This window comes from Exiguobacterium sp. 9-2 (assembly GCF_036287235.1).
In the GTDB taxonomy this organism is placed as follows: Bacteria; Bacillota; Bacilli; order Exiguobacteriales; family Exiguobacteriaceae; genus Exiguobacterium_A.
Genome location: NZ_CP142850.1, coordinates 264,692 through 321,498 on the forward strand (window position 1 = coordinate 264,692; position 56,807 = coordinate 321,498).

A 56,807-nucleotide genomic window follows, 5' to 3' on the forward strand; every position below is an offset into this window, starting at 1 on the left:
CAGCACAAATCGGGATTGACTCCTGTCCAATCGAAGGGTTTGACCAACAAGCAGTCGAGCAATTACTCGTCGGTCGTGGACTGCTCGATCGTTCTGTTTTTACGGTTCCGGTCATGGTCGCATTTGGTTACCGGGCAGACGAACCGAAACGTGATAAGCAACGTCGCCCGCTTGATGAAATCGTAACGTTCGTCGAATAAACACGGAAGACAAAAATTTTCAAATTATATAGAAGTTTCTTTCGAAATTCGGTATACTCGCATTTGTATGATTAAGAAGCGCCGTAAACGCCACTCGCATACGAACAACTTTTGTCTTGATGAAAGAAAGGGGTTCTATCGCAAATGGAACAAAAATTAAAGTTATGGTTCACGGAACACCAAACGGAAGATTACGGTATCACATTCCGTGTCAACCACGTTTATGAGAGCGAACAAACGGAGTTTCAACGCCTAGAGATGGTTGAAACGGACGAGTTCGGTACGATGTTGTTACTTGACGGAATGGTCATGACGACAGATAAGGACGAGTTCGTTTACCACGAGATGGTCGCGCACGTCCCATTGTTCACACACCCGAATCCAAAATCGGTTCTGGTCGTTGGTGGAGGAGACGGCGGAGTCATCCGTGAAGTCTTGAAACACCCGTCCGTCGAAAAAGCTGTTTTGGTTGAAATCGACGGAAAAGTCATCGAGTATTCGAAAAAATACCTCCCGAACATCGCAGGTGGATTGGACGATGCACGCGTCGAAGTCATCGTTGGGGATGGATTCATGCATATCGCAGAAGCAGAAAACGAGTATGATGTCATCATGGTCGATTCGACAGAACCAGTTGGTCCAGCGGTCAACTTGTTCACGAAAGGCTTCTACTCTGGTATTTCAAAAGCATTAAAAGAAGACGGTATTTTCGTCGCACAATCGGATAACCCATGGTTCACACCAGACTTGATCCGTGATGTTCAACGCGACGTCAAAGAAATCTTCCCGATCACGAAGCTCTACATCGCTAACGTTCCGACATATCCAAGTGGTCTTTGGACGTTTACGATCGGATCAAAGAAACACGATCCGCTTGCTGTCGCACCAGAGCGTTTCCACGAGATCGATACGAAGTATTACACGCCTGAGCTTCACACGGCAGCTTTCGCGCTTCCGAAGTTCGTTAAAGATTTGACGAACGGCTGAGTTCAGTCACTATAGCACACATGAACAGAGCGGTTTCGATCTTCGAAATCGCTCTGTTGTCAGGTAAAGAGGCGTTTGCAGCAGCAAACGACCAATGAACAGGGGGAATGGATCATGCGTTTTGATGAAGCATATTCAGGAAAAGTCTTTATCGCGAGTCAACCGACTCACGAGGATGCAAAAGGAATTTTATACGGCATGCCGATGGACTGGACGGTCAGTTTCCGTCCCGGTTCACGATTCGGTCCGGCACGTATCCGTGAAGTCTCACTTGGTTTAGAAGAATATAGCCCGTACTTAGATGGCGACATCGCCGACGCGAAGTTGTTTGACGCGGGAGATATCCCGTTACCATTCGGGAATGCACAAAAATCACTTGATATGATTGAAGAATACGTCGATTCATTACTGGCAGCAGGCAAGTTCCCGCTCGGTATGGGTGGCGAACATTTAGTCACGTGGCCAGTCGTCAAAGCGTTCGATAAACACTATGATGATTTTGTTGTGCTTCACTTTGATGCGCATACGGACTTGCGTGACGAGTACGAAGGTGAGCCGTTGTCACACTCGACGCCACTCAAGAAAATCGCGAACTTGATCGGACCGGAGAACTGCTATTCGTTCGGAATCCGTTCGGGGATGAAAGAAGAGTTCGAATGGGCGAAGACGTCAGGCTACAACCTTTTCAAATACGAGATCGTCGAGCCACTTCGTCAAGTTCTTCCAACACTTGCCGGGAAAAAGGTCTACGTCACGATCGACATCGATGTCCTTGATCCGTCAGCAGCACCAGGAACAGGGACACAAGAAATCGGTGGGGTGACGACGAAGGAACTACTCGAAGTCGTTCACATGATTGCACGAGCAGACGTCGACGTCATCGGCGCGGATTTGGTAGAAGTATGCCCAGCGTACGATCAATCCGACATGACAGCGATCGCGGCAGCAAAAGTGTTGCGCGAGATGATGATTGGATTCATTAAATAAATAGACAAAGGAGACCAGACGTGATGTCGGTCTCTTTTGTTTTGTTCAGAAGAAGAACTGAACGACTCCGAATGCACCGAATCCGATGATCAGACTGACAGATGTCTATTGGACGACGCGTAGAACGGACGTCGCAATCTGGTGTTTAAGCAGGTGTGTGATGTTTGCCAGGATGCTCCCCCAGGTGGCAGAACCAAGAAAAATACCGATTAGAAACAAAACGGCATCCTGTCCGCTCGTCATCGGATTCAAGAACGTCAGAAGTAAAACGGACAGGTAGGCACTTAACCGTGACGAGGCTGTATCATAACTAACCTTCTTTTCAATTGATTTGTTATGTATTTTATTTCGAAAACAAAAAGAAGGTCAGTGTGTTTTCAAAACAAGTTCATAGCACACTGAAATCTTTACACATATACGGAAGTATCTTAAGTTTAAGATGTCACCACGACGGAAATATTCTGAAGTGTAAGAACATTGGTTTGAGAGCGATGTACATTTGACAATCAGAAAGGTGGAAAAAAGATGAAGAAACTCTTATCGTTTGTGACTGCTACGTTACTGTTTGCACTATTCGTGCTTCCGGTAGGCGCAGCAGATGACGCAATGGTTCGTGTCATTCATGCTTCACCAGATGCTCCGGCAGTCGATATCGCGGTCGATGGCAAAAAAGCCGTATCAGGAGCAAAATTCAAAGATGTCACAGATTACCTCACACTACCAGCTGGCGAACATAAAGTAGAAGTATTCGCTGCAGGAACAACAAAAGATCCTGTGCTCTCTCAAACACTCAATGTGGAAGCTGGTAAATTCTATTCTGTCGCAGCAATCGGTAAACTTGCTGATATTAAACTTGCTGTCATGGAAGACAACGGCAAAGGCGAAGACGGCAAATCAATGGTCCGTGTCGCACACTTTGCACCAGATGCACCTGCTGTTGATGTCGCACCAAAAGGTGGAGACCCACTCTTTAGCAACCTTGAATTCTCAAAAGTCTCTGACTACGGTACACTCGATGCAGGTACGTATGACCTTGAAGTCCGCCCTGCGGGCGCAACGGATGTCGTCAAAGCACTTGATGGCGTCAAACTCGACAGTGGCAAAAACTATACAGCTCTCGCAATCGGTTTACTAGAAGGCGAGCCAGCGTTTGATGTTCTCTTAATTCCAGATGGCGGTGAAATGGCATCAATGCCAGATACAGGACTTGGTGGTTCTGCTGATACGACTTCTGCTACACCATGGGCAGTCGCAGCAGCAGCTGCCTTGTTAGTAGGAACAGCGTATGTCGTCCGTCATAAACAAAACGCTTAAGAGTAGTCTGCTTCTCTTACTCGTATTAGCCGGATGCCAATCGGAATCACCTCCAGGTACTACAAAGCCGGAAAAACCAAAACAAACTGAAACGACGTCTTCTTCGTCCACTTCATCCGAAATGGTGGACGAAGAAGCATTCATTCCAACGCGTATTATGATTCCGACGCTCGATGTGAAAGCAAACATCGAAGTCGTCGGGAAGGATAAGCAAGGACGGATGGATGTGCCAAAAAAAACGGATCAAGTCGCGTGGTATAAATACGGTGCGAAAGCCGGTCAAACCGGAAATGTCGTATTAGCAGGACATCTAGACGATGAAAAGGGACCTGCTGTCTTTTATGATTTAGCCAAGATGAAAAAAGGGCAACGGATTGAAGTGACAGGGAAAACAGGACAACAGGTGTCATACGTGGTGACGAACGTCATGTCCTATCCCGTCGATGAAGCACCAGTCGGATCAATCTTTGGTGCGACCGTCATGAACAAACTGACGCTCATTTCATGCATTGGTACGTTTACAAACTCAAAAGGGTACGATCAACGTCTTGTCGTCACGGCAGAACAAGACAATTAAAAATGAAACAGGTCTCTCACTTCGGCTATGACCGAAAAAGAGAGACCTGTTTTTTAGTGTGTTTCTGAAGCTGCGACAAGATCCGTCGTCAGTGTCGTCAAGCCTTGCGTCGTTTTACTGAGACCTTGGATCGTCTCGACGATTTGTCCAAGGTTTTCTTTATTACGACCAAACAACGTCAGTGAGTTTTCCATTTCACTCTTAACGGTTTGGATTCCTTGTTTGACTTGTTGTAATTCTTGCTGAGATGCAGTGTTGGCGCGTGTGATGTCTTCCATCTGAGAAACCAGTTGTGTAATGTTGCCATTGTTCTTTTGAATCAGACCATTGATGCTGCTACTTAATGACTTGGCATTTTCAGCAAGGTTCCGGACTTCCGTCGCTACGACAGCGAATCCTTTACCGTGTTCACCGGCGCGGGCTGCTTCAATCGAAGCATTTAACGCGAGTAAGTTCGTTTGATTGGCGATCGCTTCGATGCTTTGTGTCATCTGGACGATCTCATCCGACGTCGTTTTCAATTCGTGGATGCTTTCAAGCGAAGTACCAACTTGTTGTGTTGATTGAGCGAATTGTTGCTCCATCTGTTGCATCTGTCGTTCGTTAGCAATCGTCATTTGGACGAGTTGCTGGCTCGTCTGCTCCGTCTGATCTGTTTCTGCCAACACTTGTGAAGCACGTCGGCTCGTTTCGATGATGGCATGATCCGTATGTTCGACGGAGCTTGCGACTTCTTGACTGACACGAACGACGTCTGTCAGCAGTTGACGGCGCGACTCGTTCGCTGCCGTTACTTCATGAAGACGAGAATCGACGTACTGACTCGTTACGATTTGAGCATCTAAGTTCATCGCGTGAGTCAATGCAAGCACGGCTGTTGTCAGTTGCGCTGGGTCATGCTGATAATGTTCGACGATTTTAGGAATCAACAACGTCTGAAACGCAGCATATGAAGCGATGAACCAAGTGACGGGAACGAAGTTGTGTTTATGCGTCTGTCCCATCCGTGTCCGCATCGCAAGGAAGGATTCATCCATGTTTCCTGTCAGAAGACTCGTGAAGTAGTCCGCAAAGACTTTTTTCAATCGTTCGCGTGTCGATGATTGTTTCGCGATCGTTGCCATCTCTGGATTCAATAATAGATGGTCAAGCACTTGCTCGAGGACCTCATCTAAGATGCCTTGAACGACAGGTGCCATCGATTTAAGTGTCTGTAGCTGTTCTTCTGTATACCCCATGTATACGAGACGAGATGTAAGATCAGGATCTGCCGTCTTCGTGATGAGATGAGAATCAGGAAAGCCGATTGTAGCTTGATAAACCGAAGTAGTCTTACTTTTAAAAGGATTGCGCACGTAGTTGCCTCCAATACTCAAGATGTGAATAAAATGATGTCTGTTTCTTATCGGTTCATCTTGACGAAGCGATACTGGTTTTCGAAAAAAAGACGAGAATATTGAAAAACATTGACCGGAAACAAAAAAACTCATGGCAAGTGCCATGAGGAGAATGAAAAAAGACAGGATTAGACAGGTTGATCTTCCTGGAATGCTTTTTTGGCGTCCACGATCGAGCGCATTCGTTGAACGCAGGTCTGAACGAATTGAATATCGATGGAGGTGAAACGGGTGACAGGTCCACGAGCTGACTCGGCACTGAATGTGAAGGTTCCGAGATTCCAAAGTTCGATTTTGAATCGTTTTCCTTTGTTGTCGTCGAAGTGTTCTACGAATTCGATTTGCGGTACCATACGAACCCCTCCTTACTCCGTATATTCCCGCTTTTCAAAAAATAAAAAAGCCAAACTGCGTGTTAGAAGCAGTTTGGCATGGATGTTTAAGCAGTCGGCACATCATAGCCGATCTCTTCGATTGCATCGACGAGGCGCTCACGAGGAACGTCTTCATGCTGTACCGTCACTTGGTTTTGTTCCAGTGAGACAGTAGCATGTTGTACACCTTCAACTTCAGATAAAGCTGATTCGACACTCGCTTTACAGTGATTGCATGTCATACCGATAACAGATAACGTTGTTTCTTTCATGATGAAGTTCCTCCTTCAGATAGTGGGGTACGTTTTAATCGTAACGCATTCGTCACGACAGAGACAGAACTGAATGCCATGGCGGCGCCCGCAAGCCATGGAGCAAGCAGACCAAGAAAAGCAACAGGGATGCCGATCGTATTGTAGCCGAGTGCGAAAACGAGATTTTGACGAATGTTTTTCATTGTCTGCTCACTTAGTTCGATCGCAAGTAAAACTTGTTTTAAATCGTGTCCAAGCAACGTCACGTCGGCTGCTTCGAGGGCGACATCCGTGCCGCTGCCGAGCGCGATGCCGACGTCCGCCGTTACAAGAGCGGGAGCATCATTGATACCGTCTCCGACCATCGCGACACGTTTCGTTTGTTGAAGTGACTGAATGACATCTGCCTTTTCAACAGGTAAGACGTCAGCAAAGACGAACGCTCGATCGAGTCCGAGTTCTTCCGCTAGATGATCAGCAACTTCACGACGATCACCGGTCAAGAGATACACGTCCTTAGTCTCTCGCAACCGCTGGATTGTTTCTTTCGCTGAATCTTTTAACGCGTCACGGATGGCATATCCGGCAGCGACTTCTCCATCGACGGCGACATACACGAGTGTCGCTCCGAGTGACGTCCAGTCAGGAAGGGCGATGTTTCGTTCCTGGATCATTCGCGCTGAACCAACGATCAAATCATGTCCCATGATTTGTCCCGTGATCCCACGTCCTGATTCGACATGGAACTGTTCGATATCAAACACGACATCCCGCTCTGCTGTGATGGCACGGGCAAGAGGATGTTCGGATTGACGTTCGAGCGCGGCAGCGAAATCGAGAGCTGTCTCCGTGCCAAACGTCTCGACGACGACAGGGCGACCGACTGTCAATGTTCCAGTCTTATCAAAGACGACAGCATCGACATGTTGGAGGTTCTCCAGTTGAGCACCGCCTTTAAAGAGAATCCCTCGTTCCGCTCCTTTTCCGGTTCCGACCATGATTGAAGTTGGTGTCGCAAGCCCGAGTGCACACGGACAGGCGATAACGAGAACCGCGATGGCAGGACGAATCGCTTCTGCAAAGGAACCGGTGAACATCCACCAAGCGGCTAACGTCAGAAGCGCAATGGCAACGACGATCGGTACGAACACACCAGAAATCCGATCGGCTTGGCGCTGAATCGGCGCTTTTTCGGTCTGCGCTTGCTCGACGACGCGAATGATTTGTGCGAGAACCGTTGCTTGCCCGATCTTTGTCGCCTCGATTTGTAAGGAACCGTTCGTATTCAGAGTACCACCAATGACGGATGCGCCAACAGTCTTATGAACAGGAACGGATTCACCGGTCAACATCGACTCATCGAGATACGCATCACCTGCACGAACAATACCGTCTGTCGGAATTTTATTTCCGGGTTTTACGAGCAACACCATCCCGGCTTGGATCGCCTCAATTGAAACGATCCGTTCCTGCCCATCTTCCAAAACGATGGCTTCTTTCGCTTGTAAGGAAAGCAGACTTTTAATCGCTCCTGTCGTCTGTTGTTTCGCACGGTCTTCGAGAACCTTCCCAAGCAAGACGAGTGTAATCAGAATCGCACTTGTCTCAAAGTAGAGGTGTGGCATATCAGAGACGAACAGCATTTCAGCAACGGAATAGAAGTAGGCTGCCGATGTCCCGAGCGCGACAAGGACATCCATGTTAGCACTCCCGCTCCGTAAGCTTTTATAAGCCCCGCTATAAAAGGGCGCACCGATGATGAATTGAACCGGTGTCGCTAAAGCAAATTGTAGCCACGGATTCATCAAAAATGGAAGATGGAATGGACTATTCGGAATATGTGTCAGCATGCTCGCGAGCAAAGGGAGCGAAAGAACGGCTGCGATGACGAAGCGATACAGCATCCGACGATTCGATTTTGTTGCGTGTGGTGCTTGTTTGACCGTGGCCTCGTAGCCGATTTTGCGAATTTTTTCGATAATCGCTTGATCATCATAGGCATCAGAAATCGAGACACGAGCCGTCTCGAGTGGTAAGTTGACCGTTGCTTCGACGCCGTCCATCCGGTTTAGGACTTTTTCAATCCGAGCGGAACAGGCGGCACATGTCATCCCTTCAATATCAAACTCAATCGTTTTTGACATCAGAAAACCCTCCTTACTTTTTCAGACGGGCAATGACTGCCATCAACTCATCGACGTAAGCGTCCGTACTGTCTTGACGAGTCGCGACCTCATGCATGCACATTTTGACGTGGCGTTCGATGATTTGTAGTTCGACCTGTCGAAGTGCTGCTTGAATCGATGCGGTTTGCGTCAAAATGTCGATACAATACCGGTCTTCAGAAACCATGTTGGCAATCCCGCGGACTTGTCCTTCGATACGCTTTAATCGTTTCATTAAAGCGTCTTGTTCTTCATGTGTTCGTGGGACGACAGGGTGATCGTGTGCCATAGTCGTGCCTCCTTTAGTAATCTTGTTGTTATCTTCACTCTAACATATAGGTATGGGGGGTACCAGTATATAGCTCAAACAATAAAAAAAGCAGTCGCGAGAGACGACTGCTTTTGCACTTATTGATTGGAGACTTGCGGTTTGACGATCGTTTCGTTCAATGAGCGTTGATCGCTAATGATGTCTTCAGCTTGTGTCGCCCGTTTAATGAAGAAGGCGAGGACGAATGCTAGACCAGCAATGAACGTCGAGATGAAGAACGCATAGTTGATTCCGTCAAGCGTCGCTTGCATCGTAATCTGCTGTTTCAAAGCAGCAGCTGCTTCAGCTGTCGGTTGACTTGCCATGTTCTTCGCCGCTTCGGTCGCGAGCTCTGTGCCACGAGTCTTCGCATGCGTTGACATGATCGTTACGAGCAACGCCGTTCCGATTGCACCAGATACTTGTTGCAACGTATTGTTCATCGCTGTGCCGTGTGGATAGTAGCGTGTTGGTAACTGATTCAAACCGTTCGTTGAGACCGGCATCATGACCATTGACATCCCGAACATCCGTAACGAATACAGGATGATCAGATGCGTATACGTCGTATCCATCTCAAGTTGACTGAAGTAATAACTCGTGACGACTGTGATGAATAAACCAGTCAATGCAAGAGGACGACCACCGATCTTATCAAACAGCTTCCCGTTGATCGGTGACATGACGGCCATTAAGATGGCACCCGGTAACAGCATGAGACCCGCATCAAGTGGTGAAATACCGCGAATCGTCTGGACATAGATCGGAAGCAATAACATGCCCGAGAACATCGCCATCGTGACGACCATCGAGATCGCAGAAGACAAGGCGAACATCGGGTAACGATAAATCTTGAAGTTGAGCATCGGACGTTCCATATGCAGCTGACGATAAATGAATGTCACGAGTGCGATGACCCCGACGATCAGTGCTCCATAGACGTGGAAACTATCCCAACCTTTAGAGCCGGCAGAACTGAATCCGTACAATAAGCCACCGAAACCAAGTGACGAAAGTGCAACGGAAGCCAGATCGATCCGAGCGGCAGACCGTTCCTTGACGTCACGAAGTAAGAAGAAACCAGCGACGAGAACGATTAAGGCGATTGGTGTGATGAAGTGGAACAGCATCCGCCAATCGTAGTGCTCAATGATCCAACCGGATAACGTTGGTCCGATCGCTGGAGCCCCCATCATAATCAATCCGAAGAAGCCCATCGCAGTCCCGCGTTTTTCAATCGGGAAACTGACGAGCATGACGTTCATCAGTAGCGGCATCATGATGGCAGAACCCGACGCTTGAATCATCCGTCCTGCGAGCAACACAGGGAAGACGTCTGCGAATCCGGCAAGAATCGTTCCGGTCGAGAAGAGGGTCATCGCAAGTAAGAACAAGCGACGAACCGAATACTTTTGAATCAAGAAAGCAGATGTCGGAATTAAGACACCATTGACGAGCATGAAACCAGTCGACAGCCATTGAGCAGTAGCTGGTTCGATCGCTAGATCCTTCATGATTGAAGGAAGGGCGATGTTGAGCAAGGTATTATTTAAGAAAGCGATGAATGCCCCGATCATCAAAACGGCGAGGATGCCGTAAGGAGCTCGAGCTGTGTGAGTTGCACTTTGTTGCATGAATATCCTCCTAACTAAACTAACGGTACAGATTTCTATACGGTCGTTCTATCTGTAGTTTATCTTAATCCGATTTAGTTCGAATTACAAATAATAATAGCTAAGAAAGATAATTTTATTTTTTATGTAGTTTTGAAAGCGTTTTTCTAAATGAGGAAAATGATTCGTAGGAAATAAAAAAGCGCAATCCTTCTCGTTAGAGGAAAATTGCGCTTTGTCTTCAGTTTGAAACAGCCAGAAGCTTGTTTCATAGTTAGCGTTACTGAACGTTCGTTTCGAGTGCATCCTTTGTAATGTCGTAGTGAGATGCTGTCCAGACAGATTTGCCGTCCTGAATGAAAAGAACTTGTGGCGACTCATGTCGGACATTATAGTGTTCAGCGATGTGATTCGATAAGGTCCGAGCTTCTTGGACGAAGAGATATGCTGTCGGAACAGATGTTTCATCCGCGAACTTCGTATACTCTGAGAATCCTGCGGCACTGATCGGACACGTCGTACTGTGTTTGCAAATCACGAACGCGCTATGCTCGGACGCAAATTGATCAAAATCAGAAATAGACTGCAGTTTACGTGGTTGTGTCATAATATATCACCCTCCATACGTCCGGAGACGTTCACTTAACTTTAGATTTTCCCGGTAATCGACCGGACAGTCAATCAATACGGGTCCATCGCTCGCGAAAGCTTGATCAAGACAATGGGCAAGCGAACCGTGTTCACCGACGCGAAGTCCAAGCGCACCGAAAGCATGAGCCAGTTGAACGAGATCCGGATTATCAAAGGTGATGTACGATGATTTTCCATATGCTTGTTGTTGTTTCCATTCGATGAGACCATATGTCCCGTCTCGCCAAATTAATACGACGAGTGGCAGCTTCAAACGAACGGCGGTCTCGAGGTCCTGACCGTTCATAAGAAAAGCTCCGTCTCCAGCGGCGCAGACGATACGTCGGTCGGGGTAGAGAAGTTTGGCTGCGAGTGCACTCGATAAACCATAGCCCATTGAAGCAAACCCATTCGAAATGAACAATTGATCTGGATGTGTCGTTTGATAATGGCGAGCGAGCCAGACTTTATGTGCTCCGACATCCGAGAAAACCATTCCGGCTTCACCAACCGTCCGTTCGAGCTCACGAACGATGCTTTGAGGATGTAAAGGGAGCGCGAGGGAATATGTTTCTTGAATCTCTTGGCGCAACTTATCGCGATTCCGTTGCCAACCGTTCCAGGAACGCTTTGGAAGCAGTGGTGTCAAAACGGTCAATACATCTGAAAGATTGCCGACTAGATTTGCAACGACTGGATAGTAGGCATCGATTTCGTGAAGGTTCGTATCCAGATGAACGACCGGCGTCTTTTTCGGATTCCATTTTTCCGGGGGCAGTTCCGTGATGTCATAACCAATCGTAATGATTAAATCACTCGCATCAAGAATTCGTTGGTTGTAATCAACATCCGGCAAACCGATCGTATGCGCGGCAAGCGGATGTTGTGAGGAGATGGAGCCTTTTCCCATCATTGTCTCGACGACCGGAGCATCCAGCTGTTCGACGAATGCCCGAAACGCCTCAAGTGCGTGTTGACGGTGAATCCCGAAACCGGCAATGATGACAGGACGTTGCGATCGCTCGATCAATCGTAAAACGTCCGGATCATCAATCGTCAACGGATGAAGATATGTCGGAGCACTGTCGTTTTTGACAGGAGTCACAGGTTGATCTCGTTCTTGTTTTGCAACGTCTTCTGGGAAAGAGATATGCGTCGCTCCCGGCTTTTCGCTCTGTGCCGTCGCAAAGGCACGACGGACGATTTCCGGAATCACTTCTGGTGTCAGAACGGACGTACTTGACTTCGTAACCGGACGATATAGATCAACGAGATCAAACATTTGATGCGACGCTTTATGTTGCCGTGATAGTGCTCCTTGTCCTGTGATGGCAACGACAGGAGAATGGTCCATCGTTGCACTCGCAATTCCCGTCATCATGTTAGTCGCACCAGGACCAAGCGTCGATAAGCAGACACCCGGTCGTCCACTCAGGCGACCGAACATCGCTGCCATGAACGCAGCGTTCGTTTCGTGACGCGTCGTGATGAACGTGATCGACGAACGACTAAGTGATTCGAGCAATGTGATGTTCTCTTCACCGGGAACACCGAAGATATGCGTGACTCCCTCTGCCTCTAAACATTGGACGAACCAGTCCGCCGCGTTCATGCTAGTCCACCGATTGAGATGTATTTTGTCTCGAGATACGCTTCGAGTCCTTCACTACCGCCTTCGCGTCCAAGACCGGATTGTTTCATTCCACCAAATGGTGCTTGTGCAGCAGAAGGAACCCCATCATTCCAGCCGACGATTCCATAATCAAGCCCTTCGATCGCACGAATGGCACGCGCGTAATCCTTCGTAAAGACGTATGAAGCGAGACCGAATGGTGTCTGGTTGGCGTAACGAACCGCTTCTTCATCAGAACTGACACGCTGGACGGGAGCGACAGGTCCGAACGTCTCCTCGTTCATGATCAACATGCCGGGTTTTACGTCAGCGAGCACGGTTGCTTCATAATAATAGACATCATTTTCCTCGTCCGTTGTTCCTGTTCCACCCGTGACGACACGAGCACCGGCTGAAGTAGCGTCATCGACATGTTTTTTAACTTTATCGTAACCCGCTTTATTAATCATTGGACCGATCTTGGTTTCGGCATCCAGACCGTTCCCGGTTTTCAATTTTGCCGTCTCCTGACCGAGTTTTTCAACGAACGCGTCATAAATCGAATCAGATACATAGATCCGGTTTCCGCAGACACACGTCTGTCCGCCGTTGCGGAATTTCGACTTGATCGTCTCCGCAACAGCTAAATCGAGATCGCAATCATCAAAGACGAGAATCGGTGCATGTCCGCCGAGTTCAAGCGACATCGCTTTGATCGTCTCTGCTCCTTGAGCCATCAATGTCCGTCCGACTTCGGTCGAACCAGTGAAGGTGATCTTATCGACATGCGGATGTGTCGCGAGTGATTCACCGAGTGCTTTCCCGCTACCTGTAACGGCATTGACGACGCCTTCTGGAATCCCGACTTCCTGACAAAGTTCAAGTAAACGAAGTGCTGTTAATGGAGTCGCGGTGGGTGGTTTGATGACGAACGTACATCCGGCAACGAGAGCCGGAGCCAATTTTCGGGTAATCATGGCTGCTGGGAAATTCCATGGTGTGATCGCGGCGACGACACCAACCGGTTGTTTGATGACTTGAAGTCTTTTAGAAGCATCGTGTGTCGGTATGACACGTCCGTATGCCCGTTTTCCTTCCTCTGCGAACCATTTGACGAAGTTTGCCGCATACTGGACTTCACCTTCTGATTCAGCCAGCGGTTTCCCCATCTCAAGCGTCATTAACCGGGCGAGTTCATCTTTTTTCTCGATCATTTTGGCATAGAGTTTTTCCAAGAGTTCAGCGCGTTCATATACTGTCCGCTTCGACCATTCTGGAAAAGCCTTCCGTGCTGCTTCGACAGCATCATTGACGTCTGATTTTGTTCCGTTTGGTACGCTACCGACGACTTCTCCGGTTGCTGGATTCGTGACATCTGTCCGTTCTCGTCCGTGATCCAGCCATTGTCCACCAATAAAGAATTGTCCCTTCATCTTGAAAATCCCCCTTTTTTACGTGCATTGGTTAGGGTATACCCGAACGAATAAAAAAAGATTCATTTTGGAAAGGAAAGGTTATGCAAAAAGGTAGAAATTGACCGATAAACAGTGTAGGATGATTCAGTAAATGTAATGTAAATTCAACTGAAATATTCGATGTAAACGAAGAGTGATCCCCATTGATGTGAAATGGTGAAATCATCCTCGAGACATTGACTTTAAAAGTGGATTTGATAAGATAAAAGTAAAGGGTTTGCGCAATCGGTTGCGCAAAACAAAATGAAGGACGAACAAATATACCTAACTCCTACTAATGACTCACCTACGAGAGGATTTCTAACACATGACACAAATGATACCGCGCCCTGAGACGGCCCAACAAACAATTACACGAGCTTGGTGGAAAGAAGCAGTAGCATACCAAATCTATCCACGCAGCTTTTATGACGCAAATAACGATGGAATCGGCGATATTCCGGGTATCATCGCAAAACTGGATTACTTGAAGGATCTTGGCGTCGACGTTTTGTGGATTTGTCCGATGTTCAAGTCACCGAACGATGATAACGGATATGATATCAGTGACTATGAAGACATTATGGATGAGTTCGGAACAATGGCAGACTTCGATCTCTTAATGGAAGAAGCGCATAAACGAGACATCAAAGTGTTACTTGATCTCGTCGTCAACCACACATCTGATGAACATCCATGGTTCCTTGAATCGCGTTCGTCAAAAGACAACGAGAAACGCGATTGGTACATCTGGAAAGATGCGATCAATGGAGGAGAACCGAACAACTGGGAAAGTATCTTCGGTGGATCAGCATGGGAATATGACGAGAAGACTGAGCAATACTTCCTGCACGTCTTCTCCCGTCGTCAGCCAGACTTGAACTGGCAAAACCGCGATATGCGTCAAGCGGTCTATACAATGATCAACTGGTGGCTTGATAAAGGCATCGATGGTTTCCGAATCGATGCGATCAGTCACATCAACAAGGATCAGTCGTTCGGCGATCTCCCGAACCCACTTGGTATGCCGTATGTGCCGTCGTTTGACATGCATATGAACGTCGAAGGCATCCATGCGTATCTTGAAGAGCTAAAGGATGAGACATTCTCGAAATACGACATCATGACTGTTGGGGAAGCAAACGGCGTCTCGCCGGAAGAAGCAGACCTTTGGGTCGGAGAAGAGAACGGCAAGATGAACATGGTCTTCCAGTTCGAGCACATGGATCTCTGGCGCGCAGATGCGGAAAAAGGCGTCGACGTCGTCAAACTGAAACAAGTGCTGACGAAGTGGCAAAAAGGACTTGAAGCGACCGGTTGGAATGCGTTGTACCTCGAAAACCACGATAAGGTTCGTTCGGTCTCCCTTTGGGGTGACGAGGAACAGTACTGGAAAGAGAGCGCGAAGTCGCTTGCGATGATGTATTTCTTCATGCAAGGCACACCGTTCATCTATCAAGGTCAGGAAATCGGGATGACGAACGTTCAGTTCCCGGATATTTCGGATTATGATGACGTCGCGACGAAAAACATGTATGAGATGCAACTCGCTTCCGGGAAGACACATGAGGAAATCATGGAAGTCATCTGGAACTCGTCCCGCGATAACTCACGTACACCGATGCAATGGACGAACGAGCAAAATGGTGGCTTCTCGAATCAATCCCCATGGTTCGGTGTTAACCCGAACTACGCGGACATCAATGTTGCGTCACAAGAACAAGACGAAGACTCGATTTTGAACTTCTATAAACGAATGATTCAAATCCGTAAGATGGAAGAGACATTGATTTATGGTGCGTATGATCTCATCTTACCGGAAGATACGAAAGTCTATGCCTATACACGGACGCTTGGTGACGAACAGTTCTTGATCGTTACGAACTTAAAAGGCGAAACAGCAGAAATCGATACGGATATCATCTTGCATTCGGATAATATGTTGCTTGGCAACTATCCGACGATGCACCACGAAGGAACAGAACTGGAACTTCGTCCATTCGAAGCTCGTCTGTACCGTGTGCGCTAATATGTTTTGAACGGATTCGAAGTACATCGAATCCGTTTTTTTGTTGTGCGTAAGCAGAAGATGCATCAGACGAAAAAATCGTGTACGCTAAACGATGAGGTGATAGAAGTGAAACCAGTAAAGTACTCGGTGTCATTACGACAGGTGACGACGATTGAAGATGGTCCGATGCGTGAATCGGTCGAACTTGAGGCGGACGGCACGTTGTTCGAAACAAAGGACGGTTTTGCCGTGAAATTCGTTCAACCGGATGAACAACCGATTGATACGACGATCAAATGGTCAAAAGACCAGATCGCCTTGAATCGCAAAGGTCCTGTTGCGATGCATCATGTCTTCATTTTAAAAGAGACGACTAAAAGCCAGTATGGCAGTCAGTTCGGTCAAATGTTGATGGAGACAGACACGGAGACGATTGAGATGAAACCGCAGCAGATGAAGTTTCGCTATACATTAAAAATGAATGGACAAGCAGTCGGTACGTATACGATTGATTTAACTTGGAAACGGAGTGAGACGAATGGCATTTGAACAAACAGTACGTCAAATGGAACAGATGTTGGAAGAGGAATGGTTCGAGTGGCTCGAGAACGATGAGCCGCGCTACAACGAATGGCGTGATCAACTCGAAGGACTCGCAGAGCAGGTCATCACGGAATACAATCCGAAGGTCGATCCGGAGTCAATCGATACGCTACTTTTAATCAATGAAGAATTACCTGTCTTATACGGTGAAGATACCGTCATGCTGTATACAGCGCTTTTGAAAGCACGTCAGGAAGACGATCAAGTATATGAGCGTTACTTGACGATCCTGGGTGCGTTTGCGGACGAACAGCATCCAGCGATCCGTGAAGTCGAAAAGTTAGTCGCGAAAAAGGATTATAAAAATGCCTTCGCACGTGCAGTCCGTCTGCCACAGTCGCTCGGTCTAGAATAAACAATCAGTGGACCATCTTGTTTTAGACAAGGTGGTCTTTTTAGGAGGAAGCGTCATGTATCCACTCTATCGAATCATCGTCGCGATCATCCGGAAGGGCGATCAACTGCTCATTGTCAACAATCAATCGGATCAGGACAATCGGTGGAGCTTACCCGGTGGACAGATTGAAGCTGGGGAGACACTCGAGCAAGCACTTCGTCGTGAGGTTGCTGAAGAGACTGGCTTGGCAGTCACATCATCGTCGTTTGCCTTCTTGACGGAGAACTTCATGCCAACTTATCAAGCGCACAGTCTCGTCACTTATTTTGATTGCGAGGTGAGCGGAGTACTCGATCCGAATGATCCTGATGAAGAAATTAGCGAGACGAAGTGGATCAATCAAAGAGAGCTAACGGAATACATCACAAGTGAGGATGTCCGTCTTCCGTTATATATATACTTAACAGAACAACACAAAGGTTATTATATGTTTGAAGAGATGAAGTGGTAAGCAAAAAGAACGGATCATCCTTATAAAGGAGTGTATCCGTTCTTTTGCTTAGAATGCTGCTTCTTGACGAGCAGATGTTTCAGATAATAGACGTGTATGGATTCCGCGTTGTTTCAAAGCTTGTTGGAAGGAGGTGTCGATTGGACGATATCCTTTTTCAATCAACTCGTTTATATAGATTTTATTATAGATGAACGAAAATACGAGACTGACGAGACCTGTTCCAAAGCCTACCGTAGCAGTACCGACGACAAGTGCAAGAACGAGTTGAATCAATCCCCATTTAAAATCGCCTCGGAAAAAAGCTGGGAAAAAGCCGAAAAAGAATGTTGTCCAAGAAAAGCCTACTTTGACTTCTTTGACGAGACCGCTTGGATGTTGAAGAATACCTTGCATAATGAAAACCTCCTGATATGTATATAAATAAAATGACCATATATACGATAACTTACTTTTTATGGATGTGTTTTATTTTTTTGACAGATTAAGTCAATGAATAAGTAAGAAATTTATTTGAAAATTTATGAATGAATAGTCATTCATTATATGCTATACTCATTTCAACACAACTGCTTTAGGGGGAAAGGGGTTTGTTCGAACATGAATACGTTTTTAATCATCAACTGGATTGCCTTCCTACTCGTTATCGGTTATGCAGGCTATCTGTTCACATCACTTGTCAAAAGTCGTTACGCCGCCATTAAACGGGGGAAAAAGGCGGAATGGACGCTGACGAATAAAGAACGACTAGACGCAGTTTTAGTTAACGTCTTTGGTCAAAAGAAACTATTAAAAGATAAGAAAAGTGGCGCCATCCACGTCATGATGTTCTATGGATTCTTACTCGTTCAATTCGGAGCGATTGATTTTATCTGGAAAGGACTTGCCGTCGGTCAGCGTTTTCCGCATGTCCCGCTCGGTCCACTTTATCCATTTTTTACATTCTTTCAAGAGATCGTCATGCTCGTCATCTTGATTGCCGTCGTCTGGGGTTTTTATCGCCGGTATGTCGAGAAGCTCGTCCGTCTGAAGCGAAATTTCTTAGCAGGTCTTGCCTTGATCTTCATCGGTGGCTTGATGGTTGCCGTCCTCTTCGGAAATGGATTCTTCCTTGTCTATGAGAACCACTCGACGCTCGGTGAACCCGTCGCTTCAAGTATTGCGTTCTTATTCGGCTGGGTACCGGAATCGGTCGCTTTCGGATTATTCGTCTTCTTCTGGTGGGCGCATCTTTTGTTCCTACTTAGCTTCATGGTCTACATCCCACAAGGTAAGCATGCGCACTTGATTGCCGGTACAGCAAACGTCTGGCTCGGTCGGACATCGAAGGTTGGTCGTTTGGCACCGATTGATCTATCCGTCATGGAAGAAGCAGAAGGCGACGAAGCGGAATTCAGCTTCGGGGTCAATCGGATTGAAGATTTCAATCAAAAGCAACTCGTTGATCTATATGCCTGCGTCGAGTGCGGTCGCTGTACGAACATGTGCCCAGCAAGCGGAACTGGGAAGATGTTGTCACCGATGGATTTGATCGTTAAATTACGGGACCATCTTAATATGAAAACGTCAGCCATCACACAACGTTCACCATGGGCACCTGCTTTTGCGTTCGAAGGATCGCAAGGAAATCAGATTGCCTCGCTCGCAGCAGCCGGACAGATGGATATCGTCCCGGATTCATTGATTGGGAACGTCATTACGGAAGAAGAAATTTGGGCGTGTACGACGTGCCGAAACTGTGAGGATCAGTGTCCGGTCATGAACGAACATGTTGATAAAATCATCGACCTCCGTCGCCATCTCGTCATGATGGAAGGCAAGATGGATCCGGAAATGCAGCGGACGATGGCAAACATCGAACGTCAAGGTAATCCATGGGGGATGAACCGAAAAGAGCGCGAAAACTGGCGGAAAAACCGTGATGAACTCGTCGTTCCGACAGCGAAAGAAAAGAAGAAAGCAGGCGAAGAGTTCGAGTACCTGTTCTGGGTCGGTGCGATGGGATCGTACGATAACCGGAGTCAAAAAATCGCGATGGCGTTTGCCCGTATTCTGAACGAGGCAAATATCTCGTTTGCGATTCTCGGTAATGACGAGAAGAACTCGGGCGATACACCACGTCGAATCGGTAACGAAGTCTTGTTCCAAGAACTCGCGGAAGCAAACATCAAATCATTTGAGAAGTATGGCGTCAAAAAGATCGTCACGATTGATCCGCATGCCTACAATACATTCAAAAATGAGTACCCAGACTTCGGACTCAGTCTGGATGTCGAAGTCTATCACCATACCGAATTGCTCGCTCGTCTGATTGATGAGAAACGCATTACACCGTTACATGAAGTTAAGGAGCGGGTCGTCTATCACGATTCGTGTTACCTCGGTCGATACAATGATATTTACGACGCACCGCGTTATATTCTCGAGAAAATTCCAGGCATCACTCTCGTCGAGACAGAACGTAACCGTGAAAAAGGCATGTGTTGTGGTGCTGGTGGTGGCATGATGTGGCAAGAAGAAAAAGTTGGTGCACGTGTCAACGTCGCGCGGACGGAACAATTGTTGACCGTCCAACCATCCGTCATCGGGTCAGCATGTCCGTACTGTTTGACGATGCTTAGTGACGGTACGAAGGCGAAGGAAGTGGATGAAGCGGTCGCCACGTATGATGTCGTCGAATTATTAGAACGGTCGATCGTTGGTATAGCGGTCGAAGAGCCAATTGCCACAGTTTAAAATTAGAAGTGTATAAGCGATTATTCTCGTATCAACGGGAGTAATCGTTTTTTTATTAAAAGCATGACGTTTTACTGTATGGTTTTGACATGATAAAATAAAAGAACTAACTATGGCAAGGAGGTGAGAATCTTTTGGGAAGGCGTTACTTCGAATCGGTCAGGTCGCGGAGACCACCGGCTTATCAAAACGAACGATTGATTACTACACATCACTCGGTCTCTTAACATCAGAGCGTACTGCATCGGGCTACCGTTTGTATGACGAATCGGTCATTCATCAAATCGAAAAGATTGAATATTTGAAGTCTCAACGGCTTTCCCTGCAAGAGATTCTTGCTTCTTTTACGGAACGAGAACAAAAAACAGGAGAGACGATTTATCAGGAAGTACAACAATTACAGACGACGGTTGAAGGACTCGAGCAACGTTTGTTGCAGTCGACGGAAGTCGAAAAACAAGCGATTCGCTTAGAACTGTCCCGACGTCTGACATTGATTGCTTCTCTGATTGCACAGCTTTAATACAAAACAATGGAGGTGACCCCTGTTTAGGGGATTTTGGATACTATATTATTCATCAATTTATTTTTAGTGGTGTTGTTGATCGTGTTGACGGCGTTCTTCGTCGGATCGGAATTCGCTGTCGTCAAAGTGCGGATGTCGCGTTTGGATCAGATGATCCAGGATGGCAATAAAAGTGCGGTCCTTGCGAAAAAAATCGCCGGTGATCTTGATTATTACTTGTCTGCCTGTCAGCTCGGTATTACCGTCACGGCACTCGGTCTTGGGGCACTTGGAGAACCGACAGTCGAAAAGATCTTGCATCCGGTCTTCGATGACTTCGGGATCTCTGCTGCTGTTTCAACACTCTTGTCGTTTGGTATCGCATTTGTATCCGTAACGTTCTTACACGTCGTCATCGGGGAACTTGCTCCGAAGACACTCGCGATTCAGTATGCAGAACGCATGACATTGTTATTTGCTCGTCCGCTGTATGTGTTCGGGAAGATTATGTATCCGTTCATCTGGTTACTCAACGGTTCAGCACGCCTGTTCCTTGGTCTGTTCGGTGTCAAACCAGCAGGACATGAACAAGCCCACTCAGAAGATGAATTGAAAATCATCATGGCGCAAAGTTTCCAAAGTGGTGAAATCAATCAGACGGAACTTGCTCTCATGCAGAACGTCTTCGCCTTTGACGAGCATATTGTCAAAGACTTAATGGTTCCACGAATGCGGATGGAGACGATCTCGGAACGTTTGACGAAGAATGAACTGATGGAAATCTTCATGGATAATCCGTATACGCGTTATCCGGTCACAGAAGAGAACGATAAAGACCGGATTCTTGGATACGTCAACGTCAAGGAAGTCTTGACGGATTTTGCGAACGGGAACGAACATCCGGTGACACATTACGTCAAGGAACTACCGGTCGTTTCTGAAGTAACATCACTTCAGGACACATTGCGGAAGATGAAACGGACCCGGACACACCTCGTACTCGTCGTCGATGAATATGGTGGAACAGCAGGACTCGTCTCGATGGAAGACTTACTCGAAGAAATCGTCGGCGAAATCCGTGATGAATTCGATGCAGATGAAGTCGAAGAAATCGAACAAATCAAATCTGATGAATTTTTACTGGACGGTACTGTATTACTCGTGGATTTAGAAGAACGTTTCAACATTCGATTTACGAACGTCGAGGACGTGGATACGATCGGCGGCTGGATTCAGATGCACAACATTGATCTTCAACCCGGTGAGCACATCGATACACCAGACTTTTCGGTTGAAGTAATGGAGATGGAGAACTATCAAATCAATCGCGTCAAGATTTGGTTGCATCCAGCTGAACAAGTAGAAGCAGAAGGATAAGATGGTCGGTTCCTCATCGAGGAGCCGATTTTTTTATATCACATCAGTCAAAAAATTAAGAACTTGCGGATTGTGTGAACTTTCAGCGGTCATGATAGGAGAATGGCGGAGTGAGCGGGAATGTAATCTACAACTACCGTATTGTCGATTCGCGTCCTATGAAACGAGGAGGTATTCCGTGCTTGATCAGATTCCATTCTTACTGAGTCGTTTAGGTATGTTAGCACTGTTAGCCTTTCTATTGTCCCAGTGGCGCATTTCTCGATACATATTCAAGATGGACCGCGGGATGAATGTACCACTTCTTTTAGCATTCGTATCATCTGGTATTTTAATGAACTATGCGGGAATCGTGCTTTCGAATGATACAACGATCGATCCGTTACTCGGGTTATCCGTCAAAAAGGATGCTTTATTACTTGATACACGTTTAGCAGTCATCGTGACGAGCGGTCTGATCGGTGGACCAATCGTCGGTGGGATCACAGGATGTCTAGTCGGGTTGCACCGCTATTTACTCGGTTCTCTAGGAGCAGAAGCAGGTTGGATCATTGCGATGATAGCTGGACTCGTGAGTGGATGGTACCGGAAACGTTGGCGCTTACGGGATGACTATGCCTTGATTCCACCAGTCGGCATCGTCTTAGTCGCATTGTTCTTTGAAAGTGGAATCACGTTGTTGCTGGCTCCAGACACGACGCAGGCGCTTGATTTAATCAGTCATGCGGTGTTTCCGCTATTATTCGCGAACACATGTGGTGTCATACTGTTTATCATGATTTTACGAACGCAACTTCGACTCGAAGGTGATCTCTTCGTCCGACAAACGGAGCGTTCTGATCGGTTATTACAAGCGTTGCAACCCTTACGAAAGCAGGGATTGACGTCAGAAGTCGCCCGACAAATCGGAGTGACATTATTAAAGGAAACGAAAATGCAACGTGTCGTCTTGCTCGGAGCGACGGAGGTCGTCATTGATATGACGGAACAGCAACCTGCTGTCTGTGGCGAACAACCGAGACGTGAGGAACAACAATGGATTGAGGCAGAAGAACCCGTCCGACAGGAAGATGAACTGACGGGACAGATTCTAAGCTTTCATCCAATACGCATCAACGGTCAAAAGGCGGGTGTCATCTGTTATTTCTCGAAAGATCTATTTGACGATACGGTCGAGCGAATGACGGAACAACTTGTCCGTTTATTAGCACGAGAGTTATACATGCACCGAGAAGAGCAGTTGCTCCGATTAAGCGGTAGAAAGATGAAACCTATGTTACACGTCAGTTATCTCAAAGGCATCATCGAAGAAATTCAGCGGACAGCCGATCCCGGAACTCCTGTAAAACATCAATTGAATGCGTTGCTTCAACTTTTGACGACAGCGACGCGGCACGATGAACATCCACTGCGTGAGGAACTAGCGACGCTAAAAGCTTATCTATCGCTCGAAGGTACACGCCGCCGTCCGAATCAATTGACATCCGCTGATATCACGGTCGATCTCGACATCGAGACTTCCGTTGAGGAATACTTCGTTTTCCCGTTCCTCGTGACACAGCTTGTCGATAATGCACTACGTCACGCGTTCGTAAAGGCAGGACGGCATCACCGGATTGATGTCCGCGCCTTTAAGTCGACGACGGGTTGGATCATCGAAGTCGCAGACAATGGGCAAGGAATGCCGCTTGCTGTGATGCAACAACTGGATCAAAAAGAATCAGGTGATTCGAATCTGTTCTTGATTCGACGCGCACTGGAGGTGACATATGGTCCGGCTGCGTCACTACGCGTCTATTCCATTATCCATCAAGGAACACGAATCGAAGTCCGGCTACCTTTTCCATCGCCTTGACGACAGTGGCACTTTGCTACTGTTGTTTTTTTGTGTTGCTTCAAGGGTAAATAGGAAAACAGCAAAACGTATTGTACAGGAGGAAGCAGATGATGATTACGACAACAGAAGTGGGTCAACTAGGAGATCAGTACTTGTTACGGTTCACGTTAGAGAATGTTCATGGACATAGTGTCGATATCTTGAACCGAGGCGCAAAAATTCTTGCGATACGGGTTCCAGATCAGCAAGGGATGATTGAAAACGTCGTACTCGCATTTGATGACCTGTCAGAATACCAGGATGATCCACACCATTTAGGCGCAACGATCGGACGTGTCGGAGGACGAATCGCGAACGGAGCGTTCGCGCTCGAAGGAATGACGTATGTACTTGAACAAAATGAAGGCGAGCATCATCTTCACGGGGGAAGCGAGAATTGGGCGAACCGGATGTTCACGCACGAAATCAACGATGACCGACTTGTCCTACGATTAGATAGTCCGAATGGAGAGAACGGCTACCCAGGTCACTTATCGTTTGAGTTGACCTTCGAATGGACAGACGAGAACGTCCTGCATGTTCATTATGAAGCGGAGACGACGGCCTCGACACCGTTCAGTCCGACGAATCATACGTACTTCAATTTGACGGGTGAGGCGAAGACGACAATCGAACAGCACGTCCTACGAATGGACGCCCCTTTTTATATTCCGTTGACGAAAGATGCCGTACCGACCGGTGACATTCTCCCGGTAACAGACACCGTTTTTGATTTTCTCGATGCCCGTTTTCTACATGAAGTCACACACGCACCAGACGAACAACTTCGTCAAGCGGGTAGCGGGGTGGATCATCCCTTCCTGCTTAGAGAAGGTGGGGAAATCGTTCTTGACGAACCAATCAGCGGGCGGCGGTTACGGGTCGTAACCGACCAACCGGGGGTCGTCGTCTACACGGCCAATCACTTGTCAGGCGAGTTCACGATTTGTGGAAGACGGGCAACGCCGTACCTGGGCATCTGTTTTGAGACACAAGGGCTGCCGGATGCGATCAATCAACCAGATTTCCCTTCCGTTGTCTTGCGTGCCGGTGAGCACTATCATAAGCGTACATCGTTTCATTTTCAGATGATGTCATGAGGTATCTTGCGATTTCCACTCCTGTATATGGTAGGATAGAGCGAGAAGAATCTAACGGAGGCTAAGGAAAATGACTAAAATTGCATGGGTGACCGATAGTATGGCCTATTTCACGAAAGAAGAGGCGGAAGCGATCGGCGTCAATGTCGTGCCGATTCAAATTTTACTTGGTGATACGGCGTATCAAGAGAATGCCATTACGGTCGAGCGTCTGTTTCGTGCCCTGGATGCGGACAAAAAGCTGATTGCAAAAACTTCACAACCGATCTTTGGTGAGTTCGTCGGGACATACGAACGGCTAAAAGAAGAAGGATATGACTGCGCGATTGCAGTACATTGTACGAATGGCTTATCAAGTACCGTTCAAAGCTCAGCATCAGCAGCGGAAGCGGCAAGCTTCCCGGTTCATATCATCGATTCCCATACCGCGTTCGAAAACCAACAGGAATTCATTCGTTACGGAATGGAACTTGAGGCACAGGGGAAATCGGTCGAAGAAATCGTTGCGGCGTTACAAGCATTGACGAAAAAGACCCATTTTTATATGATCGTCGGTAATATGGAGACGATGCGTCGCGGTGGACGTGTCTCGTCAGGAGACCTGTTCCTTGCGAACTTACTCAGCATCAAACCGATCATCACGACGGATGAAGCGGGAAAAGTCGTACCATTCAAAAAAGCGCGTTCTCTTAAGAAAGCCTACATCGAGATGGTCAAACAAATCGATGAGTCGATGCGTCAACACACGTTCTATAAGAACCGGATATATGTTGCGACGACGATGGCACCCGAAATGGCAGCAGAACTGCGCCAACAGGTCGCAGCGAAATTCCCGGATCTGACGATTCTTGAAGGCACGTTCGGACCGGCAATTGGGACACATGCCGGAGCAGAGACGGTCGGTCTGTTCTGGATGAATGATTAAAATTACATGTAAGAGGCGATGGATTTTTCCATCGCCTCTTTTTTTTAATCAAGCGGTCAAGGTGATACCGAAAAAGGCAGCGAGGATTCCGAATCCATAACTGCATATCAAGTAGAAGGCGAGTACTTTACGGTTTCCATCTTGTAAGAGCTGTAACGTTTCAATCTTAAACGTCGAGAACGTCGTAAACGATCCGAGGAAGCCGGTACCAAGCAGTAACGTCCAAGTCGTATCGAGATGTGAACCGATGACGAGACCAAGCAAAAATGAGCCGAGTACGTTAATGAGGAATGTGGCTAGTGGGAATTCACGTTTCCACATCGTCTTGATCCATTGACTGACAGCAAAACGACTGATGGCTCCACAAAAAGCACCGATGGCAAGGGCGAGTAATTCCATTCACTCACGTCCTTTCGTCACGTGCCGCAATCGTCTTGTTCCAAGCGCGTAACCAAGATAAGACAGGAACAGACCGCCGAACAGGCTGACGAGTACGTAGAGGAACGCATCCGCTAAATGACGTTCGTTAAATAAGGTCACAGTCTCGACGCTGAATGTCGAAAATGTCGTGAATGAGCCGATGAAGCCCGTTCCAATAGCTGTAATCGCATATTGATGCAAGAGTTTCGTTCGAAATAGGAAGTGTGTCGCATAGCCGAGCAGAAAGCTACCGATCAAGTTGATCGCAAGCGTGGGCCACGGAAACGGACCAGTCGTCAAGTTGCCAATCAGCAGTCCAAGTCCATAACGTGCAGAGGCACCGAGAACACCTGCGAGACCTACGAGTACATAGAGCATAGGAATCCTCTTTTCTGAAAAAAGTCTACGTTAAACGTACTCCCGCTCTCAAGAAAGCGTCAAGAAAAAAAGTCATCCGAGGGACTTAACGATTGAATTCTTTCTGCCGATGAACAATTGTATGACTTTACTATGATGAAGGAGTTTGAACAAGATGGTATCTGCCCTCGAGCAACAAAGTACAAAGATTTTATCCCGTCTGATTGCAACGTTGATTACAATTGCGCATCCGTTGATTTTCGTATTTGCCCAAATGAATTACGTTCCCATCAGTGTGTTCTATCAGTTTTTAGTCGGTGGTCTGATCTTGACGGTCGCGTTGCTGGTCGGCAACCGCCTCCTCGGACATCGTCCGAGTGGGAAATATGTTCAAGTGACATTAACGTATCTCGTCCTCGCCTTGGTTTTGACGACATTACCGTCCCTAAGTATCTGGACGATTGCTTATCTTTATTTGACGATTTCGATCGTCTATTTGATTCCGCGTCTCGTCGTTCTGGCTGGGATCTTCGGACTACTTGAAATGGCGTTATTCACAGCCAACGGTACGATTGTTTTTACGAACACATTTGACTTGATCGTCGCATATGTCATCTACTTGATGATCTTCTCAGCGGCTGTCTTCGTTGCCGTCTTCGGACGGAACGTCATGCTGGCAGTCCGCCAAGAACAGGAACGGTCGGAAGCTTACGCGGCAACATCGCAAGTCGCCCTTGAGCAAACGGCAGCAACGGCAACGGAAGTGACGACGTTCACAGAAGAGATGAGTGAGACGGTCGACGCGGCGAAGGATTCCTTCAGTCAGGTCGATCTAGCGATGCAACAGCTGGCAAGTGAAGCGGCAGGCAGCGTCCAAGCGATTCGTGAAATCCGTCAACTGAACGAACAACAAGTTAACCGGATGCAAGAGGTAACGGTATCAGTCGACCGTGCGCTCGAGCGGAGTTCGTCATCGCGGACAACAGCTGAACAAAGCAGGCAGACGATCGGTCTTGCCGGACAATCGCTGCAACAATTAACGACGAGCATGGATGAGTCGGTCACGTCGTTCGGACAGCTTGCTGGGCGTTTCCAGGAGATCGTCGCTATCACGTCGAGTATTAACGCGATTGCGACGCAAACGAATCTGCTTAGTCTTAACGCGTCGATCGAAGCGGCTCGCGCGGGCGAGTTCGGAAAAGGTTTTACGGTCGTTGCGCAAGAAATTCGTAATCTATCATCACAGACGGCAGAAGCGTCGAAGGAAATCAATACGATCATTGAACGTGTTGAGCAGGATGTTACGCAAACCGGAAACTCGATTCATGCCAGTACGACCTTGTTACGTGAACAGGAAGAACGGATGGCAGAGAGTCAATTGGCGCTACAGACGATTGAGACGAATACAACGGAAGTCGTCGGTTCGATCCAGTCGGCGCAGACTCAGTTCGCGACGATGACAAGTAGTCTTACTGCTATCACGACAGCAACCAGTCAACTCGACACGTTCATGAATGCCTTGCTCGCGCAAAGTGAGTCATTATCAGGTCTGACACGTCATCAAGTCGGACAGGTCATGGAACTGCAACAGGCGATTCATGCCTTGAACGAGACGGCGTCTACCCTTCAGCAAACGAATCGTTAACGAAACAGCTCCTCATTGATCAGTGGGGAGCTGTTGTCTATTCTCAGACTGTTTGTTGGTGGAACGGACGGGGAAGAAGATAGGGAATGATTATCGAAGGAGGAGTCAACGGATGAAAGCAGCTTACATTGAACAGTATGGTGGATCGGAACAATTTAAGATCGGAGAACTGGAAAAGCCGGTCATCGGGCCAGATGATGTTTTAATTGAAGTCTATGCCGCGAGCGTAAATCCGGTCGACTGGAAGTTACGAGAGGGGTACTTGCGTCAGATGCTGAGCTACGAAATGCCGCTCGTTATCGGTTGGGACGTTGCAGGAGTGATTCAGGAAGTCGGAGAAAACGTCTCGGATCTTCAAGTCGGGGACGCCGTCTTCAGTCGTCCAGAAATCGCTCGTCAAGGGACCTATGCGGAGTATGTCGCAGTTGATGCGCATCTTGTCGTGAAAAAACCAGAATCGCTCAGTTTCGCAGAAGCAGCGTCCCTTCCGCTCGTCTCGCATACAGCGTGGCAGGTCATGTTCGAAGTGATGGATGCGAAGCCAGGTGATCGGATCTTTATTGGTGCCGGATCAGGGGGCGTCGGAACGGTTGCAATCCAACTTGCGAAAGCGAACGGGTTGTACGTCATTACGTCAACAAGTACGAAAAATGTCGACTGGGTAAAATCGCTTGGAGCCGACGAAGTCATCGACTACAAACAAGAAAATCCAGCCGACCGTGTCCGGGACGTCGATTTTGTATTCGATACAATGGGCGGAGACAAGCAAGGGGAGCTCTATCAGATGCTGAAACCAAATGGGATGCTTGTTTCGATTTCCACACCACCCGATGAAGAGCAAGCGAAACAACACAATGCCCGTTCGGCCTACGTCTTCATGCAACCGACCGGTGAGCGTTTGCAACATATCGCTAAAGCCGTCGAACGTGGCGAGCTACAACCCGTCGTCGACCGGATCTTTGATCTCGACCAAATCAAGGAAGCGCATGATTATGGCGAAGAAGGACATGCAAAAGGCAAAATCGTCATCCGGGTCAAAGGAGAATAAGAAGAGGAGAGCGCTGAAATCAGCGTTCTCTTTTATTTTTGTCAATCTTTTTATCAAACCATAAACAAAAAATAACCTGGTTAAAAAAGTGTAAAGGATAAGGGGTTGCTTCTTCCTATACTAGGGCTATTAGAAGTGAGTCAGCCATATTAAAAGGAGGAAGTAACATGAAAAAAGGATTGAAGTGGGCAGGAATCATCGTAATCGGAGCAGTCATCCTTGGAAATCTAGGAGATGATGAAGAACAAGTGGCACCAGAGAAAAAAGTAGAGGTCGAACAAGAAGCAGTCAAATCAGAAGCAAAACCAGTGAAAGCAAAAGCAGCGGCGAAGCCGGTCAAGAAAACCTATGGCATCAAGGATCAGGTAAAGGTCGGGAAATTGACGTATGTCGCCAATGACGTCAAGATGGTCGACACGTTATCGAACGTCCTTGGCGAAAAGAAAACATCAGGACAATTCTTAGTCATCGGTCTGACGATTCTAAATGGAGATAAGGAAGAGCGCTTCGTCGATAGCAACATGTTTAAAGTCAATGTGGGCGATACCGAGTATTCAGCCGATACGGAACTCGATCTCTATGCGAATGAAGACGGCATGGGCTTCTTCCTAGAGACGATCAACCCGAATATCGAAAAAACCGGCAACATCGTCTTTGAATTACCGAAACAGGTCAAAAATCCGAAGCTTGAAGTCTCATCCGGTTTTGGCTGGGCAGGTGGACAATCAAAAGAGATTCAATTGACACGATGATAGGTGAGCAGACAAAGGAGTAGCAGGCAAATGCCTGCTACTCCTTTGTTGTTATCGTTTTACTTGTTGCATCGATAGTTCATACGTTAATCGATCGAGTAAGTCGAGTGTTTCGGGATGCGTGACGAGCGTCCGATCGAGTGTCTTCCGTTCAGTCTCTAGACATGCCAGATAACGTTGAGCCGCTTCAGCATGCGTTGCGGGTGTCAAGACTTCATAGATTGATTCAAGAGAAAGGCGTGGACCGTCAGGCAATGTCGTCGGAATCGTCTTTAATCCGAGCTGCGCCCGATCTGGAGTATGGTGATGAAGCAAGACTTTCGCGAACTTGATCAAGGCGCTCCGGAGCATCTCGACTGCCCATAAGTCGTTTCCCCGTGCCGCTGCTTTTTTGTATTGGAACAAGAACCAGACGGCATCAATCGCTTCATCGGTCGCTTCTTGTGCGGAAAGCGTCAAGTCGCAAGTATCCGTAAAGTCCGTCAATTGCTGTTTTGGATCGTACAGGACACGTAATTGATCCTTATGGTTTAGCGAATCAAGTGTCACCGTGAATAAATCGATATGTAACAAATCATCATAGACGACGATCATCTGTGGTGCGATGATGTCGATCTCATCTTTCCAGATGATGGGGCGATAAACAGAGAGGTGGGACAGTCGACGTGATAAAAATTTCGTTTGGCGTTCTTCCGAGACGAGACAGTACAGATCGATGTCTGAATGAACGTCTTCTTCTCCTCGTCCGAAGGATCCTTTCAAGAAGATGGCTTCGACTGCAGGATCTTGTTTGAGCCGAGCAACGAGTTGCTCGATTGCATGGAGTTGATGCATGAGGACTCATTCCTTTCCGAAAACAGAAGTCTATTAGGTTAGTATACGGGGGAATAGACAGTTTATTCCATACAAAAATGAGAAATCACATCGAAATGGATTTCTCATTGGGAGGCAGAAGTTACTTTTTCTTTATTTTCAAGATGAATGACGTGCTGTTCGCCCCATGCATTGATGGCGTCAAGAACCGGGATAAGTGTCCGACCGTAATCCGTCAGCGAATACTCAACGCGTGGCGGGACTTCTTGGTAAATCTCGCGATGCACGATATCGTTTAGTTCGAGCTCGCGCAATTGAGCTGTCAGCATCTTTTGCGTAATGTTCGGCAATTGTCGTTTCAATTCACTGAAGCGGAGCGTTCCGTGTGTGATCAAGACGAGTAAAATCGACGGTTTCCATTTTCCGGTCAAGATTTCGAGTGCGGTCTCGACTCGACAGCTTGGTGTCTCTTCCATCGGTCTTCCTCCTTCATGGTATCGTTTAGGATACTATACCACTTATTCGTGCCTACTTCCGCTTCCATCACTTCCGCGTAATAATAGAGGTACAAGCTATTTCATTGAAGGAGGAAACAACATGTCGATTCACCCACAGATTACACTTGGTCCCGTTCGTTTACGCGTCACGGATCTTGACCGTTCCGTTTCATTTTATACAGCATCACTCGGATTACGTGTACTGACACAAACGGATCAGCTAACAGTTCTTGGCGCACAAGGTACACCACTCGTTGAGCTCGAAGTTCATTCGAATGCCCGCCGTTTCCCACCGAACTCGGTTGCCGGGTTATATCATTTTGCGATTTTGCTACCGAACCGAAAAGAACTCGGTTTCGTCATCCGCAACTTGATCGCACAAGGGATTGAAATTGGTCAAGGTGACCATCTTGTCAGTGAAGCCTTTTATTTATCGGATCCGGATGGGAACGGGATCGAGATTTATGCCGATCGTCCACGTGAGACATGGACGTATGAAGCAAATGGAGATGTTAAGATGACGACCGATCCTGTCGACTGGCAAAGTATGCTCGTCGAAGCTGGAGAAGAAGACTGGTATGGTATGCCGGCCGAGACGGTCATGGGACATGTCCATTTCCACGTCAAGACACTCGAAGCAGCGCGGACATTTTATGTCGACACGCTCGGCTTTGAGGTTGCGGCTGACGCTTCGCGGATGCGTGCGTTGTTCGTCGCTGCTGGCGGTTACCATCATCACATCGGTCTGAACGTCTGGTCGGGAGTTGACGCACCGACGAATCCGGAAGATGCGGTCGGACTTGTCTACTGGACGCTGCGTTATCCGGATCAAGCGACGCTCCGAGCAGCAATCGAGACGTTGAAGTCTTCTGCTTATACCGTTACGGATCAAGCAGATGCTGTCTATGTCACCGATGATGCTGGAATCACTGCTCGATTGACAACATAACTGAAAAAATCCCCTTGTAGAGAAAAATCTGCAAGGGGATTTTTTGTTTTATCGTGAAGATGACGTTGCATTACCGTCATACCGGCTGATCAGCTCATACGGTCTGACTTTATATAAGGCATGCGGGAAGTAGTGCGGATCCATTGCATCAAGCGTCCGCAACTGGAAATGATCCCGTTTGATGTATTCACTCAGCGAGTCACGTGTCAGTGGGAAGAAGCCGACATCCGTCGTTTCGCCTTCTTGTGTCGTAAGTTCACCACCGACGTATTTTCCGCGGAAACAGACACAAAGGACATGACTTGAGACGTTTTGATAGATACCGGTAATTCCATCGATTGTGACATCAATCCCGGTTTCTTCTTTGACTTCTCGTTTGATCGCGTCAAGAATCGACTCATGATTTTCGACTTGTCCACCCGGCATCTCATACGTATCACCCCGGTGGAGGTTGCGAACGAGCAGGACTTCACCGGCATCGTTTGTGATGTACGCGGTCACGCTGACGATCGCGCGAGGGGGAGCGTACGTACCAGTCGACGTCATGAAATCTTCATAGGATTTGATATAGAGGTTTTTGCCGAGGCGCGCGCGTTTCTTCATCGCTTCACGGCGTAAGGCACTGTTTCGGACATCACGATCGACTTGTTCGTAATGTTCGCGGTCGCGGTATTCCCAGATAGCAATGACTTCATCTTCTGCTTCCGTCACCCAGCGACCAACGAGACGGGCACCATGACTGACTTGAAGCGGATACAGGTAGGTATGAAAAAACTCAGTAAATTCTTCTAGGCGTTCGGGACGAATCGTATAGGTCTTCCGGCGATGCAACATGGAAATTCCTCCTATCAGATGAGCGTTCGGATGTACGTTGTACCCCTTCTCGAACGAACGGATGAAACCCTTTTTCTCGAGGTGGAAAAAGGATTTTTTATGAAAAGGGGCTGAACCCATTCATATGACGTAACAGGCTTTCCGAAATCGATGACGATTTATTTTGCTCAAAAAAGTACAGCTAAAGAAGAACTTAAGAAACGGACGGGGCTCAACTTTAGAAAAATCGGGGATACTGAATATAGAGAGAAACAGAAAGTAGGGATATGTGATGGATGTCATGGCACTCGTCCGCCTAGCTGGCGGAATCATGTTTACCCCATTGTCGGACGATGTCTTAATGATGGGTTTTGCAGCACTGCGTTTAAGAGAAGGAATGTATCCGGTCGTCATCTGGTTGACGGCATGGCCGATTTTCTTTATCGCTTTTACATGGTTTTATCTGCTTGCCCGGTTCTTTCGAGAAATTCCACTCGTCAAACGCTGGATGAAGTCCCGTTTCTTAGAACGAGCAAAAGCAATTATCAAACGACGCGGGTTATGGGCAATTGGACTATCATTTTTCTTACCCGGCGTCAGACATCCGATTCATTATGTCGCTGGACTTCTCGGTTATCCGTTACCGCGTTATTTAGCGATGACGTTCTTAGCAGCAGGCGTCTATACGGGACTGTGGACATTCATCATCATTCGAATCGGAGAAGCTGTGACCTGGTCGGAACTGTGGAACTGGCTACAGGTGAATCCTGGCGTCATCGGATCAATCATCATGATCCTTATTGGAGCAGCAGTCATCGGGATCGTCCATCATCATCGTCAAAAGGAATCGTTGAAAGAAGAGTCCTCGATGTAAATCTAAATACAACGGCGAATCCGATAATGGATTCGCTTTTTTGGATAAAGTTTGGTTTTATAAATGAGGATAGTTTTTTGAAATAAGAAATAATCCATCAAAGAAGTGAAATCATTGTCAAAAAATGACGCACATCACTTCTTAAAAGCAACGTGGTTTACACACTGGATTGGCAATTTATCGTCACAAGCCAGTGGATGGAAAGGGATTGTAAACGCTTATACTAAAAGGTGTTCACAGAGTGGACATATTTCCTGTCGAAGGAGGATACATATGAATCTCATACAGACGGAAGAGACGGTCAAAAAAGCACCGACTTCTTCTGCTTATCGGACGATTTGGCGATGGCACTTTTATGCTGGTATCATTTTTGCACCGTTCCTAGTCATGCTTGCTGTGACAGGATCGATTTATTTATTTAAGCCACAAATCGAAAACGTCCTGTATCAATCATATTATGACGTTACACCAAAAGCAGATCGCATCACTGCGACGGAACAAATCAATCGCGTTAAAGCGAAGTATCCGGACACGTTCGTCACGTCATACCGACCGGGTGAATCCGACAACCGATCAAGTGAAGTGAATATCTCGTCACCTAAAATGTCGGCGACGGTCTTCGTCAATCCGTATTCCGGTAAGATCATTGGAACATTACCGGATGGTGACCGGATCATGAACAAAATCGAAGAGATCCACGGAGAGCTGATGGCAGGAACGACAGGCGACCGGATTGTCGAACTTGTTGCGTGTTGGGCGATCGTTCTGATCGTGACAGGATTATTCTTGTGGTTCCCGCGTAAGCAAAAGGGGCTGTCAGGTGTTTTGTTCCCACGTCTTCGTCAAGGCAAGAAGTTATTTCGTCGTGACCTCCACGCCGTTCCGGCATTCTGGATCACAGCAGGAATGTTATTCCTCATCCTGACAGGTCTTCCGTGGTCTGGCTTCTGGGGGACGAACTTCCAGTCACTCGTCACGAACCAAGGTCTTGGTTATCCACCGTCCATCTGGGGTGGGGAAGCACCGAAGTCAACTCTTCAAACGAAGGATATCGCAGAAGTCCCGTGGGCTGCCGAAACACTTGATGTTCCGCGATCGAAAGTCGAAGGAGCCGTCCCAGCTTCGATTGATGACATCGTTGCGATCGGCAAACAACAAGGGATGGACCCAAGCTTTAAGATCAGCATCCCGAGTGATCCGAGTGGAGTCTATACGCTGTCCGCGTTTCCAGCGAAGGCACAGGATGAAGCGACGATTCATCTCGATCAATATTCAGGTGCCGTGCTCGCCGATTACCGCTATGACAACTATGGCGTCGTCGGTAAAATCGTCGCGACCGGAATCACGCTTCACAAAGGAACAGAGTTCGGCTGGTTCAACCAGTTAATCAGTCTGCTGATTTGTCTTGGCATCATTCTTGTTGCAGTCAGCGGTTTCTATCTGTGGTTGAAGCGGAAACCAAGCAAGGGGATGGGGGCGCCGAAAGGACCGAAAGCATTCATGTTGAAAGGATTCCTTGCTGTGCTTGTTGTGCTGGGAATTGTCTTCCCACTTGTCGGACTCTCGTTGCTCGTCGTCTGGTTACTCGATTTCTTCGTCATTCGTCGTATTCCGAGTGTAAGGAGGTTCTTCAATGCGTAAATCGATGCAAACATTCGTGCTTGGTGGACTGCTCGTCACGACGACGAGTCTTGCCGGCTGCGCCGTTGATTCTGATGCGGCGGAGCAGTACGCAGTCGTTCATCCGTTATCGATCAAAATGAATATCCCAAAAGACGTACAACCGGACGCAAAGAAAAAGCAAACGTTCGAAGCGACGGTTTGGCGTGAAGCGAAACCGGCTCAAAAAGTCGACTATGTCCACTTCGAAATCTGGAAAGCAGACGGAACAGTCCGCTATAGTATGGAACCGGCAGAAGAGACGAAGCCGGGTGTCTACACGATTGCGAAGACATTACCGAAATCCGGCTTGTATTATGTCAAAGCGCATGCGAGCAGGGAAGGTGCGATGATCATGCCGACACGGCAATTCATCGTCGGAAAACTGTCGGCGCAGGATTTAAAAATCTTACAAGGTGGAGCAAAACCAGCTGGCGGAAGTAGTGGTCACCATCACTAATAGAGACATCAAAAAGAGAGGGCGGAATTTTCCGTCCTCTCTTTTTAGCATATATTCTTAATCCTCCTCATCATGATCGCCATGATCATCTCCATGATCGTCGGAATCGTCATCTCCTTCATCATCCCCGGAATCAGCCGATGTACCGTCGTCATCCGAGTGCTCATCTTCCGATTCGAGTTCCTGTCCATTATAGAACTTGACTTGGACGTGTACCGTTTTGATGTTCGGTAATTGAAGTGCCTGTGCGATTAACGTTATTACTTCTTCTTCTGTCATCGATGGTGTGACGAGGAGGCGATCTTTTAACGTCGCAACGTCAGTGATACCGATTTCGTCTTTAAAGCGCAACTCTTTCCGTTGATGTTCATTACTATAGCGCCACTCGAACTTTTTCTTGTTCGTATCCGTTACTTTGATCATGATCCGCTTGAGTTCTTGATTATTTCGAACGCCGTCTTGATCCGTATCTTCCTGATCATCTCGTGTTCCATCCTGATCGCTATCGGCTTTTGTCGGATCGGAACCGAGTTCAAATTCATCTTCGTTGATAAGCGTATCTCGATCCCGGTCTTCTTCATTATCTTTGATGCCGTCACGATCTGAATCATTTTTTAGTGGCTGCGTACTCACGATGAATTCTTCTCGTGTCGTCAATCGATCTTGATCTTGGTCTTCTTTATCATCAGAAATACCATCTTGATCAGAGTCCTTTTTCAATGGGTTCAAGTGCGCTGTGTATTCTTGTTGGTTCGTAAGAGAGTCGCGGTCCGCATCCTCTTTTCCATCCTTGATTCCGTCACGATCCGAATCTGATTTTGTTGGAGTGAGGCGAAGTTGATACTCTTGTGCATTCGTTAGACCATCGCGATCGTGATCTTTTGTTGCGACTTGTTTTCCATATCCCAAATGATATTGTTTTTGCCAAGCATCCGGGATGCCATTTTTGTCTCGATCGACTTGCACGACAGGTTTCTTCTTCGATTTACTTTTTGCTTCGACAGGTCCAACTGCTTGCGAGACGACGAGGGAAGCGAGCAATGCGCCAATGACGATTCGTTTCATGATTTCACTCCTGTTCTAAAAAATAAAAGATGCGGTTATAAGAAGATTCTAATGAATTGATTAGAAAATAAGTCAGCTGTTTCGTGAAATGAGTAAATAAAAACTAAAAATAATGAAAGTACTACATAAGTTTATTTCTAATTAAAAAATATTTTAAATAAAAAATGTAAAAAGATAAAACCATTTATGAACTCCATACGTTATCTATGTGAAGTCCAAAAAATCAAAGGGGTGTTCATAAGATGAAGATGAAAAAGTCGTATCTCGCTGTTCCGCTAAGTGCCGCATTGTTGATTCCAGCAGCAGGTGTCAGTGCACATGGTCATGAGGACCATAGTAAGATGTCTCACAGTTCAGGAAAAGTCTCACTAGATGTCTCCTCTCCAGCATCGGATCTGCGAGCGACACTCGATCAAATTCTATCTGAACACGCATATCTCGCAGTCGTCGCGATGCAAAAAGGAATTGATGGTAAAAAAGATTTTGAACAAGCAGCAGGCGCATTGAATCAAAATACGGATGATTTAGCGGCAGCTGTCGGTTCTGTCTACGGTGACGATGCAGGAAAAGCGTTTAAAGATATCTGGTCGAGCCACATCGGTTACTTCGTCGATTACGTCAAAGCAACTGGAGCAAAAGATGAAGATGCTAAACAAAAAGCATTAAAAGATTTGGATGAATACCGTGTCGAGCAGGCTGCATTCCTTGATAAAGCAACAGGCGGGCGATTGAAAGCAGCAGATCTCGAAGAGGGGCTCAAAGTCCACATCACGCAATTGTTAACATCGTTTGATAGTTACGTTGCTGGTGATTATGACGCTGCCTACAGCAATCTACGTGAAGCAATCGAGCATATGTATATGGTCGGAGAAGGATTATCTGGTGCGATCGTTGATCAGTATCCGGACAAATTCAAAAATACGAAAGTCGATACACCAGCAGCCGATCTTCGTGCCGGGCTCAACCGGAACTTCTCAGAGCACGCAGCGCTTGCGGTGCTCGCGATGCAAAAAGGGATTGACGGTGCAAAGGACTTTGACGCGGCAGCCGGTGCCTTGAGTCAAAATACAGATGACTTGTCGGCTTCAATCGGTTCCGTTTACGGCAGTGAAGCAGCACAACAATTCAAGAAAATCTGGTCGAGCCATATCGGCTACTTCGTCGACTACGTCAAAGCAACAGGTGCAAAAGATGATCAAGCACGCGACATGGCTGTAAAAGAACTCGATGAGTACCGTGTCGAACAAGCTGCATTCCTCGATGCAGCAACGGAAGGACGCTTGAAAGCAAAAGATTTGGAAGAAGGGTTGAAGGTCCATATTGACCAACTCTTACTCGCCTTCAATAGCTACAATGAAAAAGATTACGACAAAACGTACCCAGCGATTCGCGAAGCGTACGCGCATATGTACGGCGTAGGGGAAGGAACAGCGACAGCAATCGTCGATCAGTTCCCAGATAAATTCAAAGGTGCACCATCTGGAATGCCGAACACTGGTCTCGGTGGTATGCAAGAAGCATCATCGACGACAGGTATCGTGTGGTCATTGCTTGGTATTGCAGCAGCATCGATCCTTGGATTCTTCGCACTCCGTCGTCGCCCGCAACAATAAAGGACGACCCGCTGGAAACAGCGGGTTTTCTTATACACATCAAGCAGAAAGGAGGTAAACGACATGCGTATCATCCGATTTGCACTTCTATTCCTCATTTGTCTGCTTCCCATCTCCGTTGAAGCACACACGAGCCTCAAAAGTTCCAATCCGGCAGAAGGAGCGGTGTTATCAGAGCCCGTCGATCGAATCCGCTTGACGTTTAGTGAGGCTGTCGAAAAGACGAGTACCTTACGTGTAGTGGATACGAACGGTGTCGAACAGCCGCTTGCGAAACCGCTCATCATCGGGAATGAACTCAGTGCCGTCGTCTCGAAACCATTGAAAAAAGGACAGTACACGATTAAATGGGCATCGATTTCAGATGATGGTCATCCCGTGAAAGGAACGATCGGATTTACAGTGATGGGTGCCGCGACAACTGAAGCAAGTACAGTTGAAAAAGCAGAGCCAATGGAAACAAAGGCAGCGGTCGTCCCAGAAGCTGAACCTGTTTCAAAAGGACTCGTTCCGACGCTTCTTCCTTGGATTGTTGGTGGACTATTAGTCAGCATCGTCTTACTTCTCTTATTCCGTCGTCGTTCGATATGAGTGCGTTTCTAGGAGAACTACTTGTCTACATGGGTGGAGCGATTTGGATGGGTTATTTGGTATTACGCTTCATCTCAACGAAACACAAACCGCCATTAATGGACGGTACGTCGTGGGCGGTGGCGGGGCTTGGGATGCTTGTTCTTGGAACAAGTATCCCGGTCATCGGTGCCGTTCGTTTTCTGCTTTCGACGCAAACGATGACGGAGGCTCTACGGACAGGATTATTTTTGCATATCGGTCGGATGTTTCTTGTCGTTTACTTCGCTGTCTTACTCCTATTGATCGTACTTGCTTGGCGAAAACATCGGTCCGTCCTACTCGCACTCTTGACGATCCCGATATGGATTGGCATTGCAGGAACGAGTCATGCCGCAGCGAAATACGGGGCGCTTGGGTGGACGCTTCAGTTCAGTCACTTTTTATGTGTGACGGCTTGGATCGGTGTTGTGTTTTGGGTAGCTGTTGGTGCCCGTTCGACCGAGCATTGGTCCGCCTTTTTAAACTGGTTCAGTCCGTTTGCTCGGATTGCTTTTACCGGTGTCATTCTGTCAGGTCTGTTGCTGATGCAACTGGCGATTCCGCTTGAACGTTATCCGAATCTATGGGGCGTGCCATACGGTCAAGCCATGTTGCTGAAGCATCTTTTGTTGTTGCCGCTTTTGTTCTACGCCTTTTGTAATGGCACACTTGTCCGGCGTCGGTTACGTTTCGACTCGACATACGATCCGCGTCCGTTACTCCGGATGGAGAGTATTATTTTAATCCTTCTGTTCATGGCAAGTGCATCACTCAGTCGTTTGGAACAACCGACGTTAGGTCAACTACCGGTCAGTGGTCCAGCAGGGGACGGGTGGGTCTTGATGATTGGGATTGCCACCTTACCACTGCTCTTACTCGGATTCAGGCGACATGCATTGGGTGTCTTGCTGAGCCTTCTTAGTGTCAGTCTGATCTACCTTGGACTACTTGCGACAGGGTGAACACAAAAAAAACAAGGTAGCGGATAGTTCCGCTACCTTGTTTGTCGTGATTTTATTTTATCGAAACGGCGCAATTCGTTGCTTTCGCAAGAATCTTCGAATAGGCCCGGGCGCCCTTAATATTCAAATGAACACCATCCGCTTCAAAATAAGATGGGTGTTTGATAGCAGTGGCATGCCAGTCGATCAGTTCGACCCGTTTCCGCTTTGATGCCTCTCGTAACATCTGATTGACTTCTGCTTCCCACGGGCGTGGCACCCGTGCTGTGACGAGATAGACGTGATCGGCATTTGCAAATTGGTCGAGTAAGCTATTCAACTGATCTTTGCGGAAGCTGCCGTTCGTTCCAAGATGGAGGATGACTTGGCGTCCATGTTGATTGTACGACGCATACTGCTCACTTAGCGGAATCGCTTCTCGTAGCTGTCGACCGAGTTTCGCATCAATCGTCAGTTGTTTGAGTGTACTGCCGAGATAATCTTCGACACCGAGCAGGACGGAGTCACCAATCGCAAGCGTCGGTCGACAAATTTTTCGTTGATCAGGTTTTGCTTTCGGTGTCGTCGGTTTGAAGACCGGTTTCGGTTTTTCTTTTGGCGCCGCTATCTTATGGAAGGCGGGTTCTGGCTTCGGTGTATCGGAAACAGCAAGAATCGATAAGTTACCAATGAAGCTGACGATAAGGATCGTCAACACGGCAACACTCGCCCACTGTACCGTTGAGAACTGACGTAACTGTTGCGGATGTAGCGATAAACGCTTCAAGTAACCAGACAATCCGTGTTGACGAATCGGACGCTCGATGAAGCGATACGACGCTTCTGTTAACGCAACAAGAATAACTATGATCAATATAGTCCGTAGTACCGAGAATGTTCCAATCTGCTCGACCGGTGTCAGCAACGTGATGACGGGAAAATGCCATAGATATAAGCCGTACGACCGTTTGCCGATCGCAATAAGTGATGGATGCGCAAACCAACGACTCCAAATCGACGCCGGATGGGCGATCGTAGCAATCAATAGGGCGGCAAGGAGCGAAACGATGAAAAAGCCACCGCGGTATAAAAAGCTTCCGAACTCACTCGTGACAACCATCAGTAAAAGTAAGAGTGGCAACGTGACAGCACCTGTTTGATTCAACAATCGAACACCACGTTTTGGGATATCAATCTTAAAGCGGGTCGGTTGCCACGCGAACGCGAGCAAGCTCCCGATCAATAAGGCGAATAATCGTGTATCGGTACCGTAGTAGACACGACTCGGATCCTCACCCGGTGTGAATTGAATCGCCATCGCGAGCACGGATGCGCCGATCGCGACACCAATCAATTGAAGGAACAGGCGACGATTTTTCATGCCGAACCAAAGTAGGATCGGGAATAGCAGGTAGAACTGTTCTTCGATCGCGAGCGACCAAAGGTTTTGAATCGGTGACGGTTTCCCGAACGACTCGAAATACGAAACGTCATGGAAGATATACCACCAGTTCGTTCCGTAAATAAGCGCAAAGGCACTATCTTGACGAACCGTGTGTAACAACTCGCGTTCAAAGACGGTTACATATCCGAGAACGAGTAACAGCATGACGAATAGAGCTGGGAACAAACGACGGAAACGATGAATCCAAAACCGTTTCAAATCGAGGCGCCCGGTCGTTTGCCACTCGCGTAACAAAAGACCAGTAATCAGGTAACCGGATAGGACGAAAAAGAGATCAACACCGAGGAAACCACCAGAGAAGAATGAAACAGATAAGTGGTAGAGAATGACAGACAGGACAGCGAAAGCGCGTAAGCCGTCAAGCCCTGGCATATATGTAATCGAACGAGACGAGGATTTCATAAGACACGAACAACTCCTTTAAAACGACAACTAATTTCTAACAGTCTTTAGTGTATCGAATTCCAATTTCAAAGAAGTGTCTAAGAAGTAACAACCTAGCCCAAAAAAGCACCCGACGAGAGCATCGGATGCTGACTTATGAATGACGCGGAAAACGACACGTGACGGAAAAGCGTTTGTCTGCTGAAGTGAGCTGGACACTTCCGTGATGGCGCGCCATGTTTTGTTGAACAATCGACAGACCGATACCGGAACCGCCGGAAGAACGCGATGCGTCAGACGTTCCGAACGGCGTCAGTCACGCGTTTAGTTCCTCTAGCGTATAGATCGTTTCAATCGCATTCGAGCAAATCAGTTGGATGCCTTGTGCTCCTTCTTTGATTGAAATCCGAAGATCACCGATTCCGTGAAGTGTTTCTTTTAAAGAAATCTAACGTGAAAACCCTACTTTCCGTTGAGTATAGCATGTAGTATGCACGTCGTCCCTTTCGAAAACAGGAGGAGAATTCTTAACTGAATCTTAAACAGATCAATGCCTGATTTTCGGCGACATCGTAACTGGACAAGCCGTTATACTAGAGACAAAGGAGGGGAAAGCGATGGAACACCACACGTATTATGAAGCACTCGTTCGACGAGACGCGACGTACGAAGGAACGTTTTTTGTCGGGGTCAAGACGACCGGTATTTTTTGCCGTCCGACGTGTCCAGCGCGAAAACCGAAGGCGGAGAACTGTGAGTTTTTCGAGACGGCGCAAGAGGCATTGCTTGCCTCTTATCGACCGTGCAGACGGTGTCATCCGCTCGCTTATCCCGGCGATCACGGTACGATTCAACGCTTGATCGAAGCAGTCGAGGCGGAACCAGATAAACGGTTTAAAGAAGCCGATTTCCGAGCACTTGGTTTGGACGAATCAACAGCACGGCGCCAGTTCAAGAAACGATTCGGGATGACGTTCGTTGCCTATGCTCGGGCACGGCGGATGGGGTTAGCGATGAAAGAGATTCGGACTGGGAAGCCGGTCATCGAAGGACAGTTAGTAGGAGGCTATGAATCAAGCAGCGGTTTTCGTGAAGCGTCAGCACGGATGCTCGGGGAAGCACCGTCACGTTTTGACGGACAGGTCTTGCGCGCGAAATGGCTCGATACACCACTCGGTTCGATGCTTGCGATTGCTGATGAACAACACTTGCATCTCCTTGAATTCGTCGATCGACGGGGACTTGAGCGGGAAATTGAACAATTGCGTCAAAAAGCGCGTGCCGTCATCGTGCCTGGGGAGTCACCCATCTTTGAACAGATTGAAGGGGAGCTCCGTCGTTACTTCAAAGGAGAACCGGTCTTGTTTCAGACGCCACTGATGCGGTACGGAACGCCCTTTCAACGCCGCGTCTGGGAAGAACTTGAACGGATTCCGAGTGGCGAGACGATCTCGTATCAGGAACTGGCCATCCGAATTGGTCAACCAACCGCTGTTCGCGCTGTCGCACGAGCCAACGGAACAAATCAACTAGCAATCATCATTCCATGTCATCGGGTCATTCGAACGAATGGGGATTTAGGTGGATACGCCGGGGGACTTGCACGCAAGGAAACATTGCTCAAACTGGAGCGTACAAAGAGAGGACTGGATGTAGGATGAGTTTGATTAAAGATGTGTTTTCACCGAGTTGGCTCGATGGCTTAGGAGAAGCGGTCGATGTATCAGATTTTCGCAGACGAGTCGAACGGGAGGACTGGGAAGAGCTTGCGTTTAAACAACGCGTCCGTCGTGTTGCGGAGACACTAGAATCCGTCCTGCCACCGTTTCCGGACTCGATCGGGGAGCTGGAACGACTCGCACCGCAGTTTACTGGATTACCAGGGATCGTTTTTCCCGAGTATGTCGAACGGACAGCAACACTCGTTGACTGGAAGCTTGCGTTAGAGACACTCGTTAAATTGACGCCGTATTCGACGTCTGAGTTCGCTGTCCGGCGTTTTCTACTCGCTGATCAAGAGCGTTATCTCGAGCAAGCACTCATGTGGGCAACATCAGACGATGAACATGTTCGGCGCTTAGCGTCGGAAGGGACACGACCGCGTCTGCCATGGGGACAAGCGATTCCGAGTCTGATTGCTGATCCGCGACCGGCGTTACCGGTTCTTGACGCGTTACTACAGGATCCGTCACTCTACGTCCGAAAAAGTGTCGCCAATCACTTGAACGATATTTCAAAGACACATCCGGAATATCTGATTGAGCGGATCGAACGTCACTTAGGAACAGATCCGAACACGGACTGGATTTTGCGCCACGCCTCCCGGACGTTACTCAAACGCGGAAATCCAGAAGTCTTACAGTTATTCGGACACGTTACGCAAGGGGAGGTCGAGATTACAAATTTAGTCGTCTCGCCGGTTACGATTGGTGGAGAGCTTGACTTCTCGTTCACTGTGACGAGTTCAGTTCCACAACGTTTACGCTTGGAGTACGCGATCGATTACGTCAAACAACGCAGAACGAGTCGGAAGGTGTTTCAACTGCGGGAGCGGGAAGTTAAAGGTGTCTTACAAGTCGAAAGACGCCAATCGTTTCGGAACATGACGACGCGTGTCCATTATCCTGGTACACACACATTGACGATTTTGATTAATGGAGAGGCTTACGCGACAGCAACGTTTGAGGTCGAGGAGGAGAGCTGAATGCAAGGACGGCATCCGGATTTTAAAACGTCACGATTATTTGTTGAAGCAACGGATGAAGAATCGGGTTGTAAGTGGACGTTGCATGCGATACGTGAGAAAACGATCGTTGGAACGATTATTTTTACATGGGATGATTCAATCGGAAGCCTGCGATATACGTCAAATGATGAAGACGATCAGCACGGGTACATCACGGAAGCTTTGACATCGATTTTGCCTTATCTCGCACGGACGTTATTACTGAAGCGTGTCTATAGTGAAGCGGGCAGTGACACGGTCTGGCGTCGGAACGGATTTCAGTTGCAGGCGAATCGATATGCACGCGAACTTCATCATTAGAGCCCCGTCTGCTGAGCAGAACGGGGCTTATTTGTGATTAGACCGTTGTTTTCGACCAGTTGAAATGGTCGCAAATCGCTTCAGCGCTTTCACGCGCACTTAACTGTTCCGTATCAAGAAAGAGATAATTGACGTCCGGCAATTCGCCTGGTAGCGAGCGTGTCCGGTATCCGTCCGCCGTCTCGCGTAAGTCTTGTTCAGAAGCGGCGAGGTCACGCTTCGTTACTTTGTGCGTCAATCGGTTTTCGGTCGTGTTCCGGTGCAGACGGGTCGCGACCGGCGCATCCAGTTCAACGATATAGACGTCAGCACCTGCTTGTTCGAACAACTCAACCGTTTCTTCGATGAACTCGAGACCACCACCTTCGACGCCGAATAGACAGAGGAATGTAAACAGGACACCTTCGAGCGAACTGTTCGCCATTTCCTTGAACATCTCGCGCCGAATCGTATCTTTTAAGCGGTGATGGGCGGGTTCAGAGAAATCAAAATAAGGCAATAACAAGTCGATCGTCTGGTGGTTATGGAAGACTTTCATCTCCGTCAACCGTTCGATTTCCTGACCAATCGTCATCTTTCCGACTGCTTGGGGACCAAGTAACAAAACAAATTTCATGGACGAACCTCATTTCCTTTTTCTGCTAAGAATAGCACATTCCGATGAGTGACATCACTAGAACGTTTGTTCGTAATTTGGTATAATTCAGGTATGAAGTCCCGTCGTGTCCTTGTCTGAAGGAGGACAACTATGCAAGAGCAATGGAAGGCCGTCATCGGCTATGTAGGTATATATGAAGTCTCGTCACTTGGTCGCGTAAGGTCGCTTGATCGGACAATCGTGACGTGTCGCGGCGTCCGACAACGCCGAAAAGGTGTCTTGCTTCGACCGCGGCTCAATCGAGAAGGATATCGGAAAGTCACGCTCTATCAACGGGGGCGAGGAGAACGAGTGCAGGTTGGTCTACTCGTTGCGCAAGCTTTTCTGACGGTTGACGTCACGGAAGCGCGACTCGTTCGACGCAACGGTAAACGAGCTGACGATCAGTTATCGAACTTGGACGTGTTGCCTTCATTTGATCAGCAGTATACCGAACTACTTGGTGAGTTTGATCTCTTATTAGAACAACATGTGACACTGTCATCATTCCAGATTCGAGCGATTCGCGCCCAATATGAAAAAGGGAAGACGATTCGTCAACTGGCGGAGCAGTATCAGGTGACGGAGAACCGGATTCGCAATATCATCGATAAAAAGGAAGCACGTTATATCGGCTGAGAACAGAGGAAAAGAGCGCTTGCCAGGAATGGCAGGTGCTCTTTTTGTTAAGACGACGATTCGCTCGAGCGAACGGTCTGTTGCAACGAACTGATCCGTGACTCGAGTACCGCGCTATGTGTCTTCAATTCCGTTTGCTGAATGACGTGGTGTTGCATTTGGTCCCCGAGTACTTGGCTATAGGACGAGAGCTCTGACATCAACTTTTGGACAGATTGTAGATGTTCCTGCATATTCGACTGGACTTCTGCGACGATTTGACGTTGGTGTTCGACGGTCCCCAGTGTCGTCTCGATCGTCGTCGCTTCAGTCAGCATCTGTTGCAAGTGCTCCGTTGCCGTCTCAAGCTGTTGTGACGTCGAGAGAAACCGTTCCGTCATCTGCGAGAGCGCTTGTTCGACTTGATTGAGCCCTGTCGTCCACGTCTGATTGACCTGACGGATGTGGCCCGTACTCGTCCGGATATCGATCGCTAGTCTTTCGACTTCCTTGGCCACGACCGTGAAGCCACGACCGGCTTCGCCGGCACGAGTTGCCTCGATCAGCGCATTTAGCGATAGGCGGCGCGTCTCTTCAGCGACACGCTGGATGTGGGAAATTGAGGTCTCCATCTGCTGCTGTAGATGTGAGGTCTGTTGCAAGATTTGCTCTGTCGTCGCGGATTGTTCCTTCAGCAAGTAGCTTTCTTGTTGTAATGTCCCAAGTGTCGTGTGATTCGTCTGAACAGTCTGTTGAAAACGAGTTACGGCACGTTGGCTGTTCAGAAGTGTCGTTTGCATTTCGCTTAACGCATCGTGTCCTTGGGCAGTCAAACGTGTGGAGGCGATGATCGTCTGATTCATCTGCGTCGATTGCGCAAGTAAGGAACCGGCGACTTCATCGACGGCATGCACCGATTCATCCATCGCGGATAAATGCGATGAAAAGTGGGGCTGGACGGATTCAAGTTCCTGACTGGCTTGTTGCATCTCGACCGTCAAATCCCCAATCTGTTGCATCAATTGATTGTATTGAAACGTGAGCTGTTGTAACTCAAAGGTCGTCGTCTTAAGTGTTAACGGACGATACGATCGCTTCGCATGGGCTTCTTCAATCTGTAGAGCGAGTTTCGATAACGGTGCTAGTTGTCGTTGAATTCGCCAGCGGATCAAGAGGCTGATGCTGACAAGTGTGATCACGCTCACCCAGATGAGTGTCCAAGCTAAATCTCGAGCAGGAGCGATTAATTTATCGCGATCGGTCGTCAGCAAGATGACGTCATCAAGTTCCGGAATCGTCATCGCGACAAGAAACTGGTCTTGATTTGAAAAGGCATATGTACGAGCTGTTTTTAAATGCTGTAGTAGTTGTTTCCGTTTTGCTGGGTCGAGTGTCAACGGTCGGAACGCCTCACTCGTGTTCAGGCTCTGAAAGCGAGTCGTGTAGTCATCACGTGATAAGTCGGTTCGCTGTTGCTGTTGCAATCGTTTAATGGCACGCGTACGGTCTGTTGCGTCATTCGGATATGCGAGAAACGTTGCCCGGACGTTCACGTCAAACATCGTTAATTCGCGCATCAGCCGTTCCTCAGTTGCTGCGACGGATTGTTGGTACGACGCGTAAACACTCAGACCACTGATCACGATCAGTCCGATGGCGACGATCGGAATCAGCCATCCATTTAATTGTTGTGCCAGTAATCGTTTTTTCTTTGGCATAAAACATCTCCTCCCGTATTCCTATCGGGAGGAGATAGCTCAACATGTATGAAGGCGTTGTACGACTTGTGTAAAGGTCTTGTGAATCTAGTTCACGTAAATCGGAAGGACAGTCGCAAGATGTGTCATAAGTGCTTGTGTCTCTTCTTTTGGTTCAGACGTGACATAAATGATCAACGCAGCAGCAACGATGACAAAGATGGCAATGACAAGAATGATGAAGAACGGCATCTTACTTTTTCGTTTTTCGGCTTGACGGTCCATGAAAGATTCCCCCTTAATAATGTATACGATAGATATATTTAAGGGATTCCCTGTTCATTACTTTAAAAACACGACAACTGTCCGGTAATGAAAAAAAATACTGTCTTGTCTGACGAGAGCGTTGGACAGGGCAGTATATTACGTTCAACTAAGGAGAGACCAGACATCATATCGCTCAAAATCAGCCAAAATATTTGGAGCGATCAACTGACGGATCATTTCTTCGTCCGCCCAGAGATAAGCGTCGTGTTCTGCGGATAACTGAACGCTCGTCTGGTTCGTCGAGCAGACGTACATCAACAAAATGATTTGCCGATCGGGATGCGTTAGGAAGCTCGAGGCATAGAGTAGACGCTCCGGCGTAACCGTCAACTGTGTCTCTTCTTTCATCTCGCGAACAAGACTGTCGAGCGGCAGTTCACCGAAGTCGATCTTTCCACCTGGACATTCCCATGTTCCGCCGCCGAAGTCAGCAACAGCACGGCGGACGATCAGGAGACGTTGCTCGTGAATGATGATGCCTTTGACAGCAGGGACGATCGCCGTCATTTGACAGGACTCCGCGATAACACGACGGGATCGGTTCCTTCTGTTTCGATCAGGTACTGATCGCACAGATAGATCCCGCTTGCGTCAGCAAGTCCGAAGGCACGGCTCGTGCCTTCTTCCGTAAAGGATTGCACGAGGTGGGCGGCTTCACCCCACGTCTCGTAATGCACACAGACGACCGCGTCTTTCAGCAGGGCAAGACCAGGCAAGCGAAGGCGTCGATTGTCGCGTTGGTCAATCTCCGGAATCACGCACCGTTCAGGCGAAACGAGGGCACCGGCAGAAAAGCCAGCGACCGGAACACTGTTTACGAAACGCGACTGGATGATGTCACCAATCGGTGTCGCGACCAAGTATTGCTGATACAATTCGGTCTCGCCACCGGAGATGATGATCCCTTGACATTGCTGTAGTTGCGCGAGCTGTTCATCCGTTGGCGCGTCAGACAGTGGTAGATGGACGAAGGACGAAATACCCTCTTCCTGCAACGCTTCCGTATAAATCGAGGCGTAGGTCACCCAGTCCTTACCAGTACGTGGGACATACAGAATCGCGACCGGACCACCATTCGTTAATGCAGCAAACCGTTTTTGCAAATTCGGTGTAAATGGAGGACCGCCTCCAAATAAGAATAAATGAGTACGCATGAAGTCATCCCTCCAACCATGTATTAGAAAAAGTATAGCAGAAATCAATCAATTGGAAATATGCTGGTAGAATGATTGTCTGCGGAACCACGCGTGATGTTGTTTCCGTTCTTGAAAGAGAACGAATAGTACAAAGGCGATGACGAGACCGCGTCCAATCCATGGTAAGACGAGAAGACCGTAGTTCATCGCAGCCAACAGTTGGAGCAAGAAGCGGCGCTTACTCGGATCCCGCAGATACGTGATCAGTGGGAGTTGCTGGTGTGTCTGCTTGAATAGTCGTAGATGAAGGAAGGGTCGCTTTCGATGAGACGGCTTCGGTAAGGCACCGTTCAATTCAAGGACGGTTGTTGATAAACTCGACTGTCGTTTCATCGACAACAGAATGTCCTCCGTTAATCCGTCCTCACGTCGTGACCAGTGCCGGACATGGAGAGATCCGAACAGTAACACACCCAGTGCGACAACGAAGAGAACAGGGTGCGGTTGAAGCCAAAGCAGGAGCAACAGGGAGATGCGTCCTGCTGCCAGGAAGAGATGACCGCTCCATTTCCGCAAGAACCGTTGCCCAGATAACCGGTATGTCCAGAAGCTAAAGAACGGTTGGAGTAAAGAAAGCGCGAGACTAGTCAGCAGTACGGTGATACTAGATTGGTCAAACCGGATGTGATGTAGCGGGAAACAAAGTAGATGTAAGCCGGCCGTTAATAAGAAAATCCGCACGAAGTGATACCGAACAGAATACCGCTTCATTCGGACGATCGCTCCAGAAACCGGTTTGAAGAAGAGACGATCCGCCGGTTCGAACCAAGCGTAAAAGGCGGGCAGGAACCCGTACAGCATCCAACCGAGTAAGATCCAAGCGATCGGAACGGTTTGGACCCAGTCCGCTTGACCATTTAAGATCTGAACCGTCTCATAGATGATGAACAGACCGACTGGAATGACGAGATACAGCAAAATCGTCCAATCGAAAACTTCTCGAAAGAAGCGACGCTGTTCCGCATGCCGTCGACGGATCCGTTGCTTCAAAAAGGTTTCAATCATGCTCGAGCACCATCGCTTCCATGATGTCGAACAAGCGGGCACCGGGCTGACCAGAGGCTTCACCGATTTGAGCGAGTGTCCCTTGATGTTTGATGCGCCCTTGATCAATCCAGACGAAGTCGTCACACAGACGTTCCGCGGAATCAAGGACATGGGTGACGAGCAGAATCGCTACGCCACGCGTTCGTTCTGCTTCGAGTAAATGTAACAACCGAATCGTTGCGACCGCGTCGAGACCAACGAACGGTTCATCGATGATCAAGCAGTCTGCGCGTTGCATCAAGGCACAGACGAGCATCACCTTCTGTTTCATTCCTTTAGAAAAAGAGGATACATAGTCACCTGTGACGGCATGCAGTTCGAACGTCTTTAAGAGTCGTTCTGTATAGGCATGATCCGTCTCGTGGAGCGAGGCGACCAGTTCAAGATGCTCGGCGAGCGTCAAATATTCGTAATAGGTCGGCTGTTCCGGAATATAGGCGAGGGAGACCGGTAAATCGATCTCTCCTTCGACCCAAGGCAGCGTACCGAACATCGCTTGAATCGTCGTACTTTTTCCTGCACCGTTCGTACCGATCAAACCGGTGATGGATCCAGGCTGTAAGGCAAACGCAATCTCGTGTAAGACGGGCTGACCGACGTCATAACCGGCTTGGTGAATGGATACATGCATGTGAAACATCTCCTTTCACTACATCTACTGATAGAAGGAGAAAAATGTTTCACAGCAACAGAAATCAGCAGAACCATAGTAAAAAATGTAACAGGTTAAAAATAGCAAATGGGCTATAATGGAAATATCAATTTTAGAGGATGAGCGTGATGCAAGCAGTCAAACGAATTTATTTCCGAGAGTCCGGCATGGGAAGAGGACAGACGTTTTGGTGGGACCGTGCAAGTCAGACAGTTCGTGTGGAAGATGAGGAAGGATTACTATGTCCATGGTATCTGAAGGGGCTCCTCTTTATAGATGAAGGAGACCATCCGTTATTCAGAAAGCTGACGGAAGAGGACATCTATCTGATCGACATGTGGTCAGATTTATTCGATGCCGAGAAATGGCGGGAGTACTGGAATCCTGAAAGCCTTACTATGACGGATGGAACGGATTGGGAGATTCATGTGACGACAGAACACGGCACAGAAAAAGTGTCACACTCAAACGTGTTTCCACCTGGATGGTGGATGATTCGAGAACTCTTATACGGTTACTACGATGCCAGGAGTAATCGAGAAGATGAAGAAGAGGAGGGTGAACTATGAAACGAGCACTACTGTATCTAATTCCGTTTGCGTGGCTAGGACCTTACCTCGATTGGAAAGAGGGTTCAATACTAGGATACGTCTTATTTTTGTTTGGACTTGGTGCTTTATCGTATTCCCTTGCGCGGAGGGGGAAACCGAAATACATCGTCATCGGTAACATGGTTTCGTTTGCGATTTCGTACGGGATTGCACTCAGTGTAGGAGAAGGATATGGCGAAGGATACTTCAATCCATTGACAGTCAATCAACTGGTTGTTGGAGTGAGTGTCTTGAATCTGGTCGTGCAAATACCGATTGTGATGAATGCGATTCAAAACAAAGTGATGAAAAAGGAGTTAGGTGAAGAGTAGTCACTCTAAGTAGAAAAAACGCTACGCAACGAGTGCGTAGCGATCAAATCAAACGAGCCCTAAGATTTCGACTTCAACTAATGCACCTTTTGGTAGTTCCTTAACAGCGATACAAGACCGAGCCGGGAAGTGATCGTGCGGTGCAAAGTAATCGGAGTAGATCGTATTAAAAGAAGCGAAGTGTTCCATGCTCGTTAAGTAGCATGTTGTCTTGACGACGCGGTCTGGTGTCAGTCCTGCCTCTTTCAGAATGGCATCGACGTTTCGCATGACTTGTTCTGTCTGCTCGGTGATTCCGCCTGGTACGAGTTCACCTGTTGCCGGATCAATAGGAATTTGACCGGAAGCATAGAGTGTACCGTTTGCGATGAAGCCTTGCGAGTAAGGACCGATTGCAGCAGGGGCATTCGTTGTGTCGATTTGTTTGAATGTAGACATGAAAAAAACCTCCTCTTATAAAATACATATGTACGACACCGAGTGATTCGACTCGGATATCCCTCAACCCTTCAAAGGAGTGAATTGATATGCCACTTTATCATAAATTAGTTCGAGACGCGATTCCAAATATCATCGACCAAAACGGGAAAAAAGCGACGTTCCAAACGCTGGACGAACATGAATTCCTAGTGGAAGCGAAAAAGAAATTACATGAAGAACTGGCTGAATACGAGGAAGCAACAACGGACGCAGACGCTGTCGAGGAGTTAGCTGATTTACTGGAGCTCATCCAAGCGTTAGCGAAGACACATGGCGTGACAGTCGAGGAACTGGAAGCCGTCCGAACGAAGAAACAGCAACTACGCGGTGGATTTGAAGAACGCCTCTACCTGATCGAGGTCGAGGATTGATCCCGGAAGCGAAGCTGACGACGCATCATTTATATGACTCACTCGTCAATGCCATTGATCAGGCAGAGGAAGTCTATATCGTCGCAGCATTTGCTCAGAAGTCAGGAGTTGCCTTGCTCGTTCCAGCATTTCGTCGTGCCTTACAACGAGGAGCCGAGATTCGGCTGTTGATTGGCGACTATCTACACATCACTGATCCAGAAGCATTGGCGCAGCTGCTTACGCTGGATGGGTTGTCAGTTCGCTTTTATCGGTCAGGCGGACGCTCTTTTCACCCGAAAGCGTATCTGTTTCGAAACGCAGAGACTGGCTTATCAATCGTCGGTTCGTCGAACATCTCGAACAGTGCGCTTCGCTCCGGTATAGAATGGAACGTTCATCTACCACAAGCTGTCGCTCCACAGATTCTTGATGATGCGATTGATGCCTTCATGGACCTTTACCTCAGCGAATCAGCAGAAGAACTGAATCTGGTTGTCTTAGAGGCTTACCGTCAAGAATATGCGGCACGTCAATATGTTGCGGAACCGGAAGTCGAGTATGACGAAGGAACGGTCGTCGTCGCGCCAGAAATCCTGCCGCATCGGGTCCAGGAAGAAGCGCTCCACGCGTTACGGGAAACGATGGAAGAAGGACGGACAAGGGCGTTGGCGGTGCTTGCGACTGGATTAGGGAAGACCTATCTTAGTGCATTCTTTGCGGGAGACTTTACACGGGTCCTATTCCTGGCACATCAAAAAGAACTGCTACTGCAAGCCGAGCGCTCGTTTCAAAAAGTCAATCCAGCGTGGCAGACCGGATTTTACATCGGCAGTGACCGGACCGTCACGGAGACGACGGAGATTGTCTTCGCTTCCGTCCAGACGTTGGCACAAAAGCGACACTTGGACCGTTTTGCAACTGACCAATTTGATCTCATCATCGTTGACGAGTTTCATCATGCGGCAGCGACGAGCTATCGGAAAATCATTGATCATTTCACACCACGTTTCTTGCTCGGTCTGACGGCGACACCAGACCGGATGGACGGTGCGGATGTCTATGCGATCTGTCATCATAACGTTGCCTTCCAGATGCACTTCACAGCAGCGATTGCTGAAGGATTTTTAACGCCGTTTCATTATTACGGTATTCATGACACGATCGACTATTCTCAGATTCGACGAATCGGTCGGACTTATGATGCATCGCAGCTCGAGCATCGACAACTTGATCGTGAGGTCGCGGGTAATATCTATCATTCATGGGAGAAGCATCGTCAAACGAAGACGATCGGCTTTTGTTCGTCGATTAAGCAGGCGGAATATCTGGCGCAAGTATTTCGGGATAAAGGAACGACAGCATTTGCACTGACGGGGCAGACGATGAATCGCGCGCAATACATGCAAGCATTCGAGCAAGGTGAGATTGACGTCCTCTTTACAGTCGATCTATTCAATGAAGGTGTCGATATTCCGAAAGTCGATACACTGCTGTTCTGTCGTCCAACGGAATCCGTCGCCATTTATACGCAGCAAATCGGACGTGGCTTACGTTTAGCGCAAGACAAATCACACTGTGTCATCATTGATTTAATCGGGAACTATCGTAACGTTGAGACGAAGCTGAAACTACTCGGAACGGTGAAAGAATCGTTTAAGCGAGGGGAAATAGAACCGATTACGCCACCACCTGGCTGTGTGATTGAGTTCGATACGCGAGCACTGGAGTTGATTCATCGACTCCGACAACCAAGTCAGCGGAAGTTACGACTGATTGAACAATATGAGCAAATCAAATATGAACTTGGTCGTCGACCATCGTATGTTGAGATTGGAGAGTATGCGGCAGTTCCGCAAGGTTATAAACAGGAATGGGGTTCTTACGTCGGTTTCTTGAAGGAGCAACAGGAGTTATCAGATAAGGAGATTGAAGCGTACGATGCAAATCGCGAATTGATCGAGCAAGTCGAAAGGACAATCATGAATCGAAGTTATAAGATGGTCGTCTTGCTAGCGATGCTTGAACGGGGAGAAGAGCGCTGGATGGAGCCGATTACGGCTGAAGAAGTTGCGCCGTTCTTTTATGAATATTTGCATGCGGAGAAATATCGAGAGTTAAAGGATGCGCAAACGGCGGAGTTAAAAGGTCCATTTGATGCAGTAAAAGTAGAACGGTTATTGAAAAAGATGCCATTCCCAAAAATGGGTAAACCATTTGAATTTGATAGTAAAACGTTAACTGTAAAAATAGCAGAAAAAAATATGTATAAAATACATCAAATCATATATGAGATTGTGTATTTGAGACTTAATCTTTATTTTGCAATGAAAGATAAATTTTAAGGAGCCTGTTAACTACTAAAAATGAGTATTCGTATATGAAGTATTAAGACGACTTTTCACGAGACGAAAAGTCGTAAGATTCTTTGAGCTTTCAAGAAAACTTTTTTTTACAATTAACATCATATTATTAGATATTAATAAAAAAGATAGTTTAGTATACAGTGAAAATAAAAATGCTGTATTGAGGCATGAATAAGTATCTGGTTAATAAGTCACAAATATTCTTTTTATGCTAAGTTCAACAGGTATTTCTATATCTGTTGAACTTAGCATTTTATTATTTGCGTTAAAAAAATAATCAAAAAAACTATATAGGGAGAACTTAATTAGAGTATAGATGAAGTATCTTTTCGAACTTATACCAATCTTCCTGTGAGTTTCTTAACCATTTTATAGGTAAACCATAGTTTATATTAGCATCCAAAGTTCCCCCAATGTATTGCTTAGCCCCTCTAGTAGGATTCTTCAAGATGTTAAGCAATTCACTTTGAAATTCTGAATGACTATATTTTTTATTAGTTAAATTGTTGCTTCTGTTTTTTCCTTTAAGATGTTTAAGGATCGAAGGATTATATAATTTTTCTCCTTTTTTATACTCGATCCATCCTCGTCTTGTTATAGGATCTATTAAATCTCGATTCAATGCGTAACCGAGTATACTTACTTTCCAATCGTGATCGATGAATTTATACGGATTTTCTTCAAATTCTTTTCCTTCAGGTATTCCTTTTAATATGCCAATAACGTAAATTTGCGTTCCGAAATCAGTTACTTTTTGCTTTTCAACTAAAAGCCATCTTGAAGAAGCCCGACTGCCTTTAATATCTGTTTTAAATTGAAAAGTTCGTTTTTCTTTATTCACTATAATAGTAGACATATCATGTCCATTATCGTGAATGTGAGGATCGTTCCAAATTTCAAAATCAACGTGAAAGCTAATATTAAAATTTTCTTCTAAAAAGTGTTGAAAACCATACTCTACTACCTTGCCAATGACATGATCTGCAATAAAATCGTTCTTCTCTCGAATTATGTCTTTTCGTCCGAATTGCTTCGTACTTGTTGCTTTTAAAGCATACAATTCGTGAGCAAAATCAAAACAACTGTTTACTTCCTCTCTAGAAATATTAAGCTCCATTTTGAAAGAATTAGTTCTCAAAGGTAATATCCTCCGCTTTTTCATTCGATTATACAATAAATACCACAAAAAGATGTTGATACTTGATATGATCAAGTGAGATTGCATTATTTTTTGGAACACATATTAA

The 56,807-nt window shown here is 47.4% G+C and carries 60 protein-coding genes (1 of these 60 cut by a window edge); 33 read left to right on the top strand and 27 right to left on the bottom strand.

Annotated features, from left to right (window positions below; all coding sequences use genetic code 11):
• From VJ374_RS01495 to VJ374_RS01515, 5 genes are all read left to right on the top strand, one after another.
• Positions 1–200, top strand: the end of a protein-coding gene (locus tag VJ374_RS01495) for an NAD(P)H-dependent oxidoreductase (RefSeq protein WP_290773765.1). 472 nt of this gene lie to the left of the window's left edge; 200 of the gene's 672 nt are visible here — the last part of the coding sequence; its start codon lies beyond the left edge, outside the window; its stop codon occupies positions 198–200.
• Between the two features lie 144 nt (positions 201–344).
• A complete protein-coding gene (speE, locus tag VJ374_RS01500) occupies positions 345–1,187 on the top strand; it encodes a polyamine aminopropyltransferase (protein WP_023466799.1) in 843 nt (280 codons plus the stop codon).
• A 114-nt stretch (positions 1,188–1,301) separates the two neighbouring features.
• On the top strand, positions 1,302–2,174 hold the full coding sequence (gene speB, locus VJ374_RS01505; protein ID WP_290773770.1) for an agmatinase: 873 nt from the start codon (positions 1,302–1,304) through the stop codon (positions 2,172–2,174).
• 525 nt (positions 2,175–2,699) lie between these two features.
• The gene (locus VJ374_RS01510; RefSeq protein ID WP_329469853.1) at positions 2,700–3,488 is read left to right on the top strand and encodes a DUF4397 domain-containing protein; all 789 of its coding nucleotides are present in this window, start codon (positions 2,700–2,702) and stop codon (positions 3,486–3,488) included.
• Complete coding sequence (locus tag VJ374_RS01515) at positions 3,460–4,065, top strand: class F sortase (RefSeq protein ID WP_329469855.1); 606 nt, start codon at positions 3,460–3,462, stop codon at positions 4,063–4,065. Before VJ374_RS01510 ends, VJ374_RS01515 begins: the two co-directional genes overlap by 29 nt.
• A 53-nt stretch (positions 4,066–4,118) precedes the next feature.
• Here the strand turns inward: VJ374_RS01515 and VJ374_RS01520 are convergent, their stop codons facing one another.
• The 9 genes from VJ374_RS01520 to VJ374_RS01560 form a co-directional block, all read right to left on the bottom strand.
• The gene (locus VJ374_RS01520) at positions 4,119–5,420 is read right to left on the bottom strand and encodes a globin-coupled sensor protein (RefSeq protein ID WP_056064050.1); all 1,302 of its coding nucleotides are present in this window, start codon (positions 5,418–5,420) and stop codon (positions 4,119–4,121) included.
• A gap of 170 nt (positions 5,421–5,590) precedes the next feature.
• Positions 5,591–5,815: a hypothetical protein gene (locus tag VJ374_RS01525; RefSeq protein ID WP_035411332.1), complete on the bottom strand. Its 225-nt coding sequence runs from the start codon at positions 5,813–5,815 to the stop codon at positions 5,591–5,593.
• An 86-nt stretch (positions 5,816–5,901) separates the two neighbouring features.
• Entirely contained in the window at positions 5,902–6,108 is a 207-nt protein-coding gene (locus VJ374_RS01530; protein WP_023466808.1) for a heavy-metal-associated domain-containing protein, read from the bottom strand.
• The gene (locus VJ374_RS01535) at positions 6,105–8,234 is read right to left on the bottom strand and encodes a heavy metal translocating P-type ATPase (RefSeq protein WP_035411329.1); all 2,130 of its coding nucleotides are present in this window, start codon (positions 8,232–8,234) and stop codon (positions 6,105–6,107) included. Before VJ374_RS01535 ends, VJ374_RS01530 begins: the two co-directional genes overlap by 4 nt.
• 13 nt (positions 8,235–8,247) lie before the next feature.
• The gene (locus tag VJ374_RS01540) at positions 8,248–8,544 is read right to left on the bottom strand and encodes a metal-sensitive transcriptional regulator (RefSeq protein WP_035411326.1); all 297 of its coding nucleotides are present in this window, start codon (positions 8,542–8,544) and stop codon (positions 8,248–8,250) included.
• Positions 8,545–8,663: 119 nt separating this feature from the next.
• Positions 8,664–10,199: a DHA2 family efflux MFS transporter permease subunit gene (locus tag VJ374_RS01545; RefSeq protein WP_329469857.1), complete on the bottom strand. Its 1,536-nt coding sequence runs from the start codon at positions 10,197–10,199 to the stop codon at positions 8,664–8,666.
• 259 nt (positions 10,200–10,458) lie between these two features.
• Entirely contained in the window at positions 10,459–10,785 is a 327-nt protein-coding gene (ytxJ, locus tag VJ374_RS01550) for a bacillithiol system redox-active protein YtxJ (RefSeq protein ID WP_035411320.1), read from the bottom strand.
• A gap of 6 nt (positions 10,786–10,791) precedes the next feature.
• The gene (locus VJ374_RS01555; RefSeq protein WP_290748253.1) at positions 10,792–12,420 is read right to left on the bottom strand and encodes an acetolactate synthase large subunit; all 1,629 of its coding nucleotides are present in this window, start codon (positions 12,418–12,420) and stop codon (positions 10,792–10,794) included.
• Positions 12,417–13,853, bottom strand: a complete 1,437-nt coding sequence (locus VJ374_RS01560) for an NAD-dependent succinate-semialdehyde dehydrogenase (protein WP_035411314.1) — start codon at positions 13,851–13,853, stop codon at positions 12,417–12,419. Before VJ374_RS01560 ends, VJ374_RS01555 begins: the two co-directional genes overlap by 4 nt.
• Before the next feature lie 349 nt (positions 13,854–14,202).
• Here VJ374_RS01560 and VJ374_RS01565 point away from each other — a divergent pair, with 349 nt between their 5' ends.
• From VJ374_RS01565 to VJ374_RS01580, 4 genes are all read left to right on the top strand, one after another.
• Positions 14,203–15,903, top strand: coding sequence for a glycoside hydrolase family 13 protein (locus tag VJ374_RS01565; protein WP_056064035.1), 1,701 nt, complete (start codon positions 14,203–14,205; stop codon positions 15,901–15,903).
• 108 nt (positions 15,904–16,011) lie between these two features.
• Positions 16,012–16,434: a YwiB family protein gene (locus tag VJ374_RS01570; RefSeq protein WP_231496909.1), complete on the top strand. Its 423-nt coding sequence runs from the start codon at positions 16,012–16,014 to the stop codon at positions 16,432–16,434.
• The gene (locus VJ374_RS01575; protein ID WP_050677289.1) at positions 16,424–16,843 is read left to right on the top strand and encodes a hypothetical protein; all 420 of its coding nucleotides are present in this window, start codon (positions 16,424–16,426) and stop codon (positions 16,841–16,843) included. The genes VJ374_RS01570 and VJ374_RS01575 overlap by 11 nt, the downstream gene beginning before the upstream one ends.
• Before the next feature lie 55 nt (positions 16,844–16,898).
• Complete coding sequence (locus VJ374_RS01580) at positions 16,899–17,336, top strand: NUDIX hydrolase (RefSeq protein ID WP_329469863.1); 438 nt, start codon at positions 16,899–16,901, stop codon at positions 17,334–17,336.
• Positions 17,337–17,384: 48 nt separating this feature from the next.
• Here VJ374_RS01580 and VJ374_RS01585 read toward each other — a convergent pair whose 3' ends face one another.
• On the bottom strand, positions 17,385–17,732 hold the full coding sequence (locus VJ374_RS01585; protein ID WP_035411302.1) for a hypothetical protein: 348 nt from the start codon (positions 17,730–17,732) through the stop codon (positions 17,385–17,387).
• A 204-nt stretch (positions 17,733–17,936) separates the two neighbouring features.
• Between VJ374_RS01585 and VJ374_RS01590 the strand changes: the two genes are divergently transcribed.
• From VJ374_RS01590 to VJ374_RS01615, 6 genes are all read left to right on the top strand, one after another.
• Positions 17,937–20,072, top strand: a complete 2,136-nt coding sequence (locus tag VJ374_RS01590) for a (Fe-S)-binding protein (protein ID WP_329469865.1) — start codon at positions 17,937–17,939, stop codon at positions 20,070–20,072.
• Between the two features lie 154 nt (positions 20,073–20,226).
• Positions 20,227–20,595 carry a MerR family transcriptional regulator gene (locus VJ374_RS01595; RefSeq protein WP_035411297.1) on the top strand — a complete coding sequence of 123 codons (369 nt, stop codon included), beginning with the start codon at positions 20,227–20,229 and terminating at the stop codon, positions 20,593–20,595.
• A 36-nt stretch (positions 20,596–20,631) separates the two neighbouring features.
• A complete protein-coding gene (locus VJ374_RS01600) occupies positions 20,632–21,954 on the top strand; it encodes a hemolysin family protein (protein WP_329469867.1) in 1,323 nt (440 codons plus the stop codon).
• A gap of 178 nt (positions 21,955–22,132) precedes the next feature.
• The gene (locus VJ374_RS01605) at positions 22,133–23,809 is read left to right on the top strand and encodes a LytS/YhcK type 5TM receptor domain-containing protein (RefSeq protein WP_329469869.1); all 1,677 of its coding nucleotides are present in this window, start codon (positions 22,133–22,135) and stop codon (positions 23,807–23,809) included.
• A 92-nt stretch (positions 23,810–23,901) separates the two neighbouring features.
• On the top strand, positions 23,902–24,930 hold the full coding sequence (locus VJ374_RS01610; protein WP_052019144.1) for an aldose epimerase family protein: 1,029 nt from the start codon (positions 23,902–23,904) through the stop codon (positions 24,928–24,930).
• 70 nt (positions 24,931–25,000) lie between these two features.
• On the top strand, positions 25,001–25,855 hold the full coding sequence (locus VJ374_RS01615; RefSeq protein WP_035411284.1) for a DegV family protein: 855 nt from the start codon (positions 25,001–25,003) through the stop codon (positions 25,853–25,855).
• A gap of 48 nt (positions 25,856–25,903) precedes the next feature.
• On the opposite strand, the gene crcB (VJ374_RS01620) is transcribed toward VJ374_RS01615, so the two are convergent.
• Positions 25,904–26,254, bottom strand: a complete 351-nt coding sequence (crcB, locus tag VJ374_RS01620; protein WP_329469871.1) for a fluoride efflux transporter CrcB — start codon at positions 26,252–26,254, stop codon at positions 25,904–25,906.
• Positions 26,255–26,653 (bottom strand): fluoride efflux transporter CrcB, encoded by a 399-nt coding sequence (gene crcB / locus VJ374_RS01625; protein WP_329469872.1) that lies wholly within the window; start codon positions 26,651–26,653, stop codon positions 26,255–26,257.
• A gap of 154 nt (positions 26,654–26,807) precedes the next feature.
• Between crcB (VJ374_RS01625) and VJ374_RS01630 the strand changes: the two genes are divergently transcribed.
• The 3 genes from VJ374_RS01630 (at position 26,808) to VJ374_RS01640 (ending at position 30,077) form a co-directional block, all read left to right on the top strand.
• Entirely contained in the window at positions 26,808–28,277 is a 1,470-nt protein-coding gene (locus VJ374_RS01630; RefSeq protein WP_329469873.1) for a methyl-accepting chemotaxis protein, read from the top strand.
• A gap of 112 nt (positions 28,278–28,389) precedes the next feature.
• Positions 28,390–29,325: an NADP-dependent oxidoreductase gene (locus VJ374_RS01635; protein WP_214856188.1), complete on the top strand. Its 936-nt coding sequence runs from the start codon at positions 28,390–28,392 to the stop codon at positions 29,323–29,325.
• Between the two features lie 167 nt (positions 29,326–29,492).
• On the top strand, positions 29,493–30,077 hold the full coding sequence (locus VJ374_RS01640; RefSeq protein WP_052019135.1) for a DUF4352 domain-containing protein: 585 nt from the start codon (positions 29,493–29,495) through the stop codon (positions 30,075–30,077).
• Between the two features lie 51 nt (positions 30,078–30,128).
• Here the strand turns inward: VJ374_RS01640 and VJ374_RS01645 are convergent, their stop codons facing one another.
• Positions 30,129–30,911, bottom strand: coding sequence for a nucleotidyltransferase domain-containing protein (locus VJ374_RS01645; RefSeq protein ID WP_329469875.1), 783 nt, complete (start codon positions 30,909–30,911; stop codon positions 30,129–30,131).
• A gap of 104 nt (positions 30,912–31,015) precedes the next feature.
• Positions 31,016–31,366, bottom strand: coding sequence for a winged helix-turn-helix transcriptional regulator (locus tag VJ374_RS01650; RefSeq protein ID WP_290785982.1), 351 nt, complete (start codon positions 31,364–31,366; stop codon positions 31,016–31,018).
• A gap of 121 nt (positions 31,367–31,487) precedes the next feature.
• Between VJ374_RS01650 and VJ374_RS01655 the strand changes: the two genes are divergently transcribed.
• On the top strand, positions 31,488–32,336 hold the full coding sequence (locus tag VJ374_RS01655; protein WP_329469877.1) for a VOC family protein: 849 nt from the start codon (positions 31,488–31,490) through the stop codon (positions 32,334–32,336).
• A 48-nt stretch (positions 32,337–32,384) separates the two neighbouring features.
• Here the strand turns inward: VJ374_RS01655 and VJ374_RS01660 are convergent, their stop codons facing one another.
• Positions 32,385–33,170, bottom strand: coding sequence for an NUDIX domain-containing protein (locus VJ374_RS01660; protein WP_329469880.1), 786 nt, complete (start codon positions 33,168–33,170; stop codon positions 32,385–32,387).
• 271 nt (positions 33,171–33,441) lie between these two features.
• Between VJ374_RS01660 and VJ374_RS01665 the strand changes: the two genes are divergently transcribed.
• The 3 genes from VJ374_RS01665 (at position 33,442) to VJ374_RS01675 (ending at position 36,142) form a co-directional block, all read left to right on the top strand.
• Positions 33,442–34,023 (top strand): DedA family protein, encoded by a 582-nt coding sequence (locus VJ374_RS01665; RefSeq protein ID WP_329471005.1) that lies wholly within the window; start codon positions 33,442–33,444, stop codon positions 34,021–34,023.
• Between the two features lie 273 nt (positions 34,024–34,296).
• Positions 34,297–35,664, top strand: a complete 1,368-nt coding sequence (locus VJ374_RS01670) for a PepSY-associated TM helix domain-containing protein (protein ID WP_329469881.1) — start codon at positions 34,297–34,299, stop codon at positions 35,662–35,664.
• A complete protein-coding gene (locus VJ374_RS01675) occupies positions 35,657–36,142 on the top strand; it encodes a FixH family protein (protein ID WP_329469883.1) in 486 nt (161 codons plus the stop codon). The genes VJ374_RS01670 and VJ374_RS01675 overlap by 8 nt, the downstream gene beginning before the upstream one ends.
• A 57-nt stretch (positions 36,143–36,199) precedes the next feature.
• Here the strand turns inward: VJ374_RS01675 and VJ374_RS01680 are convergent, their stop codons facing one another.
• Entirely contained in the window at positions 36,200–37,207 is a 1,008-nt protein-coding gene (locus VJ374_RS01680) for a hypothetical protein (RefSeq protein ID WP_329469885.1), read from the bottom strand.
• Between the two features lie 242 nt (positions 37,208–37,449).
• On the opposite strand from VJ374_RS01680, the gene VJ374_RS01685 reads away from it, so the two are divergent.
• The 3 genes from VJ374_RS01685 to VJ374_RS01695 all read left to right on the top strand — a co-directional run bounded on the left by VJ374_RS01685 (position 37,450) and on the right by VJ374_RS01695 (position 40,394).
• The gene (locus VJ374_RS01685) at positions 37,450–38,820 is read left to right on the top strand and encodes a copper amine oxidase (protein WP_329469886.1); all 1,371 of its coding nucleotides are present in this window, start codon (positions 37,450–37,452) and stop codon (positions 38,818–38,820) included.
• A gap of 63 nt (positions 38,821–38,883) precedes the next feature.
• Positions 38,884–39,411, top strand: coding sequence for a copper resistance CopC family protein (locus VJ374_RS01690; RefSeq protein WP_329469887.1), 528 nt, complete (start codon positions 38,884–38,886; stop codon positions 39,409–39,411).
• Positions 39,412–39,458: 47 nt separating this feature from the next.
• Entirely contained in the window at positions 39,459–40,394 is a 936-nt protein-coding gene (locus VJ374_RS01695; protein WP_329469889.1) for a copper resistance D family protein, read from the top strand.
• A gap of 52 nt (positions 40,395–40,446) precedes the next feature.
• Here the strand turns inward: VJ374_RS01695 and VJ374_RS01700 are convergent, their stop codons facing one another.
• Together VJ374_RS01700 and VJ374_RS15975 are read right to left on the bottom strand one after the other, a co-directional pair.
• Positions 40,447–42,240: an acyltransferase family protein gene (locus VJ374_RS01700; protein WP_329469890.1), complete on the bottom strand. Its 1,794-nt coding sequence runs from the start codon at positions 42,238–42,240 to the stop codon at positions 40,447–40,449.
• A 136-nt stretch (positions 42,241–42,376) separates the two neighbouring features.
• Positions 42,377–42,538 (bottom strand): ATP-binding protein, encoded by a 162-nt coding sequence (locus tag VJ374_RS15975; RefSeq protein WP_442899604.1) that lies wholly within the window; start codon positions 42,536–42,538, stop codon positions 42,377–42,379.
• A 301-nt stretch (positions 42,539–42,839) separates the two neighbouring features.
• Here VJ374_RS15975 and VJ374_RS01705 point away from each other — a divergent pair, with 301 nt between their 5' ends.
• From VJ374_RS01705 to VJ374_RS01715, 3 genes are read left to right on the top strand one after another with little or no spacing between them, the layout of a single operon-like run.
• Positions 42,840–43,883 (top strand): bifunctional transcriptional activator/DNA repair enzyme AdaA, encoded by a 1,044-nt coding sequence (locus tag VJ374_RS01705; protein WP_329469892.1) that lies wholly within the window; start codon positions 42,840–42,842, stop codon positions 43,881–43,883.
• Positions 43,880–44,926 carry a DNA alkylation repair protein gene (locus VJ374_RS01710; protein ID WP_329469894.1) on the top strand — a complete coding sequence of 349 codons (1,047 nt, stop codon included), beginning with the start codon at positions 43,880–43,882 and terminating at the stop codon, positions 44,924–44,926. Before VJ374_RS01705 ends, VJ374_RS01710 begins: the two co-directional genes overlap by 4 nt.
• Positions 44,927–45,268, top strand: coding sequence for a GNAT family N-acetyltransferase (locus tag VJ374_RS01715; RefSeq protein WP_329469897.1), 342 nt, complete (start codon positions 44,927–44,929; stop codon positions 45,266–45,268).
• 37 nt (positions 45,269–45,305) lie between these two features.
• Here VJ374_RS01715 and VJ374_RS01720 read toward each other — a convergent pair whose 3' ends face one another.
• A complete protein-coding gene (locus tag VJ374_RS01720; RefSeq protein ID WP_174315936.1) occupies positions 45,306–45,884 on the bottom strand; it encodes an AAA family ATPase in 579 nt (192 codons plus the stop codon).
• A gap of 132 nt (positions 45,885–46,016) precedes the next feature.
• Here VJ374_RS01720 and VJ374_RS01725 point away from each other — a divergent pair, with 132 nt between their 5' ends.
• A complete protein-coding gene (locus VJ374_RS01725) occupies positions 46,017–46,544 on the top strand; it encodes an NUMOD4 domain-containing protein (protein WP_052019130.1) in 528 nt (175 codons plus the stop codon).
• Between the two features lie 47 nt (positions 46,545–46,591).
• On the opposite strand, the gene VJ374_RS01730 is transcribed toward VJ374_RS01725, so the two are convergent.
• The 6 genes from VJ374_RS01730 to VJ374_RS01755 form a co-directional block, all read right to left on the bottom strand.
• Entirely contained in the window at positions 46,592–48,241 is a 1,650-nt protein-coding gene (locus VJ374_RS01730; protein WP_329469900.1) for a methyl-accepting chemotaxis protein, read from the bottom strand.
• Between the two features lie 87 nt (positions 48,242–48,328).
• The gene (locus VJ374_RS01735; RefSeq protein WP_023466867.1) at positions 48,329–48,505 is read right to left on the bottom strand and encodes a hypothetical protein; all 177 of its coding nucleotides are present in this window, start codon (positions 48,503–48,505) and stop codon (positions 48,329–48,331) included.
• Positions 48,506–48,649: 144 nt separating this feature from the next.
• Entirely contained in the window at positions 48,650–49,054 is a 405-nt protein-coding gene (locus VJ374_RS01740; protein ID WP_035411230.1) for an NUDIX hydrolase, read from the bottom strand.
• On the bottom strand, positions 49,051–49,701 hold the full coding sequence (locus VJ374_RS01745; RefSeq protein WP_329469901.1) for a Type 1 glutamine amidotransferase-like domain-containing protein: 651 nt from the start codon (positions 49,699–49,701) through the stop codon (positions 49,051–49,053). The genes VJ374_RS01740 and VJ374_RS01745 overlap by 4 nt, the downstream gene beginning before the upstream one ends.
• Positions 49,702–49,749: 48 nt before the next feature.
• A complete protein-coding gene (locus VJ374_RS01750; protein WP_329469902.1) occupies positions 49,750–50,748 on the bottom strand; it encodes an ABC transporter permease in 999 nt (332 codons plus the stop codon).
• The gene (locus tag VJ374_RS01755) at positions 50,741–51,421 is read right to left on the bottom strand and encodes an ABC transporter ATP-binding protein (protein WP_329469903.1); all 681 of its coding nucleotides are present in this window, start codon (positions 51,419–51,421) and stop codon (positions 50,741–50,743) included. Before VJ374_RS01755 ends, VJ374_RS01750 begins: the two co-directional genes overlap by 8 nt.
• Before the next feature lie 140 nt (positions 51,422–51,561).
• Between VJ374_RS01755 and VJ374_RS01760 the strand changes: the two genes are divergently transcribed.
• Positions 51,562–52,011, top strand: a complete 450-nt coding sequence (locus VJ374_RS01760) for a hypothetical protein (protein WP_329469905.1) — start codon at positions 51,562–51,564, stop codon at positions 52,009–52,011.
• Positions 52,008–52,364, top strand: coding sequence for a hypothetical protein (locus VJ374_RS01765; protein ID WP_329469907.1), 357 nt, complete (start codon positions 52,008–52,010; stop codon positions 52,362–52,364). Before VJ374_RS01760 ends, VJ374_RS01765 begins: the two co-directional genes overlap by 4 nt.
• Positions 52,365–52,412: 48 nt before the next feature.
• Here VJ374_RS01765 and VJ374_RS01770 read toward each other — a convergent pair whose 3' ends face one another.
• Positions 52,413–52,802 carry a RidA family protein gene (locus tag VJ374_RS01770; RefSeq protein ID WP_069940214.1) on the bottom strand — a complete coding sequence of 130 codons (390 nt, stop codon included), beginning with the start codon at positions 52,800–52,802 and terminating at the stop codon, positions 52,413–52,415.
• Between the two features lie 89 nt (positions 52,803–52,891).
• Here VJ374_RS01770 and VJ374_RS01775 point away from each other — a divergent pair, with 89 nt between their 5' ends.
• Both VJ374_RS01775 and VJ374_RS01780 read left to right on the top strand, forming a co-directional pair.
• Positions 52,892–53,215, top strand: coding sequence for a nucleoside triphosphate pyrophosphohydrolase (locus VJ374_RS01775; protein ID WP_329469909.1), 324 nt, complete (start codon positions 52,892–52,894; stop codon positions 53,213–53,215).
• On the top strand, positions 53,212–55,539 hold the full coding sequence (locus VJ374_RS01780; RefSeq protein ID WP_329469911.1) for a DEAD/DEAH box helicase family protein: 2,328 nt from the start codon (positions 53,212–53,214) through the stop codon (positions 55,537–55,539). The genes VJ374_RS01775 and VJ374_RS01780 overlap by 4 nt, the downstream gene beginning before the upstream one ends.
• Positions 55,540–55,861: 322 nt before the next feature.
• Here VJ374_RS01780 and VJ374_RS01785 read toward each other — a convergent pair whose 3' ends face one another.
• Positions 55,862–56,677, bottom strand: coding sequence for a hypothetical protein (locus tag VJ374_RS01785; protein WP_329469913.1), 816 nt, complete (start codon positions 56,675–56,677; stop codon positions 55,862–55,864).
• Positions 56,678–56,807 lie beyond the last annotated feature (130 nt).

Excerpts from the sequence above, each read along its gene's own strand:
- speE (WP_023466799.1), top strand. The coding sequence starts at position 345 with ATGGAACAAAAATTAAAGTTATGGTTCACGGAACACCAAACGGAAGAT.
- speB (WP_290773770.1), top strand. The coding sequence starts at position 1,302 with ATGCGTTTTGATGAAGCATATTCAGGAAAAGTCTTTATCGCGAGTCAA.
- VJ374_RS01510 (WP_329469853.1), top strand. The coding sequence starts at position 2,700 with ATGAAGAAACTCTTATCGTTTGTGACTGCTACGTTACTGTTTGCACTA.
- VJ374_RS01515 (WP_329469855.1), top strand. The coding sequence starts at position 3,460 with ATGTCGTCCGTCATAAACAAAACGCTTAAGAGTAGTCTGCTTCTCTTA.
- VJ374_RS01525 (WP_035411332.1), bottom strand. The coding sequence starts at position 5,815 with ATGGTACCGCAAATCGAATTCGTAGAACACTTCGACGACAACAAAGGA.
- VJ374_RS01530 (WP_023466808.1), bottom strand. The coding sequence starts at position 6,108 with ATGAAAGAAACAACGTTATCTGTTATCGGTATGACATGCAATCACTGT.
- VJ374_RS01535 (WP_035411329.1), bottom strand. The coding sequence starts at position 8,234 with ATGTCAAAAACGATTGAGTTTGATATTGAAGGGATGACATGTGCCGCC.
- VJ374_RS01540 (WP_035411326.1), bottom strand. The coding sequence starts at position 8,544 with ATGGCACACGATCACCCTGTCGTCCCACGAACACATGAAGAACAAGAC.
- VJ374_RS01545 (WP_329469857.1), bottom strand. The coding sequence starts at position 10,199 with ATGCAACAAAGTGCAACTCACACAGCTCGAGCTCCTTACGGCATCCTC.
- ytxJ (WP_035411320.1), bottom strand. The coding sequence starts at position 10,785 with ATGACACAACCACGTAAACTGCAGTCTATTTCTGATTTTGATCAATTT.
- VJ374_RS01555 (WP_290748253.1), bottom strand. The coding sequence starts at position 12,420 with ATGAACGCGGCGGACTGGTTCGTCCAATGTTTAGAGGCAGAGGGAGTC.
- VJ374_RS01560 (WP_035411314.1), bottom strand. The coding sequence starts at position 13,853 with ATGAAGGGACAATTCTTTATTGGTGGACAATGGCTGGATCACGGACGA.
- VJ374_RS01565 (WP_056064035.1), top strand. The coding sequence starts at position 14,203 with ATGACACAAATGATACCGCGCCCTGAGACGGCCCAACAAACAATTACA.
- VJ374_RS01575 (WP_050677289.1), top strand. The coding sequence starts at position 16,424 with ATGGCATTTGAACAAACAGTACGTCAAATGGAACAGATGTTGGAAGAG.
- VJ374_RS01580 (WP_329469863.1), top strand. The coding sequence starts at position 16,899 with ATGTATCCACTCTATCGAATCATCGTCGCGATCATCCGGAAGGGCGAT.
- VJ374_RS01585 (WP_035411302.1), bottom strand. The coding sequence starts at position 17,732 with ATGCAAGGTATTCTTCAACATCCAAGCGGTCTCGTCAAAGAAGTCAAA.
- VJ374_RS01590 (WP_329469865.1), top strand. The coding sequence starts at position 17,937 with ATGAATACGTTTTTAATCATCAACTGGATTGCCTTCCTACTCGTTATC.
- VJ374_RS01610 (WP_052019144.1), top strand. The coding sequence starts at position 23,902 with ATGATTACGACAACAGAAGTGGGTCAACTAGGAGATCAGTACTTGTTA.
- VJ374_RS01615 (WP_035411284.1), top strand. The coding sequence starts at position 25,001 with ATGACTAAAATTGCATGGGTGACCGATAGTATGGCCTATTTCACGAAA.
- crcB (WP_329469871.1), bottom strand. The coding sequence starts at position 26,254 with ATGGAATTACTCGCCCTTGCCATCGGTGCTTTTTGTGGAGCCATCAGT.
- crcB (WP_329469872.1), bottom strand. The coding sequence starts at position 26,653 with ATGCTCTATGTACTCGTAGGTCTCGCAGGTGTTCTCGGTGCCTCTGCA.
- VJ374_RS01630 (WP_329469873.1), top strand. The coding sequence starts at position 26,808 with ATGGTATCTGCCCTCGAGCAACAAAGTACAAAGATTTTATCCCGTCTG.
- VJ374_RS01635 (WP_214856188.1), top strand. The coding sequence starts at position 28,390 with ATGAAAGCAGCTTACATTGAACAGTATGGTGGATCGGAACAATTTAAG.
- VJ374_RS01640 (WP_052019135.1), top strand. The coding sequence starts at position 29,493 with ATGAAAAAAGGATTGAAGTGGGCAGGAATCATCGTAATCGGAGCAGTC.
- VJ374_RS01645 (WP_329469875.1), bottom strand. The coding sequence starts at position 30,911 with ATGCATCAACTCCATGCAATCGAGCAACTCGTTGCTCGGCTCAAACAA.
- VJ374_RS01650 (WP_290785982.1), bottom strand. The coding sequence starts at position 31,366 with ATGGAAGAGACACCAAGCTGTCGAGTCGAGACCGCACTCGAAATCTTG.
- VJ374_RS01655 (WP_329469877.1), top strand. The coding sequence starts at position 31,488 with ATGTCGATTCACCCACAGATTACACTTGGTCCCGTTCGTTTACGCGTC.
- VJ374_RS01660 (WP_329469880.1), bottom strand. The coding sequence starts at position 33,170 with ATGTTGCATCGCCGGAAGACCTATACGATTCGTCCCGAACGCCTAGAA.
- VJ374_RS01665 (WP_329471005.1), top strand. The coding sequence starts at position 33,442 with ATGGATGTCATGGCACTCGTCCGCCTAGCTGGCGGAATCATGTTTACC.
- VJ374_RS01670 (WP_329469881.1), top strand. The coding sequence starts at position 34,297 with ATGAATCTCATACAGACGGAAGAGACGGTCAAAAAAGCACCGACTTCT.
- VJ374_RS01675 (WP_329469883.1), top strand. The coding sequence starts at position 35,657 with ATGCGTAAATCGATGCAAACATTCGTGCTTGGTGGACTGCTCGTCACG.
- VJ374_RS01680 (WP_329469885.1), bottom strand. The coding sequence starts at position 37,207 with ATGAAACGAATCGTCATTGGCGCATTGCTCGCTTCCCTCGTCGTCTCG.
- VJ374_RS01685 (WP_329469886.1), top strand. The coding sequence starts at position 37,450 with ATGAAGATGAAAAAGTCGTATCTCGCTGTTCCGCTAAGTGCCGCATTG.
- VJ374_RS01690 (WP_329469887.1), top strand. The coding sequence starts at position 38,884 with ATGCGTATCATCCGATTTGCACTTCTATTCCTCATTTGTCTGCTTCCC.
- VJ374_RS01695 (WP_329469889.1), top strand. The coding sequence starts at position 39,459 with ATGGGTTATTTGGTATTACGCTTCATCTCAACGAAACACAAACCGCCA.
- VJ374_RS01700 (WP_329469890.1), bottom strand. The coding sequence starts at position 42,240 with ATGAAATCCTCGTCTCGTTCGATTACATATATGCCAGGGCTTGACGGC.
- VJ374_RS01705 (WP_329469892.1), top strand. The coding sequence starts at position 42,840 with ATGGAACACCACACGTATTATGAAGCACTCGTTCGACGAGACGCGACG.
- VJ374_RS01710 (WP_329469894.1), top strand. The coding sequence starts at position 43,880 with ATGAGTTTGATTAAAGATGTGTTTTCACCGAGTTGGCTCGATGGCTTA.
- VJ374_RS01715 (WP_329469897.1), top strand. The coding sequence starts at position 44,927 with ATGCAAGGACGGCATCCGGATTTTAAAACGTCACGATTATTTGTTGAA.
- VJ374_RS01720 (WP_174315936.1), bottom strand. The coding sequence starts at position 45,884 with ATGAAATTTGTTTTGTTACTTGGTCCCCAAGCAGTCGGAAAGATGACG.
- VJ374_RS01725 (WP_052019130.1), top strand. The coding sequence starts at position 46,017 with ATGCAAGAGCAATGGAAGGCCGTCATCGGCTATGTAGGTATATATGAA.
- VJ374_RS01730 (WP_329469900.1), bottom strand. The coding sequence starts at position 48,241 with ATGCCAAAGAAAAAACGATTACTGGCACAACAATTAAATGGATGGCTG.
- VJ374_RS01735 (WP_023466867.1), bottom strand. The coding sequence starts at position 48,505 with ATGGACCGTCAAGCCGAAAAACGAAAAAGTAAGATGCCGTTCTTCATC.
- VJ374_RS01740 (WP_035411230.1), bottom strand. The coding sequence starts at position 49,054 with ATGACGGCGATCGTCCCTGCTGTCAAAGGCATCATCATTCACGAGCAA.
- VJ374_RS01745 (WP_329469901.1), bottom strand. The coding sequence starts at position 49,701 with ATGCGTACTCATTTATTCTTATTTGGAGGCGGTCCTCCATTTACACCG.
- VJ374_RS01750 (WP_329469902.1), bottom strand. The coding sequence starts at position 50,748 with ATGATTGAAACCTTTTTGAAGCAACGGATCCGTCGACGGCATGCGGAA.
- VJ374_RS01755 (WP_329469903.1), bottom strand. The coding sequence starts at position 51,421 with ATGCATGTATCCATTCACCAAGCCGGTTATGACGTCGGTCAGCCCGTC.
- VJ374_RS01760 (WP_329469905.1), top strand. The coding sequence starts at position 51,562 with ATGAGCGTGATGCAAGCAGTCAAACGAATTTATTTCCGAGAGTCCGGC.
- VJ374_RS01765 (WP_329469907.1), top strand. The coding sequence starts at position 52,008 with ATGAAACGAGCACTACTGTATCTAATTCCGTTTGCGTGGCTAGGACCT.
- VJ374_RS01770 (WP_069940214.1), bottom strand. The coding sequence starts at position 52,802 with ATGTCTACATTCAAACAAATCGACACAACGAATGCCCCTGCTGCAATC.
- VJ374_RS01775 (WP_329469909.1), top strand. The coding sequence starts at position 52,892 with ATGCCACTTTATCATAAATTAGTTCGAGACGCGATTCCAAATATCATC.
- VJ374_RS01785 (WP_329469913.1), bottom strand. The coding sequence starts at position 56,677 with ATGGAGCTTAATATTTCTAGAGAGGAAGTAAACAGTTGTTTTGATTTT.